Raw genomic sequence first — 48,150 nt, forward strand, 5'->3', positions numbered from 1 at the left:
CCCTGTCGATGGCCAACCAGGCCGACCAGGGCGTGCTCCAGCTGCTCCGTTAATCTCGGTTCGGCAAATATCGGAAAAGGCGGGCCTCGTGCCCGTCTTTTCTTTTTTCGCCTTGCCTCCTAATGGAAGTTGTGGCTTTTGGCTCAGCGCGAGAGCATTCCGGTCCTAAGCCAGGGACCAACCGCACGGACGTAAGTGCCAAAACTTGCTGGCTTGCTGGCGGGTCGCTGTTTGCTCATTTTGCCGATAAGCTTAAGCGGCTGTGTTTCCCGACTGGCGTCGACACGGCTAATATTGGGCAGTTCGCACCGGACGCACGGTTGGGTCAGTAGCAGCTGACTTCCCTCAAAACCAATTATGGACGCAGTTTCTTCGGCGAACGGTTCATGCTCGCCGCCAAGGACAACGTTGGGCCGGAGGCGCTCGAGTTCAATTGTGACGGCCCCTTGAGCCTCCATCAGTTGGTTCAGAATGCGCAGTGAATGAACGGACACGACATGGAGCGGATTGAGCTTGGGCCGTTGATGCGCATGGCGGCCGATGCGCACGAGGCGGCAAGGATGATCGAGGAATTCGCTTAGCCAGGCCGCAACCGCTTCACCCGCGTCTACACCAACGAACTCATCGCCATATTGCGTGACGGCTGCAGCCCTGCCACCATGGGTAACTGGGACGCCGATCGAGGTGCCGTCATGACGGCTGATCGTTAAAGTGTGATCGAGCAGTTTTACCTGCAGAAGGGTCATTTTTGGCAGGTCGCCCTGCCAAAGCATACGACCGGTCTGGTCAACCACAAGCCATTCTCTGTCGCCGACAAACGACCCTGCCGATGTAATGGTCGCCTCATGCACGCTCACCCCACCCAGTGACTTGATCGGGTAGATCCAAAGTCCGATAATCTCGAATCCGGCCATCACGGTCTCAAGGGTAAAGGGCTAGGTATTTTGCGCCGGGAATTCGCTGCAACGCCGCGTGTCCCGAAGAGGGTGGTCTGCGTCGTAGAAGTGAACCTCATGGGCGGCTGGGGGGTCACGCCACAGGTTTCCTTGGGCACCTGAGTCTCTCTCCCCTCCACGAAAAATTCTCATAGCCACCGGGCTGAAAGAGAACAAGGAGTTTGCCCTCCGTCTTGGCCGTAAAGCCGTGCCGCTACCCGGCGTCGACAGAAGCAAACGTACCGGGTCCACCCTCGAATACGTTGTCACCATATGGAACTCATAGTTTCCCTCACAAGTACCAGCTTTCAGTCTCCCGGCCATGCGTGATCGCGGCACCCGGGACGTCACCGGCTTTGTTGAGGAGCATAGACTTCCCCGCCGGAAATGGGCGGGTCAGCCAGCTGCTGAGCCATGCCATGGCTGGTGTCACTGGGATCGGCGCGCACGGCCTCTGGTCGATATCGCGCCGGCTCGCGCGGGGGCTAGAAAGCCGCGGAGATTACAAGCGCATGATGGACCACGCCGATATGCCGCGACAAGGCGATCGCGATGGTCGGAGTAACCTGTCGGAGGCAGCGCTAAAGGACTTCTGCTTTTGTTCCTCCGGGTCTGTCTGGATCAAGTCACCTTCAGAGGTCTGACCTCGACAACTTATCCCAGCGCCTGAGGCGGTATGTAGACCAACACCCCCAGCTCAAAAGAGAAGCCACGCGGTTGCTGGAAGAGGCTCTTATTCGCGGTCAATTTGAAAGGGGCGATATTGAGCGTATTACCGGCCTGCCGGAACAATCCGCTCGCCGCGTTCTGGCTGACCTGATAGACCTAGGCCTGCTCGGCTCTGACACGCCCAAAGGTAAAGTATCGCTCAGATTTCCGGCCATCCCATTGGAGGACCTGTTCCCGCGACTGTACCCTCAAGCCTAAATTCTAGCGGGTTTTATGGACGGTCCGGGGGGTGGTTGAGGCTCAACGGTCTTACCAGCAGCTTGCCCAATGTCTTGGCGCAGTCTAACTTCGGCGGCACCTCGGCTCTGGCGAACCCACCCGGGGCGGACCCAGAACGCAGCGACGGCTGGTACCACCCGTTGCCCCGATGACGTATTCATCCGTTACCGAAATCTTTCTCCTCCACGTAACCAATCTCCTCAGTTGAGCGAATGAACATTCGCGATACTGCGGATGCTAATAAGCGTCGCGCCGCTGCAGGTCGATTTCCGCCATTGAGCGGTATCACAAAGGAGACGACTATGCGTGCAGTGAAAATAGCCTTGATTGCAGGTCTCGTATTGGCTTCCGGTAGTTCGGTTTTTGCCCAAGACGCCATGGGCACCATGATGATGATGAAGAGCGGCGAAAGCGTCGCGATCATGGGCGATGGGCATATGGGCACGATGATGATCGACGACGCCATGATGGCGGAAATGATGAAGACGGCAAAGCCGGTAACCGGGTGCATGATGTTTATGACCGGTGCCGACGGAAAGACCTATATGATGGACACCTCGTCCGCCGATGCCATGGCCACATGCGAAAAGATGGCGAAGTAAGTAACACCCTCTTTGTCGGCCGCGGGGTCCCGGGCCTTGCGGCCGACGCTTTGCCGCTTAAAGCCAAACTGTCGGTGAATCGACGACAGGACGCCTTCGCGCTAGTTGGTCCGCCGCAGAACAAATCGCCTGCCTCTGGCGTTGCGCGCTGGAGCTCCTAACACGGAATTTAGAACCGCTGATGTTGATCAGCGTCAAATATTTCGTCTGTGAGGATCCGATGTTTCTCAGGCTAACAGCAGCTGTAAGTGGTGCGCTGTGGCCAGTTCGAGCAGATGAATTATTGGCCGCTTAAGCACGCTACAACAGAGGCCGCCAACTCCAGGCAGCCTCGCGGCCTCGTGAATCCAACGGGGCTTATTGTAGTCAAACTCAGCCATTTGTTCCAAGGGAACGGTGAGTATCGTGCTCTACCGCCCTGACGCGCTCCAGCCCTTAAACAGTTCAGTCAGCCGTATCAAGGCGATGAGATGCACATTCTCGGGTGTTTTGGGTTCATGGCAGAGAACATGGGAGGCGACGGTAAATTTCACGCCGTTGCGTTCCCCGCTGGCAGTGAATTCCAATCGCCGTCGCTCCGCAGAGTAGTGCGACCGAGTGACCTTAAACTGCATTGGCTACCCATTTGGGCTAGGGACTGAAGAACACAATAGCCCTGTTTTGAAATTTTCCTCATCGACCTTGACCGACCTGAACATGGCATCTCCGGTATCGATCGTCGTAAAATACTGCCAGCCTTTCCGCAGACTAGGCGGCAACGCCGCCTCTTGGCTCTCCGGCACCACCAGAAACCAGTTCTGCGGCACTCCCCCGGCGCGTAGTGAACACATTCACCCGCATGGCCGGCCTCCTGAAAATCGAGGCCGCCGTTTCCGTGGGCGGCCCTCCGCCGCTGAAGTTGACGCCAGCGAGTAACAACCAATCGTCACCATCGTCCTTCGTTCCAACACACTTCGTGCCCGAGCCACTTGGTATCAAATGCGCGATTTTTATTGCTCAATCCGGCAATAGAGCCGCACCATGGTCATGCCGCCGCCGCCTTGGAAGTAGACCCTGGCTCGTAATTCGGCTGGATTTGGGCTGCCACGCACGAGGTCTTCACTGCACCCGAAGAACAGCACTAAGGAATGGCTGGTAGCCTGCGGGTAATGGTGTGCTGAGCGCACTAGCGCTATTGAGGCGGCAGGAGGAAGGACAGGCCCGTCCGCAGGCCCAATCGGGACCAGCGTCGGGGCCGACCAGATGCGCCCGAGCGCCGATCTGCCACTTCATGGTCTGGCCGTTGACCTGGAACACTTTGGAATATCCGACGTTGAGCGGCGCCTGCCACTGCTCGGCGGTCCAATCATGGCTGGCCTCGAGATTGGCCGATATCGCCTGCCATGGCCCAGCGACAGGTTGATGAAGGGCTGCAGAGCGGTCAGATTGACCTCGTCGTGGTCCGGATCTCCGGCGACGGACCAGATGTGGCTTGCAAGGCTGCTGTAACCAGGCCTTCCTGCTTGAGCAGAACGGTGGGGCCGATGCCTAACTTGCCGCTGCCGGTCAATTCGTCCGTTCCAGTAGGGAATAGGAAGGTTTACGCGGTTCTCGCGTTTACCCAAAGCGCTAGTGCACAGCGGCAAATGCTCCGCATCGCCCAATTCGGGGGCGAGGAGGCGATGGACGTCGATGATTCCCTCTGATTTCGGCCCGACAGGAACCGCAATTGGTTCTGCCTTTTCGTGCATATCCCGACAGCCCATGAAGCCTTGGCCAACACCGGCGTGATGATGCGGCCGTGGCCATGTCCGATCGCCTGGGGCTTGGCGAGTTCCGACTCGCGGGATTGTTCGCTGGCCTCGTTGTGCTGATCATCGCTGACCTCGGGCCTGCTCATCGAAATTGGCCGACAACGCGGCATAAGTGCCATCTACGCCTATAGCATAGCGTTGGAGGCGATGCTGCTTGTCGGGCTTGGATTGAGTGATGAGCTGCTCCCCACCCCCAACGAAATGGCCATCGTGCTTGGCCTGAGTTTTGCGATGGGCCTGCAGAATGCTGCCACGACGCGCATCTCGGACGCCCGTGTTCGGACGACCCATGTTTCCGGCATGGCCACGGATATCGGCATCAGCCTGGCAAGCCTCACGATCAAGGCACAGGACGCCGACGGCTCGCGCGCCCGGTTGTGGCTGCACCTAAGCACGATCTTTGCCTTCCTGCTCGGCGGAGTGATCGGGGTGATGCTGTAGATCGCTATCGGCCGCTATCTGTTTTTGCTGATCGCCGCAGGGCTGTTTGCCATTGCTTTGCCGGAAGTCCGGCGCGCAAAGCGCCGTGCCGACCGGTAGCCTCCTTCAACTCATCTTGCCCGGAGGACGTGAGGCACTCGCCAAGCAACTTACAGCCGGCCACCCACCATTCCTTGTAACTGACCCGACCGCGCGTTAGAGATGTCCGCACAAGGCGGTGCAGCGCGTGGCCTCTGGGATGTCCGAAGATCTTGCCGCCGCTACCGTAGCGATACTGGCGCTGGTTGCAGCGCTCACACTGAGCCTTGCGGCTGGCGGTGCTGGTTTTTCGGCGCCGAACATGGCGGTTGGGGTACTGATCCTGATTTCCATCGTTGCTGTGGTTTGGCTGCTCTGGCTGGTGCGTCGCGCCAAGTCGGAAGCGCGGCACACCATGGATTTGCTGGTGGGCCGCGACGTACACCTCCAATCGATTCTGGACACTGTACTGGACGCGACTTTGGTGATCGAGGCGAATGGCACGATCGTGTCTTTCAATGCCGCCGCCGTTCGACAGTTCGGCTATGCCGCCGAAGAGGCGGTCGGCAACAATTTGCGCATGCTGATGCCGGCCCCGTATCGGGAACAGCACGACGGCTATCTGTCGCGCTATTTGACCACTGGCGAAAAACGGATCATCGGCATCGACCGTGTCGTCATCGGTCGGCGCAAGGATGGCTCCACATTTCCCATGAAGCTAGCGGTCGGGGAAATGCGCTCCGGCGGCAAAACCTATTTCACCGGCTTCATTCGCGATCTGACCGAACGACAGGAATCGGAGGCTCAATTGCAGGAGGCGCAGGGCGAACTTGCCCGGCTTGCCCGCCTGAGCGAGCTTGGCGAGATGGCGTCGACCCTTGCCCATGAGCTTAACCAGCCGCTTTCGGCAATTGCCAACTACGTGCAGGGGTGCCGGCGGCTGCTCGAAAGCGTCGATACTGACAACGCCACCCGCATGCGCGGTGCGCTCGACGAAGCGGCCAAGCAGGCACTAAGGGCCGGCGACATCATTCGGCATTTGCGGGAATTCGTCACTCACGGCGATACCGAGAAACGGCCAGAAGACATCAAGAAGCTGGTGGAGGAGGCCGGGGCGCTTGCCTTGGTGGGATCGCGCGAACACGGTATCAAGTCGGTGTTTGAATTCGGCGACGCGAACAGCATCGTGATTGCCGACAAGGTGCAAATCCAGCAGGTGCTGATCAACCTGATGCGCAATGCCACGGAGGCGATGCGGGACAGCGAAAAGCGCGAACTTGTGATCCGCACCCGCGCTGTGGGTGGTAGCTTTCTGACGGTTGAGGTTTCCGACACCGGACCGGGCATTCCACAAGATATTGCGCCGCAACTGTTTCAGCCGTTCGTCACCTCAAAACCTGCCGGGATGGGTGTGGGTCTGTCGATTTCCAAGCGCATTATCGAATCCCACGGCGGGGAGATCTCAGTGACGCGCAACGGCGCCAGCGGCGCTACCTTCGTCTTCACCCTGCCGATCATGACCGAGGTGCCAGTTGAACAGGATTGATACCGTGGTCCACATCGTCGACGACGAAGAGGTGGTCCGCAATTCGCTGGCGTTCCTGCTCACCAGTTCTGGTTTTGCCGTGCGGACCCACGAAACCGCATCGGCGTTCCTGGCACTGGCGCCGGCGATCAGGAACGGATGTCTCATCACCGATCTCAGAATGCCCGACATCGACGGTGTCGAGTTGTTGCGCCGACTCCGCGTAGCTGGCGCGATGCTGCCCGCCATCGTCATCACCGGCCATGGCGACGTGCAAATGGCAGTGGAGGCGATGAAGAACGGAGCCCTCGATTTCATCGAGAAACCGTTCAGCGACGATGTGCTGATCGACTCCATCGGCCGGGCGGTCAGCCAGGCAGCGGCACAGGTCACTGACACGGCGATGCTTGAGGCGACTAGGGAGCGGATTGGCTCCCTCAGCGACCGGGAAGCTCAGGTGCTCAAAGGCGTCGTGGCCGGACAGCCCAACAAGACGATTGCGTTCGAACTGGGGATTAGCCCGCGCACCGTAGAAGTCTATCGCGCCGGCCTGATGGGCAAGATGCAGGCCAAGAGCCTGCCGGAACTGGTGCGCATGGTGGTTGGCCTCGACGTCGGCGCCTGACAGACGAGCAACCGATGGATTTGATCCAGCGCAAGGCGGCGGCCCGAACCCCGTTCTATCGTTTGGCTCCACCAGCGCCGACAACCGATTCGTCAGGACATGTCTACTACCGCCAAAGGCCATATACTCGTCATAGCGCCCGACAGTGACCTGCGCCGATCACTGGAGTTTGCGCTTGAGGCGGACGGCTATGTCGTGACCGCCTGGCCAAGCCTCGACATCACGCAGCTCAGGCCCGGCGTCGCCTTTGACTGCACTGTGCTTGATCACGGGGCGCTCACGGCGCCTCCCGGAGATGTCGTCAAATTCTGCATCAGGGCGCGGCCGGTCGTGCTGCTGTCCAACAGCGAGATTTTCTGGCTCTCGGAGTGGATTGTGGAGACCGTCGAAAAGCCGACGCCCGGGGACGCACTTTCGGCCGCCATCCGAGCGGCCATGCGCCCGAACAGTGCAGAGCCCATCCCTAAGTAAAACCCCTAGGGCTCGAACCGGAATTTGCATTGGGCTTGCGAAGGCCGACCCTCAGGCTATCAAACCCTGAGGCCAATGATGCTGATCCAGACCGATTTCAGACAACAAGCCCACCCCTCCCGTGCAGATGGCTTTGTTGTGTCGGCTTTGCTGGCCCACGCGCGCCCCTGTGCGGTGACGCTCTATGCAGAAAATTCGGTCATCTACGCCCAGGGCGATGCGGCAGGTCCGCTTTACCTGGTTGAATTTGGCGCGGTGCGGCTGTGCCGGCTGACCGCCGATGGGCGCCGGCAAATCAGCGCGTTTCATTTCGCAGGCGAGGTTTTCGGTTTCGAATTCGATGCCGAGCATCACCACTTTGCCGAAAGCGTCGACAGCGCCGGCATCAGGCTGTTGCGTCGCGCGGTTGACGATCATCTGGCTGAAAGCGTGCTGCCGCTGGCGCTGCGCAACCTGTCCCGCGCGCAGGACCACCTGCTCGTGCTTGGACGCCAGAACGCCACCGAGAAGATCGCGGCTTTCCTGCTCGACCTCGCTGAACGACAAGACGCCGATACCCTCCTCAGCCTGCCGATGCAACGCACCGACATCGCCGACTACCTTGGGCTCACCTTCGAAACAGTGTCGCGTATTCTGCGCAAGCTGAAGGACGCCCGGATCATCCAATTGCCGACGATCAAGCAGGTCGAGGTGATCAACCTGCCCGCGCTCGAGCGGCTGTGCGGGTAAGCACCGCCAAGCGTGCTTCAAATTTGCTCTGAAAGGAAGATTTCCATGCCGACAACTCTGAACCAACGTTTTCTGCTGGCCCTGCGATTGCTGCTCGCCTGGGTGTTTTTGTATGCGGCATCACACCAGGTTTTTGATCCGGCATTTAGCATTGTCGGCTTCCTCAACAGCACGAAAACCTTCCACGGATTCTTTGCTATCTTCACGGGTCCCTCGGTCGCGCCCGCTGTCGGCTTTCTGGTTGCCTATGGCCATCTGGCGATTGGCTTGTCGCTGTTGTTCGGTTTTCTCGTCCGCTTCAGCGCCCCCTGCGGCGCAGCTATCCTGATGCTCTATTGGATGGCGCATATGGACTTCCCTTACATCTCCGACAGCAACAATTTCCTCGTCGACTACCACATCATCTATGCGGTCACCCTGATCTATCTGGCGGTCAATCAGGCCGGCAAGGTGTGGGGTCTCGATGCCTATTTCGGCAAGATGGGGTTCGTCGAGAACAGTCCCATCCTCAAGACGGTGTTTGCCTAGTCGTCCGCCACATCCAGTGGCCAGCACGTGGGCGCTGACCTCTATTTGAGCCGAGCATGATTCAGATCAATGCCTGCCTTGCCCCGTATGCGAAGACCAATTTTCAAACGGTCATCGGCCGAAAACGGGGCCACCTGCACGACATATTCAGCAGAACTTTACAACCACCAGGATGTTCGCGATGAAAGCTCTTGTCTATCTGGGCCCAGGCAAAAAAGCCCTGCAGGACTGCCCGACGCCGGAAATTGCCGCGTCCACCGATGCCATTGTCAGGCTCACCAAGACGACAATCTGCGGCACCGATCTGCACATCCTCAAAGGCGACGTTCCCACTTGCACGCCGGGCCGTATCCTCGGCCACGAGGGCGTTGGTGTCATCGACAGCGTCGGCTCCGGCGTGACGGCGTTCAAAGTGGGCGACAGAGTGCTGATTTCCTGCATCACCGCATGCGGCAAGTGTGAATACTGCCGCAAGCAGATGTATTCGCATTGCACCACCGGCGGCTGGATTCTGGGCAACAAGATCGATGGCACCCAGGCAGAGTTCGTGCGCATCCCCCATGCTGACACCAGTCTTTATCCCATCCCCGAGGGCGCCGATGAAGAAGCGCTGGTGATGCTCAGCGATATTCTGCCCACCGGGTTCGAGTGCGGCGTGCTCAATGGCAAGGTCGCGCCCGGCAACACGGTGGCCATAGTCGGCGCCGGGCCGATCGGGCTGGCATCGCTGCTCACAGCCCAGTTCTTTGCGCCCGCAGAAATCATCATGGTCGATCTGGACGACAACCGGCTGGAGGTCGCCAAGCGCTTCGGGGCGACCGCAACGGTCAACAGCACGGATGGCAAGGCCGCAGAAGCCGTGATGGCACTGACCGGCGGTCGTGGCGTCGATACGGCAATCGAGGCGGTCGGCATTCCGGCGACCTTCGAGCTCTGCGAACAGATCATCGCGCCCGGCGGCGTCATCGCCAATGTCGGCGTGCATGGTGTCAAGGTCGATCTCCACTTGGAAAATCTATGGGACCGCAACATCACCATCACCACGCGGCTGGTCGATACCGCGAGCACCCCGATGTTGCTCAACATCGTCAAGTCCAACAAGTTCGACGCCAAGCAGCTGATCACCCATCGCTTCAAGCTCGACACCATCCTCGATGCCTACGAAACCTTTGGCCATGCCGCAGACACGCACGCACTTAAGGTGATCATCGAGGCCTAGGGGGCACAGCGATGCAGCTCCTGATGCCCACACTCCTGGCAGTGGCGCTGGTTGCCATCGCTTTGCAATTGTTCGTTTCTGGCCAGTTCCAGGATAAAATCGAAGCGTGGCGTAAGACGCTGGCGGCTGGGCAGATTTCCGGTCCGCCCGATCAGGCCACCATCCCTCCGATCATGCAGGCTTTTGCGCTTCGCAACGGCGCCACGGTCGGCGGTCCGCCGCTGATGGTTTCGCAGCAGACCGACGAAATGCGACTCGGCCCGGACCAGAAGTTTTTCGCCGTCGCCGCGCGCCAGCTTTCCGGCACGCGCGATCCGGGTTTTGTCTGGGAGGCGACGGCCACCATGGCGCGGGTCGTGCCCATAAGGGTGGTCGATGCCCATGCCGGCGGCAAAGGCTGGTTGGAGGTGCAGATTGCTGGCGTCGTCCCGGTGGCGACCGCGACCGGGCCGGAAAGCGACAAGGGCGAGATGATGCGCTTTCTCTCCGAACTGGCCTGGAACCCCGACGCCATCCTCAACGTGGCCGCGCTCAAGTGGCGACAAATCGATGCAAGCACGGTGGAGGTGTGCATCGAGACCTCCGGCGGCACCGCAACGGTGCGGCAGTTGTTCGATGCCGATGGCGATATCGTGGGGATCGAAGCTGATGACCGGCCTTACCTCGTTGACGGCAAGACCCTTCCCACGCGCTGGGTTGGCCGCTTCAGCGACTATGCCCAATTCGGGACCTACCGGCTCCCACGCCACGGTGAGGTCGCGTGGATATTGCCGCAGGGTGAGTTCGTCTACTTCCGCGGCACGATCACCAGGTTCGACACCGCGGCGCAGGAAACCGGAACCTCGCTGCGCTGAGACTGTTAGCTGATACAACAAGGAAAAATCACAATGCAATTGCCACACGGAACAACGGTCGCGGTAGCGGACGGCGAAAAGCTCATTCTGCTGCGCAACCAGGGCGATGAGGCTAAGATAGAATTGGTCGCCGTCCCGGATCTGGACGTCACGCCGGTCAATGCCGGCGCTGGCGGGCATCGCAACAGTACGGGAGACCACGACGGCGGTCAGCAGGGCGAGGACAACTTCTCTGCGGGCGTCGTCGAGGCGCTCAATCGGCAAGTGCTGCAAGGCCAGATCAAGAACCTGGTGGTGATCGCCTCGCCGCGCAATCTGGGCGAACTGCGCAAGCATTACCACAAGGCCCTGACGGCTGTCCTAATCGGCGAAATGGACAAGGACCTGACGGGACATACTACTGCCGACATCGAGAAGGCCGTGCTGGCAAACTAGCCCGCCCGCACGCTTGAGGCAGGGACACCGGTATGCATTGTGCCGCCGTCCTGGCGTCGTTGATGCCAGGACAATGCCTCCTCGAGCAAATGGGGCGTGTGACCTCCTCTGGCCACGGCGCGATCGAAGTAGTCCGCGAGTTGCCGGTGGTAGATGGGATGAACGCAATTGGCGATAATGGCTGCTGCGCGTTCGCGCGGCGCCAGCTCGCGCAGGTCCGCCAGTCCGATCTCCGTCACCACGATATCGACATCATGCTCGGTGTGATCGACATGGGAGACCATCGGTACCACCGACGAAATGGCCCCGTCCTTAACCAATGACTTGGCTACGAAGATCGAAAGATAGGCGTTGCGCGCAAAGTCTCCCGAGCCGCCGATGCCGTTGACCATTTGGGTGCCGTTGATGTGCGTGGAATTAACGTTGCCATAGATATCGAACTCGAGCGCGGTGTTGATCGCCACGATGCCCAGGCGCCGGATGACTTCGGGGTGGTTGCTGATCTCCTGCGGCCGCAGCACCAGTCGGCCTTTGTATTTGGATATGTTGGGAAAAATCCGCGCTGCGTAAGCTGGGCTGAGGGTAATCGACGAGCCTGACGCAAACACCAGCTTGCCCGAATCCAGCAGATCGAAGGTGCTGTCCTGCAGCACCTCGCTATACATCTGCAGCCGATGGAACGGTCCGTCGGCAAGCCCGGCGAGCACCGCATTGGCTATGTTGCCGATCCCCGCCTGCAGCGGATTGAGGCTGAGATCGAGCCGGTCCAGGGCAGTCTCACGCTCCAAGAAATCGATGAGGTGGGCCGCGATAGCAGTGGTCTGCGGATCGGGCGCCTCAAGGACTGCAGCGCTATCGCTCTGGTTGGTCACCACGATGGCGACGATCTTGGCCGGATCGACCTGGACATAGGGCAGGCCGATGCGGCTGTCGCAGGCGACCACCGGGATGGGTTGGCGCGTCGGCCGCTTGGTCGGGATGTAGATGTCGTGCAGCCCTTCCAGTTCGCGCGGCTGGCCTAGATTGATCTCGATGATCAGCTTCTTGGCCAGGATCGCAAAGCTGGCGGAATTACCGACGGAGGTCGTCGGCACGATGCCGCCATCCTCGGTGATCGCCGTCGCTTCGATGATGGCGATGTCCATCGGGCCCAGTTGCCCGGAGCGCAGGTGCTCGACGGTTTCGGACAGATGCTGGTCGATGAACATGACCTCGCCGCGATTGATCGCAGCCCGCAGCGTCGGGTCTGACTGGAACGGCAGCCGCCGGGCCAGGATATGGGCCTCAGTCAGCACCCGGTCCACGTCCTTGCCGAGCGAGGCACCCGTCACCAGCGTGATCTGGAACGGGTCGGTCGCGGCCCGCCGCGCCATGGCCAGCGGCACCGCCTTGGCGTCACCGGCTCGGGTGAAGCCGCTCATGCCGACCACCATGCCGTTTTCGATCAGGCGCGCCGCCTGATCGGCGGTCATGATCCGCCCCAGCAGGGGAAACAGTCGAATGCGATCGGCTGGCATGGCCTCATCCCCGGTTGATCGTAGTGGCAATGTTCAACCGTTACCGCTTCATTTCGACTGCGGCATTGATGTCGATCAAACCGCCGCGATGCCCTGCGCCCTATGTTGTCGTCATTGGAGATCGGCGAACGGAACGCTCGGTGGGCCACCGTGCCGCGTGCTCTGCCGGTTCCACCAAATCCCAGGAGGCCTTTATGCTGACCGATGTTTTTGCTCCCTTGCTGACCTATCCCGATGCGGAGGACGAAGGCTTCGTCGATGAAGTCGTCCGGTTCGCCGGTCAATTTGCGACCAGCGTGGCCTTTTGCGCGTTCGAGATCGACATTCCCGAAATTGTCTATTCGTTCGGGGCCGAGGTCTTTGACGTGTCCGCCCTGATCGCCGATGCGGAAAAACTTAGCCACGCGAACGCTGGAAGGTTGATGAAACACATCGCCGCCATCGGCGGCGCGCTGCCGGTAACGTCTTCAAAGACCCGTATCCGCCAAGACCAGGTCACTCGTGCCGTCACGACAATGGCCCAACTGCGCGATCTATCGATGGTCCAACTGGTGCCCAATGCCGTCGGTCAACGGCAGATCGCCGAGGGTCTGATCTTTGGATCAGGCCGACCCGTCGTCGCTCTGCCAAAGACTCAAGAGCGGACTTGGACCATTGACAGCGTCGCCGTCGCCTGGGACGGCAGCCGGGCGGCGATCCGGGCGGTTCACGACGCGATGGGCATTTTAACGCTCGCCAAGTCTGTCACCATCCTGACGGCATTCGGCGATAAGGCCATCGGCGATGGAGCGGTTGCTGGATTGGCCGGCTATCTGTCGCGGCACGGCATTAAAGCAAGGCACCACGACATCAGGTCGTCGGGAGTGCCGATCGGGACTGCGTTACAGAACGGAGCCATCGATCACGGCGTTGGCCTCTTGGTCATGGGCGCTTTTGGCCACAGCAGAATTCGCGAGTTTGTGCTGGGCGGAGCAACCCGTTCGATCTTGGATGACCTGCGGTTGCCGATCTTTGTCTCGCACTAAGTGCCAACTATCTGAACCACCATTGTCGACATTGACCGATCCCCGCCTGTCCAGCACGGTGCATTTTCCCTATGCCACGCGGCCTGATCGGAGGCAAAGCACGCGATGGAACTGCGGTGGCACCTCGGCGTGGGTAATCACGATCATCGTGCGGCCATTGGCCAGTATCGGCAAATCGGCCAGGAACCGCGCTTCGCTCTCCCCGTCGAGCCCGCTGGTTGGCTCGTCGAGCACGACGATTTCAGCACCCGACAACAGGGTTCGCGCCAGACAAAGACGCCGTGCCTGCCCCGCCGACAAGGTTCGTCCGGCCTCGCCGACGATCGTATCCAGGCCATCGGGGAGCACGCTGACGAAGTCTTTCAGTCCCACAGCGGCCAGCACGTCCAGCATTGACGGGGCGTCGGCGTCTGCTCGCCCAACCGACAGGTTAGCGCCTATCGTATCGAGAAAAACCGGGGCATCCTGCTGCATCAGCGCTACATGCTGGTGCAGTTGGCTGGAAGCTACCTGACGCAGATCACGGCCGTTGATGCTGATTGCGCCCGACTGCGGATCGGCAAGGCGCAGCAGCAGTTGCGCGATCGTCGATTTGCCCGCGCCGCTCGGCCCGGTAATGGCGACGCATTCTCCGCTCGCCACGGTAAAGGTGAGGCCGTCAAGGACGTGGCGCGATGCGTCGTAGCTGTAGCGCACGTCGGTGAAGGCAACACTTCCGCCCGCCGGAAGTGGCTTTGGGTTAGATGCCTCCGCTATGGGCGGCAGCGTTTCGGCGAGAGCCTGCAAACGTCCGGCGGCGGCAGCGGCTCCCGCCAATCGGGTCGCGCTGCGCACCAGCATCGCCGTGGCCTCAAAGCTGGCGATGACCGCCAGCAGCACGCCCACCAGCACCGGCCCATCAATCTGGCGCTGCGACAGTGCCGCCAGACCGGCCAGTAGAACGGCAAGCAGGGAGGCGCCGGCGCAGGTCTGGACCAGGCCTGTGGCAATAGCACCCAACAGCCCAAGTTTGCGCTTTGCTTTACTCAGGGCAGTTGCTCGGCTTGCCATTGACGCTTGAACCTCACCTTTCGCCCCGAACAGCACCAGGTCCTGGTGCCCATCAAGACCATCCAGCACGCTTTGGCGCAGCGCGCTTGTCGCGGCGCTCACCTGGTCGCTGCTGGATTGCGACAGCATGATCAATCCGGTTGGTACCACCAGTGTGGCGACTACAAACGCCACCGCATAGGCCAGCGCCGCGCTTGGCAGCAGGAAGACGAGGATTGCGGTCATTGCCACACCGGCCAAGGCCGCAGTGCTCATGGGTCCGAGCGCGACGAGAAACATGGTATCGAGCGCCTCGACATCCGCCAACAAGCGGCTGATCAGGTCGGCGCGACCGAGGCGACGATCGAGCGGCACCAGCCGGAACAGCCGGCCAAACAGCCAGTGGCGCAGATTCGACAACAGCTTGAGCGTGGCATCGTGGCCGGATAGTTTTTCGCCATAGCGCGACAAGATGCGGATGAACGACAGGCCGCGCACGCCGGCCGAGGGCACGAACAAGTTGAATGCCGCGCCGGCCATGCTCAGCGCCGCCGCCGTCAGGAACCAGCCTGACAGGCCGAGCAGGGCAATGCCGGCCGCCAGGGTGACAAGCGACAACAGCAAGGTGAGCAGCATCGGCCGGCGCAACCGCACAAATAGCGGGGCGAAATATAGGATGGCGTTCATGCCGCGCCCCGCTGGTTTGCCGCCAGAACCGGCCGGGGCGCAGGCAGGATGCGTCCACCGGCGATGCGAAACACTTTGTCCATGCGGGCCGCGACTACCGGGGCGTGCGTGGCCACCAGCAAGGTGCGGCCAATGGCAAAGTCCAGCAGCCCATCGAGGACCATGGTCTCGGTCATGCTGTCCAGATGGGCAGTGGGCTCATCGAGCAGGATCAGTGCGGGGTCGCGCAGATAGATCCGCGCTAGCGCGATGCGCTGGATTTCACCTCCCGAAAGGCCAAGCCCGTTGTCACCGATCACCGTCGCCAATCCGTTTGGCAGTGCGTCGGCAAAGCCGGTGACGCAGGCCCGTTGCGCCGCCAGCCGGACTGCGACGTGGCACGCATCTCGCCGACCCAGCCGGATATTGTCGGCAATGCTGCCGGCAAAGATGCGCGGACGCTGCCCCAGCATGGCGATGCGCTGGCGCAGGTCACTCTCGGCGATTTCCCCCAGCGGCGTCTGATCAATCAGGATGCTGCCGCCAAATTCGCGCAACCCCGCGATCGCCTCGAGGGTCGTCGACTTGCCGATGCCGCTGGCACCCAGAATGGCAACATGCACGCCGGGTTCAACGGCGAGATTGGCATCATGCATGACGGACCTGCCGCCTGGCGTGGTGATCGAGACGCCGACCAATTCCAGTCCCGCCACCCGGGCCGGTTTCACCGGACTGGCCGGAATCACCGAGATCGCACCGCCAGTGTTCGGCCAACGCCCGAACTGGGCGGCGATTTCAGCCGCCGCAGCCTTGGCATTGGCGCGATCGTGGTAATGGGCGGCCAGCAGCCGCAATGGCTGATAGACCTCGGGCGCCATCAGCAGGCAAAACAGTCCCGCCCGCAGAGTCAGTTCGCTGCCGCGCAACGACACCAGATCAAGCAGTGTCAGCCCGATATAGAGCGCCACCCCGGCAACGCCGAGCGCCGCGAAAAACTCCAGCACGGCGGAGCTCAGAAAGGCGATACGCATCACCCTCATGGTACGCAGCCGCAACTCTTCCGAGGCACTGCGCACCGCAACGGTCTCGGCATCGGCCCGACCGAACAATTTGAGCGTGGTCAGGCCGCGAATACGGTCGGCAAAACGTCCGCTCAACCTGCTGAGCGCACTAGCCTGCGCCTTGCCAGCAGCCTCGGCACCAAGGCCAGCCAGCGCCATGAACACCGGGATCAGCGGCGCCGTGAATAGAAAGATCAAGGCCACCATCCAGTCGATCGGCAGGGCGACGGCTGCAAAAGCCAGCGGCAACACGGTTGCCTGCACCATGGCCGGCAAATAGCGCACGAAATATCCGTCCAGCGCTTCGCTCTGCTCAATCATGGCGCTAGACAGCGCACCAGAACTGCGTGCCGCAGTCCAGGTGGGCGCCTGATCCAGCAGGTGGCGCCCCAGTGTCTGGCGCAGCCTCGCCTTGATCGCTTCAGCGGCCCGCACCGCCAGTACTTCTGCAATCACCGCGATCAGCATGCGAGTCAGGAGCACCAACCCAAGCAGTGCAACTCTGCTCCCCAAGGTCGCCCATGTCTGATGATCGACCACGGCACGATGCAGCAGATCGGCCAGCAGATAGGCCTGAGCGACCAGCAATGCGCCCCCCACCAGCGGGAGAGCCATTGCCCATCTGAGCGCGGTCCCGCCGTGGCGGGACAGGGAGCGCAACCATTGCGAGATGGCCTTTTCGGGATTGGCGGTATCGGTCACTTCAGGCCCTCTGCGTCTTGCCCGTCAGCAACCACGCCTGAGTGCGATTGACCTTGATCCAGATCAAAGTCGAGCTGCTATGGGGCTGCTAATGAGACTGCAATCCAGCGCGTTCGCAGCCAGTCGAGGCCCTTCCATGATCGATCCCATCGTCGTCGACCTGTCCCGCATCCAGTTCGCCGCGACCGCGATGTACCACTTCCTGTTCATTCCATTGACCCTGGGCGTGGCACTGCTGCTGGCGATCATGGAAAGCGTTTATGTCATGACCGGCCGGCCGATCTGGCGGCAGGCAACGCTGTTCTGGGGCATTCTGTTCGGCATCAACTTTGCCATGGGCGTCGCCACCGGCATCGTCATGGAATTCCAGTTCGGGATGAACTGGAGTTACTACAGCCAATATGTCGGGGACGTCTTCGGTGCCCCGCTGGCGATCGAAGGACTGATGGCGTTTTTCCTCGAAGCCACGTTCATCGGCCTGTTCTTTTTCGGCTGGGACCGCTTGCGACCGGTGGCACACCTGGCCGTAACCTGGCTGATGGCATTGGGGGCCAATTTCTCGGCGCTGTGGATCCTGATCGCCAATGGCTGGATGCAGAACCCGGTCGGGGCAAAATTCAATCCCGACACCATGCGCATGGAAGTCACCAATTTCGTCGAGGTGATCTTCAATCCGGTGGCGCAGGCCAAGTTCGTTCATACGGTCAGCGCCGGCTACGTCGTCGGCTCGGTGTTCGTGCTGGGCATCAGCGCGCTGTTCCTGCTGCAGGGACGCTACGCCGAACTTGCCAAGCGCTCGATCGTAGTCGCCGCCAGCTTTGGCCTGGCCTCGGCGCTGTCTGTGGTCGTGCTGGGCGATGAGTCAGGCTACGTCGCCACCGAACATCAGAAGATGAAAATCGCCGCCATGGAGGCCATGTACGAAACCGAGCCAGCGCCAGCCGCGCTAACGCTGTTCGCCATTCCTGGCAGCGATGGAAGGCCCGCCTTTCAGGTGCAGCTGCCATGGGTCCTGGGCATCATCACCACTCGTTCGCTGGATCGCGATCTGCCCGGCATCACCGAATTGACCGAACATGCGGCGCTGCGGATTGCCAATGGCATCAAGGCCTATGTTGCGTTGAACGCCATTCGCGCCAATCCCGGCGACACGGCCGCAAGGGCAGAGTTTGACGCGACCCAAGCCGATCTGGGGTACGCGCTGCTGCTGAAGAAATATCGCCCCGACGTCGAGAACGCCACCGGTGAGCAGATCGTCACGGCCGCGCTCGATACCGTGCCCGACGTGTGGCCGCTGTTCTGGAGCTTTCGCCTGATGGTGGGGGTGGGCCTGTTCTACATCGCCTTCTTTGCGCTGTGGTTCGTCAAATCCTCGTTGCACCAGATCGATCGTCACCGCTGGCTGCTGCGGCTGGCCCTATGGACCATGCCGCTACCCTGGATTGCGGCAGAAGCGGGCTGGATCATTGCCGAATATGGACGGCAACCCTGGGTGGTCGAAGGCGTCCTGCCGACCTACTACGCCGCCTCCAGCCTGAACTTCTGGGATCTGGTCATTTCGCTGGGCTTCTTCATGACCGTCTACAGCGTGCTGATCGTGATCATGGTCTGGCTGATGACGCGGGTGATCAAGGCGGGTCCACCCCACAATCTGGGCCTTGGACTGCCCGGCGACGCGCCTGCCCTGACAACGGAGATCGCGGCCTGAAATGACAACCATTCCCTTGGACTACGAAACGCTGCGCCTGATCTGGTGGGCGCTGCTGGGCATCTTGCTCATCGGCTTTGCCATCATGGGCGGCATGGATCTGGGAATCGGCGCGCTGCTGCCCTTCGTTGCCCGAACCGACGAAGAGCGCCGCGTGCTGATCAACCTGGTCGGCCCAACCTGGGAGGGCAATCAAGTCTGGTTGGTCCTGGGCGGGGGTGCCATCTTTGCGGCGTGGCCGGCACTCTATGCTGTGAGCTTTTCGGGCTTCTACATCGCCATGATCGCCATCCTGCTGGCACTGATCCTGCGGCCGGTCGGGTTCAAATTCCGCGGCAAGGTGCATGACGCCCGTTGGCAATCGGTATGGGATTGGGGCCTGTTCGTCGGCGGCTTCGTGCCTGCTTTGGTGTTCGGCGTGGCCGTCGGCAATGTCTTTCTGGGCGCCCCGTTCCGGCTCGACGACACCATGCGCGCCAGCTACGAGGGCAATTTCTTCGGCCTGCTGACCCCGTTTGCTCTGTTGGCCGGACTGGTGAGCGTCGCCATGCTGGTCACCCAGGGCGCCAGCTATATCGCCGCTCGTACCGATGGGACTATTGCCAACAGGGCGCGGCGCTATGGGCGGATTGCCGCCCTCGCCACGATTGTGCTGTTCGCGCTGGGCGGCGTGATCTGCCTGTACCTGCTCAATGGCTACAGCGTGACCAGCGTGCAGAACCACGCCGGTCCGTCCAATCCGCTGACCAAGACAGTGATTGCCGCGCAAGGCGCCTGGCAGACCAACTATTTGGTCTATCCCTGGATGGCCATCGCGCCGACCCTGGGCATTGTCGGCTCTGTGCTGGCTTATTTCGCCCTCACGGCACGCTGGAAGCTGGCGGCGTTCCTTGGCTCCAGTCTGGCTATTTTCGGCATCATTGCCACAGCCGGCCTGACGCTGTTCCCATTCCTGTTGCCATCGTCGGTCGATCCATCGGTCAGCCTCACCGCCTGGGACGCCTCATCGAGCCAGTTGACGCTATTCATTATGCTCATCGCCACCGTGATCTTTCTGCCGATCATCCTGATCTACACCAGTTGGGTCTATCGCGTGATGCGTGGCCCGGTGACCACGGCCTCGCTTGGCCGCAATCCCAACGCTTATTAGGAGCCTGCAATGTGGTATTTTGCCTGGATATTGGGCCTTGGCCTCGCCTGCAGCTTTGGCATCCTCAACGCCATGTGGTTCGAAATGCGCAATGACCGAGTGGCGCAGGCCGAGGCCGTTGTATCGGCTAACGGGTCCGTACGGCCATGATCGAATGGACCCGACTTGCCACCCGGACCGGTTTCAAATTTCAGGTTCGCCGTGCCCGCCCTGCCGACAAGGCGGCTTTGGGCAGGTTTTATCAGCACGTCACCCCCGAAGATTTGCGATTCCGGTTTTTGACCAGCCTCAAGCAGGTCGGCCACGATCGCCTGGTCGCGATGACGCAGGCGAATAATCCCCTGGCCGAAGGCTTTGTCGCCTTCGAGCAGGATGAGGGGCCTATTATTGCTGCTGGAATGCTGGCCTGTGACGCCAATCTCGACGTTGGCGAAGTCGCCATCTCGATCGATGCCCGGTACAAGAACAGAGGCGTGGGGTGGGAACTACTAGGTCACATCACGCTCCGCGCCCGGGACAAGGGTGTCCGCACGCTTCAATCGCTCGAGAGCAGATCGAACCACTCGGCGATCGAACTGGAAAAGCAATTTGGCTTCACAGCCGATAGCTACCCCGGCGATGCCACTTTGGTCATGGTCCAGAAAATCCTCGAGACTCCGTAGCGGCTGTACGGTTCGTGGCCAACTCCCGACCAGCACGTTGTGCGGGAGGGTTCCACGCGTCGCGGATTGCCTACCTGCAGCAACTGCATTGGGAAGAGGTGGGTAGCGTTCGAAGAACTCTGGCCGGAACCAGGTCGACAGGATAGACGCCAAAGGTGGACTTCCCGCTATCGTGAATGGGCACTTATCGACGTCCCCTCTAGCGCCTTGGCGACGAAATGCGGACGGACACTTTCCCACCCCTTTGTGGCTTTAGCCGCCTTTTTCGGCAATGTCCGCTTTTGGACCTCCACGCTCAGTTTGAACGGCGGGAATGGGCGCTTCGCCGACGACCGATATCTGATCACCGGCGAACTCGCTGAGGGTCAGATTTCAGTGGCCCCAGCGGATCCCGTCGGCGTGGATACCGGGGCGGTACAACGACCAATTGTAGGGTCTTGGATCCAATAGCCAAGTCAACACCGCTGGAAGTTTCTCCAACGGCTTGACAGGGCGATCTAAATATATCCTTATACGTATCACTAATACGTATAAGGGGTTTGGAGTGCAGATCCGTCGCGCCACACAAAAGGATGTTGCTCGCTTGGCGGGCGTGTCCCAGGCGAGCGTCTCCATGGTGATGAGCGGCGGCGCATCGCCGGCCATATCAGCGGAAACCTGGGAACGCATTACCAAGGCTGCGACGGAGCTTGGCTATACTCCAAACCGCTTCGCCCAAGCGCTCAAGACTAACCGGACGATGACCATCGCATGCATTGTTCCCGATATTGCCAATCCGTTTTACCCCGCCCTGATGCGCGGTATTCAGTCGGTCACCGACACGCGCGGCTACGATGTCATCGCCATCAACACGGATGGAACGCTGGATCGCGAGCGCCATTTTCTGGATTGGTCGCGTCAGGGGCGTGTCGACGGATTGATCGGGGTGTTCTTCAATCTGCGGGCCCGCGATTTCAAGCCGCTGGTCGATGCGGGCATGCCGGTCGTGCGCATCGAATCGGCCAAGAAGCGCGGTGGCGAATTGGCCATCGACGATATCTATGTCGACAGTCACGCAGCCTCTTTGGCTGTCACCCAATATCTCATTGCCAAGGGCCACCGGCGCATCAGCATGGTGGCGGGGCGGGGCGGACCCCAGTCGGTGCGGATCGAAGGCTATAAAGCCGCCCTCGAAGCCGCGGGCCTCGAGCCGGATGTGATCCTGGAGGAAGCCTTCAGCGAGGAAAACGGCTTCCATGCGGCCGAGAAAATCCTCGCCAGGGCGACGCGCCCCTCGGCAATCTTTGCGGCCAATGACCTCATGGCCATCGGCGTCATGCAGGCGCTGCGCGAACGCAATGTCGCCATTCCGGGCCATATAGCGGTGGTCGGCTTCGACGATATTTCAGCGGCAAAGCTGGTGACGCCGTCGCTCACCACCGTGGCGCAATTTCAATACCAGATGGGCGTCAAGGCGGCCCAAATCCTGATGGAGCGGCTGCGCGGAACGACGGTCCCCACCGGTACGGCACTGGAGATGCCTTTCAGCTTAGTAGAACGCGGGTCGACCTGATCAACAGGAGCCCGATCTTGGAGGAGGATGCTATGAAGAGACGTACTTTCGTGCAGGCGGGCCTTGGCCTGTTCACTATGTCGCTGATGGGCAGCACGGCCTATTCGCAAGACAAGAAGCAGATCAGCTGGTGGTATGAAACCGCAGCGCCAGAGAACCAGGAATTTCTCAAGACCCTCCTGGTCAATCCGTTCAACGAGGCGCATCCCGACGAGCAACTGACTATCGATTTCCGCGGCTCGGAACTCGATAAGCAATTGCGCGTCGCCATGCTCTCGGGTAGCGGCCCCGACGTCGTCTACACGGCAGGCCCCAGCTATGTCGCCAGCATGGCGCAGGCCGGGCAGTTGCTGCCGCTCGACGATTTCGCCGCCAGCCTGGGCTGGAACGACCGCATCCTGCCGGTGTTCCTGGAACTGGGTAAGTACAACGGCAAGCTCTATGCGCTGCCCAAGACCTACGAAACACTCGGCCTGTTCTTTAATAAGACGCTGTTCGCCGCCAATGGCTGGGCGCCGCCCAAGACCATAGCGGAATTCGAGACGCTGGCCGAAGCGATGAAGGCCAAGAACATCGTGCCGTTCGCCGCCGGCAATGCCGATTGGCGGCCGACCAACGAGCACTATGTCTCGATTATCCTCAATTCGATCGCCGGCCCAGACAACATGTACAAGGCGCTCAAGGGCGAAATCCCCTGGACCGCCGAGCCGTTCGTTACCGCCATCGATACGCTCAACAAATGGTGGCAGGCCGGCTATTTCGGCCCCAACTACTTCTCGCTTACCGGCGAGCAGGCTTTTGCCCAGGTCGCAACCGGGCAGGCCGGCATGGCGCCGACCGGCACCTGGAATTTCACCAACGTGCCGCGCTACTTCCCCCAGAACAATGCCGAGCCAGGCTTCGTCGGCTTCCCCAGCGCCGAGGGCGTGCCCTATCCGATCTACGCTCTGGGCATCGGTTCGACCTTCTCGATCGCGGCCACCTCGCAGAACCCCGAGGGCGCCGCGGCCGTCATCGACTACGTCTTCTCGGACAAGTTCTATGGCGACATGAACACGGTCTGGCAGGGCGAGTGGAACACCCCGTTGCGCGATCTCAGCAAGGTCTCGGTCGGAGCTGAAGTCTTGCCACTCTATACCGAGACCATGAAGAGCCTGGCGGAATCGGTGAACGCCAACCAGTACGGCTACACCACGTGGACCTTCCTGCCGCCCGCGACCGACACCTATCTGGTCTCCGGCATCGAGGAAATCTGGCTCGGCAAGCTGACCACCGCCGACTTCCTCGCCAAGCTCGATGAGACGTTCAAGCAGGAACAGTCCGAAGGCAAGGTGCCAGCTATCCCGGCGCGCGCATAGTTCTCCCGCTTTACCGCGCTGGCAAAAGGGTGGCGGCCGTGGTCGCCACCCGCTCTTACCGGAGATTTGGATGCACCGGCTTTACCTCGTGCCGACCTTGGCGATCAATTTCGCCATCATTCTCGTTCCCGCCCTGCTGACCATTGCGCTGGCGTTCTTCCGCTGGGACGGCATTTCCGCGCCGGTGTTCAATGGCCTGGGCAATTTCCAGGCGCTGGCCGGGGATCGGGTGTTCTGGTCGGCGCTGACCAATAACCTGATCTGGACCGCGATCTTTCTGGTCGTGCCCATCGCCATGGGCCTGCTCGCTGCGACCATGCTGCTGGTGGCGCGCCGGGGCCGCACTTTCTTTCAAGTGATCTACTTCCTGCCCGTCATCATCGCGACCGCGATCACCGCGCGGGTGTGGCAGGGCATGATCTACAGCCCCGTCACCGGCGTGTTCGGGCTGCTGCAGAAAAACGGCCTGCCGGTGGTCAATCCATTGTCCTTGCCCACTACGGCGCTGTTCGGTGTCGCTACCGTCGATCTCTGGCATTGGTGGGGATTCTTGTGCGTCATCTTCTTCGCCGCGCTCCGTCAGGTGCCGCAGGAGCAGATCGAGGCCGCTCGTATCGAAGGCGCGACTTTTTGGCAGATGATGCGCTACGTGCTGCTGCCTGGCATTCGCCCGACCATCACGCTGATGATGATCATGACAGTGATCTGGTCGTTCCTGGTATTCGACTTCGTCTACATCCTGACCCAGGGCGGCCCCGCCTTTTCCAGCGAAGTGCTGTCGACGCTGGCCTACCGCAAGGCATTTTACGATCTCAATGTGGGGCAGGCGGCCGCTACGGCGCTGGTCATCAGCCTCTTTGGCCTGGTCGCCACCTACTTCTACATTCGCGTTCAATCCCAGGAGGGTGAGCAATGAGGCTGATCGAAAGCCGGACAACGCTCACCATCACCTATATCGTGCTGGCGATAGGAGCCTTCACTGCCCTGTTTCCCATCGCGCTGCTGGTGCTGAATTCGCTTAAAAGTGCGCAGGAGATCGTCCAAAATCCGCTGGCGTTGCCGCAGGCCATCCGCTGGGACAATTTTACCCGCGCCTGGACCGATGCGCGCTTCAGCCAGACGTTCTTTAACTCCATCGTGCTGACGGGCATGACCATCGTGCTGGTGTGTGTCACCGGCTCGATGTCGGCCTATGTGCTGGCGCGCAAGAAGATCAAATCCTGGCGGCTGGTCACCGGCTATCTGCTGGCGACCACTACAGCGCCAATTCAGCTATTCCTGTTCCCGCTCTATTTTGCCTTCGCCAAGCTGGGGCTGATCAACAACGTCTTTGCCGTATCGCTGGTCTATACGGCCATCTACAGCCCGTTCGCCATCATGCTGTTGCGGACCTATTTCCTGGCCGTGCCCAAGGAGTTGGAAGAGGCGGCGCTGATCGATGGCGCCACCCATTGGCAGGTGTTCACCAAAGTCATGCTGCCCATCGTCTCGCCCGGCATCCTGACCGTGGCGCTGATCATCGGGCTCTATTCGTGGAACGAGTTTTTGATCGCCACCACGTTCCTGCAGCAGCAGGACAAGGTAACCGCGGTGGTCTCGTTCTTCCTCCTCAGCGGGCAATACAGTTCCGACTGGGGTGAGATCATGGCCGCGGCCCTGATCATCGTCCTGCCCATCGTCATCCTGTTCGTCTTCCTGCAACGCCGCTTCATCGAAGGCATGGCGGGCGGGTCGGTCAAAGGCTGACCAACCAAACAAGAACTTCTGGAGGAAGAAATGCAGGTTCCTAACGACTATCTCGAACGCGTTTATGCGGGCGTCCTGGGCAAGTTGGTCGGCGTCTATGTGGGGCGGCCGTTCGAGGGCTGGACCTATCAAAAGATCATGAAGGAGCTCGGCCCGATCGAGTATTTCGTTCATGACAAGCTTAACCAGCCGCTGGTGGTAACCGACGACGACGTGGCAGGCACCTTTACCTTCGTTCGAGCGCTGGAAGACTACGGCATTTCGGCCGATCTGACGGCCGAGGATATCGGCAAGGCCTGGCTCAACTATATCGTCGAGGAACGGGCCATCCTGTGGTGGGGCGGTAGCGGCAACTCCACTGAGCACACCGCCTGGCTCAACCTGCGCAAGGGCATTCCCGCGCCCCATAGCGGCTCGATCGCGACCAATGGCTCAACCGTGGCCGAGCAGATTGGCGCGCAGATTTTCATCGATGGCTGGGCGATGGTTGCACCAGGCCAGCCCGCGCTGGCAGCTCGCCTCGCCGAACAGGCAGGCAAAGTCAGCCATGATGGCGAATCCGTCCACGCCGCCGTGCTTTGGGCGGCGATGGAGGCCGAGGCATTCAATTCCAGCAATATCGACCATCTGATCGATACCGGGCTGGGCTTTATCCCCAAGGACAGCCTGATCGCCAAGCTGATCGCCGATGTCCGGGCCTGGCATCGCCAGAACCCCGACTGGCGCGATACGCGGCAGAAGATCGAGGATCAGTACGGCTACGACAAGTATCCCGGCAACTGCCATGTCGTGCCCAATCATGCCCTCATGATCATGGCCGTGCTCTATGCGCCCGACGATTTCCAGCGCGCCCAGATGATCGTCAACACCTCGGGCTGGGATACCGATTGCAATGCCGGCAATGTCGGTTGCCTGATTGGCATCATGCTCGGCCTTGATGGGCTTGATGCCGGTCCAGACTGGCGTGGACCGATTGCCGACCGGTTGCTGATCTCGTCCGCCGATGGCGGCAATTCGATCAACGACGCCGTCAGGACGGCCTATTTCCTCGCCAATCTGGGTATGACGCTGGCTGGAGGCAGCCCGCTTGAGGCGCCGAAGGATGGCTCGCAATTCCACTTCTCATTGCCCGGCAGCCAGCAGGGCTTCCGCATCGTCTCGGGCCACGGTTCGGCCAGTGACGTGCGTCTCGGCAATGTCGAGTTCGAGGGCGCGCGGGCGTTGTCGGTGAACTATCAGGCACTCGGCCCGGGCCAGGTCGCCAGCGTCACCACGCCCACCTTCTCGCCGCGGGAGGTGCTGGATATGCGCACCTACGACCTGATGGCGACGCCCCTGGTCTATCCGGGGCAGGTGGTCAAGGCGCGGGTCATCGCCAACCGCGCCAACAAAGGGACGGTCGCGGTGCGCCTGCGCGTCCGTGCTTACGATGCAAACGACCACCTCCGCGATTTCGATGGCGACGCCATCACGCTGGCGCCCGGCGAGGATCGGGTAATCTCCTGGCGCCTGCCCGATTTCGGCGGTCAACCGATTGCCGAAGTGGGCATCGCCATGACGGTTGATGGCAAGCGTGCCGATGGCAGCGTGTTGCTGGACTACCTGCGCTGGGACGGCGCGCCCGAACTGGTGCTGCATCGCCCGGCGGGCGAGGGCGACTTCTGGCGCATGTCGTGGGTCAACGGCGTCAGCTTCTTCTCCAAGCGCTTCCCGCCCAGCTTCCGCATCTCGCAGGGCCGCGACGAGGGCATCATCATCCACGGCACGCGCCAGTGGACTGACTACACGGTATCGAGCGAGATCGTCATTCACCTCGGCAATTATGGTGGCGTGGCCGCCCGTGTACAGGGCCTGCGGCGGTACTACGCGGTGCGGGCAACGCGCGACGGCAAGCTGCAGATTGTGCGGACCCGGGACGCCGAAATCATCGTCCTGGCCGAGACCGATTATGCATTGGTGTTCGAAAAGAAGATCGCTGTGACCCTGACGGCAGAGGGCAACCGGATCAGCGCGGTGTTCGACGGCGTCACGCTCGAGGCCAGCGACGATAGCGCGCAGCGCTTCCGCGATGGTGGCATTGGGCTGCTGGTCAACGAGGGTGCTTTGTCGACCGACGAAGTGCGCGTCAGCGCCGCTTAGGCGTGCAACGGGAAAAGGAGACCCGCCATGGGTTCAGTCGAAATCGCCAATGTGACGAAGGCCTATGCGGGTCACCAAGTCCTGCACGGCGTCTCCGTCACCATTCCAGACGGGCAATTCGTCGTGCTGGTCGGCCCGTCCGGCTGCGGCAAGTCCACGCTGCTTCGGATGATTGCCGGCCTTGAGGACATCACGGGTGGCACCATCAGCATCGGCTCGCGCGTCGTCAACGATTTGCCGCCCAAAGAGCGCGATATCTCCATGGTGTTCCAGAACTACGCTCTCTACCCCCATATGACCGTGGCCGAGAACATGGCGTTCTCAATGACCCTGGCAAAGGCGCCCAAGGCCGACAAGGCCAAACGGGTAGCCCAGGCAGCCGAAATCCTGGGACTGACACCGCTGCTGGAGCGCTATCCGCGTCAATTGTCGGGCGGCCAACGCCAGCGCGTCGCCATGGGTCGCTCGATCGTTCGAGACCCGCAGGTGTTCTTGTTCGATGAACCACTGTCCAACCTGGATGCCAAGCTTCGTGTCGCCATGCGTGCTGAAATCAAGGCATTGCACCAGCGCCTCAAGACCACGACCGTTTATGTGACCCATGACCAGATCGAGGCCATGACCATGGCCGACCAAATTGTAGTGATGAACGATGGCCGGGTGGAGCAGATCGGCACACCGTTGGACCTCTACGACCACCCAGCCAACATCTTCGTGGCAACCTTTATCGGCTCGCCCTCGATGAACCTGATTGCCGGCACGGTGGTCAAAACCGGGGCAGCACTGTCCGTTCGTACCTACGATGGAACGTTACTGCCACTCGCCGACGACAATAGAGCTGTTGAGGGGCAGGGCGTGCACTACGGCTTCCGGCCGGAACACCTCGACCTGTGTCCGCCGGAAGAGGGCATCGCCGCTATTGTTGGAGTCGTTGAACCCATGGGTTCCGAGACACAGGTCCACCTGGCGATCGGTGGCGAGACCGCAATCGGCGTGTTCCGTGAGCGAATTTCCAAGCAGCCGGGCGAGACAATTTACATCCGGCCAGACGCGGCCAAGATTAATTTGTTCGATCAGTCATCGGGGCAGTCGATTGAGTTCTTTGATCTGGGACGGCGGCTTTAGGAAGGTCGCGGCCATTTATTCGATATCCGAATTGGCAACCACACTTCGACCAGTTAGGGCAGGGGCGCACACCAGGGCGCAGCTCTTGGTACGGCGTTGGGCAAGAGCTGTCGTTCGCGCGCTTAGGTCTCGATGGCCGCTTCCGACCCGCCCCATGTCGGTCATGCAGCAAGGCGTTCGCTGATCTTAGAAGCTGCGTTTGTTCAGCAACTGCCCAGAACCTTTCGTGATTGGTAGCCGACGGCGCTCTCAGTTCGGTGCGGCCCTTAACAGGGCGGCCAAACGTCCAAAAGACTTGGCAGGGGGGGGTCTCCTCTTCTAGAGCCCCATTCGTCGTTACACATCAGGCAGATGCCGGCCGAAGACTAAGAACAGCGATGCATGGGATGGTATTCGTAAAGGCCACTGAGACGCCACTGAGAATAGCTAAAACGGTTCGGCCACCGACAGTGGTCGTTACGAAATCCTCCAGTCCAAATCGTTCGATTGGGAAGGGTTCGACTGAGACGGGTGTCTTAAACGCGCGACTCCAACCGACTATTCAGGGTTCGTGGGGTGTTACTTGACCGGATTACCCCGCTGTGCGAGCATTTTGTAGGGCATTGCATTCGTAATAGCGAAGCAAGGGCTCGGGAGGAAATCGAAATGAAGAAGACGCTTGTCTTGAGCGCGCTGGCTCTCGTCTTGATGGCCGGCTCCGCCTATGCTGAAACCGCAGCCAAACGCATCGCATTCTCCAATAACTACGCCGGCAATTCCTGGCGCCAGGCCATGCTCGACAGCTATGGCATCGTAACGCAAAAGGCCGTTGCGGACGGTATCGTCGCCGCCGCCGACGTGTTCACCACCGCCGACCAGGAGGTGCCTACGCAAGCAGCGCAGATCCAGAACCTGATCCTGCAGGGCTATGACGCCATCGTCATCAACGCGGGATCGCCCGACGCGCTCAACGGCGCCGTCAAGCAGGCCTGCGACGCGGGTATCGTAGTGGTGTCGTTCGACGGCATCGTCACCGAGCCCTGCGCCTATCGCGTCGTCGTCGATTTCAAGGCGATGGGGCTTCAGCAGTTGGAGGAGCTCGTCGCGCTCCATCCCGACGGGGGCAATCTGCTCGAAATCCGCGGCCTCGCCGGCACTTCGATCGATGAGGAAATCCACGCCGGCATTCTCGAAGGCGTGGCCAAATATCCGCAATTCAAGATCGTCAATTCGGTGACTGGCAACTGGGACCAGACCACTGCGCAGAAGGCCGTCGCTACCGTGCTGCCGTCCTTACCCGATATCGTTGCCGTGGTCGACCAAGGCGGCGATGGCTATGGCGCTGCCCAAGCCTTCGCCGCCGCCGGTAAGCCGCGCCCCACTATCATCCTGGGCAATCGCCAGGATGAATTGCAGTGGTGGAAGGAACAGAAGGCCGCCGATGGCTACAAGACTTGGTCCGCCTCGATCGCGCCCGGTGTGTCTTCGCTCGCCTTCTGGGTCGCCCAGCAGGTGCTCGATGGCCGCACCGATATTCCGCACGACCTGCTTGTTCCCTATCTGGCCTTCACCCAGGATGACTTTGAATCGCACCTGCCTGATATCCCGGTGGGGGGCGTTGCCAGTACCGAATACACCCAGGATGACGCTATCGCCGCTATCGCGGAGAATATGTAGTAATGCGATCCGGGGCCCTTTCGCAGTCGTCTGTCCGTTTGGGCCGGCATGGCTGACGACAGGACTCCAATCGTTACGCTGGGCGGCGTCGAAAAGCATTTCGGTGCCGTTCATGCCCTCGATGGCGTCGACCTTTCGGTTGCGGCCGGGGAATGTGTTGGCCTGGTCGGCCACAACGGCGCCGGCAAGTCTACCCTGATGCATATTCTCGCCGGCATCGGTATGCCCGATGCCGGCAGCATCAGCATCGGAGGGGTGGAGCAAGGAAGCTACACCGTTGGCCTGGCGCAAAGGCTCGGCATTCGCTGCGTCTTTCAGGAGCTTTCGCTCTGCCCCAATCTGACGGTAGCTGAAAACACCCACGTCACACATGCCTCGATCCGCGGCATTGGCTGGCGCGGGCGGGCGGCCGCGCTGGTCGTCCATAAGCTCGATGAAGTCTTCCCCGGCCACGGCATCGAAGCAAGGGACGTCGTCGCCGACCTGCCGATCGGCAAGCGGCAAATGGTGGAAGTCGCGCGTGCGTTCACCGTCACGCAGGATCCGCTGAAACTGGTGATCCTGGACGAGCCGACGTCCTCGCTGGACGCCCATACCGCGGGGCAATTGCTCGCCTTCGTTCGGCGGGCGACGGGGCAGGGGATCAGCTGCATCCTGATTTCGCACCTGCTCGGAGAAATCCTTGAAACCGCGAACCGTATCGTCGTCATGCGCGATGGCAAGGTTGTGGCAAGTGACCGTGCCAGCGCCTTCGACCGTGACCGCCTGGTGACCACCATGGGTGGCGCCGAGCAGCATAAGAAGACAGTGCGCGATACCAAGGCCAAGGTCCGTGGCAGCACTCCAGTTCGAGTGAGTGCCCGCCCGAAACTACAGGCTGACGCGGCCCAACTCATCGCGCATCGCGGCGAAATCATCGGCCTCGCTGGCCTCGCCGGTCACGGACAGACCCGCCTTCTCCTCGATATTTTCAACGCATCGTCGCGGCGCATACCTGGGGTTGAAGTCACTATGCCAGTGGCACTCGTGGCTGGCGACCGCCAGACCGACGGCATTTTCCCGCTCTGGTCGATCGCCCAGAACATCGGCATCAGATCGCTGAAGCGGCTGCGGCGCGGTCCATTCGTCGCGTCCGACCTGGAGACACAGTTCGCCGACGGCTGGCGCCAGAAAATCGGCATCCGCAGCCCCGATCTCGACAACAACATTCTGTCGCTCTCAGGCGGCAACCAGCAAAAGACGCTGTTCGCCCGTGCGCTTGGCTCGGACGCCAGCATCATTCTGATGGACGATCCGATGCGCGGCGTCGATATCGGTACTAAGCTCGAAGTCTATGACCTGATCCGGGCCGAAGCGCAGACGGGTCGCACGTTCCTCTGGTACACCACCGAAACTGAGGAATTGGGCCATTGCGACCACATCTATGTCTTCCGCAATGGCTGCATCGTCGCTGATCTCGATCGCAGTGAATTGACCGAACAGAAGGTCATCCAGTCCTCCTTTGCGGAGGGAGCGGCATGACGGTCGACGCAGCCCAGACATCACGTCCTTTCAACTACGCCCGGATGCTTCGCACCCTGTTGCCGGCGCTGTCGCTAGCGCTGGTGCTGCTGGCTATCGCCTGGCTCAACCCGCGCGCCATCAGCTATCTTGGCTTCACCCTGATGCTGAACCTAGCCATCCCGATCGCGCTAGTGACCATCGCCCAGATGTTTGTCATCACCGTCAATGAGCTGGACCTGTCGATCGGTCCCTTCGTGGGCTTTGTCGGCTGCGTCACCGCCACCTGGCTCACTGAGACGCCGCTGCTCGGCTTAGCAGTCCTGCTCGGCGCCATTCTGGTCTATGCCGCGCTTGGCGCTCTGATCCATCTGCGCAACCTGCCATCGATCGTCGTCACGCTCGGCATGAGCTTCGTCTGGCAGGGCCTCGCCATTCTCATCCTGCCAACGCCCGGCGGCAAGGCGCCCGAATGGCTGATGACCATGATGGGCTTCAAGCCGCCCTTCGTACCATTCCCAATCATCGCCGCCCTGCTAATTGGCCTCGTCGCGCATTTTGGCCTGATGCGCACCTCCTATGGCACCATCCTGCGCGGCGCCGGCGGCAATGGCCAGGCCATCGCCCGGGCGGGCTGGTCGCTGCTGCGCGCTAAAATGGTCATGTTTGGCCTGGCCGGCCTGTTCGGGGTCTTTTCCGGCTTGGCCCTCATCGGTACCACCAGTTCGGGCGACGCCAATATCGGCAATGGCTATACGCTGCTCTCGATCGCTGGTGTCATCCTGGGTGGCGGCGAATTCGTCGGCGGCCGCGTCTCACCCATCGGGGCGGTTATCGGCGCGCTCACACTGGCCCTGGCCGCCTCGTCTCTCCTGACCTTCATGCACATTCCACCGGATTGGCAGGTAGCCGCCAATGGCGCTATCCTGATCATCGTGCTGGCGGCCCGCGTGCTGATCAGCCGGCGGGAGGCCTGAATGGTCCGCGCCATCCTGGCCAAACCTTGGATTTGGTCGTTCATCGGCGCGTTTCTGGTGTTCATCGCCACCATCATCTTCACCCGCGGCGTCGGCGCCGGAGGCATCGTAACCGCGGCCCTGTCGCTGGCGGTGTTCACAGTCATCGTCGGCACCGGGCAGATGTTCGTGATCAGCCTTGGTCCCGGCAATGTCGATCTGTCGCTGCCTGCCAATATAGGCCTCGCCAGCGCCGTCGCCATGAAGGTCATGGGCGGCAATGATTCAATGATCATAGTCGGTTTGGTTGCGGCGCTCGGCAGCGGCTTACTAGTCGGATTTGCCAATTATGCTCTGATCCGGGCGTTGCGCATCCCGCCGATCATCGCCACCCTGTCATCGAGCTTTATCGTCCTTTCAATCGACATCAGCTATGGGCGGGGCTTACAAATCAAACCGCCGCCGGGCTTTGCTGCCTTCACCAATATCCAGGTCCTTGGCATTCCCATCCTCGCCATTGTCGGCATCCTGTTTTCCGTCGCTGCCGGCATCGCCCTGCAGCGCATGCTTTATGGCCGCTCGGTCCTCGCCATCGGCCAGAACATGCGTGCCGCCTGGCTCGCTGGTATCCCGGTGGAGCGCGTCCGCATGATTACCTACATGCTGTCGGGGGCGCTGGGCGGCCTCAACGGGGCGCTGCTGGCGGGCTATTTCCGCGGCGCCAGCGTCGATATCGGCAATGAATATCTGCTGTCTTCCATAGCCGTCGTTGTCATTGGCGGCACCTCGGTGGCGGGAGGAAAGTCCAATGTCCCAGGCATTTGGGGAGCCGCGCTTTTCCTCGTATTGCTGCTGACGATGCTCAACACCTTTGGTGTGAGCCCCGGCCTTCGACTATTGCTGACAGGATTGATCATCGTCAGCGTTATCACTGCAGCGGGCGGACAGAAGCAGGCTCGCTGACCCTCGTCACAATGCGTATTCATGATCACATTAAAGACGCTTCCGCAGCTTCGCGAACCGACACTGGAAGGGTCTGCCACAGCCCCAAATTGCCAGCCGGTCTGCGCCCCATATCGGCCGTTCAGCCCGCCTCTCCGACTTCCTAAGAGCAGTCGGTCCGCTCAAGTCGAGGCAATGGCGATAACGAGGTTGAAGGCAGACTGTCCGTTGTCGGAACGCGATTGCAGGTACCGCAATAATCGAACGCGGCATCGTCAGTGTTCGCCAGAATATGGTGGAGTTACTCTGCTGCACGTACCTGGCGCCAAGCGCCGATGATTGCATCGGCCGAAAGGTCAATGTCTCGTTCCGTGGTCGCTCCGGAACTTATCGAAATCCGCATGACCCAGTCGCCGCGCCATAATGCACCTGCGACGTAGCAGGTGCCGTCGGCAATGACCCGGGCAATAACGGTTTCAGTCTGCCGTTTACGATCGATGCTTTCCCCGACGCCAAAATTCAGTATGAGCTGATTGATTATTGGTGTGCTCACAACACAAATCCCCGGCTCGGAGGAAACCCGTTCAGCAAAACGGATAGCCAAGGTACAATGTCGCTGCACAAGCTCCACCACACCCTGCCGCCCCAAGGTCTTGAGTACTGCGTAGACCGGGATACCCCGGGCGCGACGTGACAGTTCGGGGACATAGTTGGACGGAATACGGTCACCGGCGGCGATGGATGGAAGATAGCTTGACCATTGCGACATCGCGCCTAACAGGGTATCCCGGTCTCGAACGATAGCAAAGCCACTATCATAGGGCACCTGCAGCCATTTGTGACCATCGGTCGCCCAGCTGTCGCAGCCCTCGATGCCTTCTGTTAGCTGCGCATGGGTGGGCGTGGCCCGTGCCCAAAGGCCAAATGCCCCATCCACATGAACCCAAGCATCGTGTTCCTTTCCTATCGCTACAAGGTCTCCAAAAGGGTCAAAAGCGCCTGTGTTGATCTGTCCTGCCTGAGCAATGACGATTTTAGGTCCGGTGAGGGGAGCAATCGCCGTTTGAAGCGCACGTGGGTCCATGCGACCCAATTCGTCGGTGTCGATGCTGATGACCCGCTTCCGGCCAAGCCCAATAAGCTGAAGCGACGAAAACACCGAAGAGTGTGCGTCTTTCCCAATCAGCACATGAATTGGTGGCGCACCAAACAACCCGTCCGCGTCGGGATCCCAGCCTGATGCAAGCAACGTTTTGGTTCTAGCGGCGGCCAGGCAGATGCCATTGGCGACTGTTGCCCCTGTTGTGAAGCCGATGCCGCTTTCCCTCGGCAAGTTCAAAATCTCGAGCAGCCACCGCTCTGCTACTTCTTCGAATGCGGCTGCGGCGGGTGATGTGGATTGATAGCCGGCGTTCTGCCCCCAAGCACTGACCAGAAAGTCCGCAGCCACACCGATTGGGTCAGAGGCGCCCATGACCCAGGCGAAGAATCTCGGGCCGGTCGTTGGCATAAGCCCGGGTTCAGCGGCCGTCACCAGCTGTTCCAAAACCTCGGTTGGGTCTGTCCCAACGGTGGGCAGAGGCATTGCCAATTGTTCTCGCATCTCGTGATAGTCCGCGAGTGGACGTGCGGAATGGCTGCCAATCTGAGACCGGTAGCGAGCGGCATATTCAGCTGCCTTGCCAAGCAAAAGGCCCAAGTCTTTGCCCATTTTGTTTTCCAATCGTCGGCATCTGGAAGTTTACGTATCGAGGCGAAGCGCCTTCTGCGCGGCCCATTCGATGGCATCTTCGAGGCGATCATCACCCCAGAAGATTTCTTCTCCCGAGGCAAAAGTGGGCGATCCAAAGACGCCCAACGAACGGGCGGCATCAGTCTCAATTTCGATGTACCGGCTAATCTCGCTCGAGCTCGCCCGCTCAACCGCTTGGCTCACATTCATACCGAAACTTGCCAGCACAGATTCAGTATTCTGTTCAACGCCAGGTATCTCCCGACGAAGGAACCAGGCCCTGTAGGAAGCTTCGACGAAAGCCGCGCCATGTCCCTCGAGCGTGGCCACCGTTGCCAGACGAAGGGCCTTTAGTTGAGGGTCAACGGGGTATGGAGGCTGTTCTGTCCACGGGAGTCCATAGCGCTTGGCGCGGCGTTCTATATCGCGCCACATGTAGCGCGCCTTCACCGGCTTCTTGGCGAATGGAACGTTGTCCATCTCAACCATGATAGTTCGGACATTGAACGGTCGCCACCGAAGCTGGATACCTGCGGCCTGCGCTTTCGCTTCGGCGCGCATAGCAGTCAGATAGGTATAGGTGCTGCCCGGGAAGTAAAAGACGTCCAGCATGCCTGGCATGGTTTTGACCCTCCTAGATAGCATATGGATTGCGACTACTATCCGCAATTGGCGCTGTGCAGAGGCGAAACTTCTCATCTCGGTATGGGAATGCGCGAATTACGGCGACGGACTGTCATGGAGAGTTCGGAAGTTCCCTGCGGGGTGACCGCTTCTTGCGGGTCGAGGCCTCTACGGCCTCCATGGCTCACTCGGGTACACGCGAGTCGAGAATGCCTTGGCGGTGGCACCGATCGTGCGAGCCGGGGTGCGGGCGGGGAGACGGTCCTACTGTGCGGACGCTTCACTGCGGAATATACCTGGGCGGCGCCGCATGCCCTGTACAAGCTATCGCACGACCTGTTCCCGACCGCGCCGTCGAACATGCAGCCCCGCTATAACATCGCGCCCACGCAGGACGTGGACTTCGTCGCTAACGACAAGGGCGGCAACCTGGAGCTGCTCCGGGGCGCTGGTGGCTTTGCCGCTCTGGGCGAAGGAGCTGCCCAAGGCGACTCTGTTCAAGGCACGGATCGAGGCCGTTGACAGCACGCTGGCATTCCGCGATGCCTTCACGAGCGGCCGCTGCCTGATCCCGGCTGACGGGTACTTGGAATGGACCACCAGCCTGGTCGACGGCAAGAAAGAACCCCTGGCTCTCGGAAAGTGGATTTCCGCGCTCTGTGGTTTCAGATGTTGGGTGGCGGCATGGCGCCGGTCATGATCGCTACCGCGTCGGACATAGTGTGATTTTTTGGGTTGATCACTGCGATCCGCTTGCCCAATCGGTGGATGTGAATGCGGTCCGCGACCTCGAACACATGCGGCATGTTGTGGGAAATCAGTACGATGGGCAGGCCGCGCCGCTTGACGTCGAGCATCAGTTCCTAATCACCGCCTTCGACAGCACACTGACATCCTCGCTCACTGGTCTCAACCTTGTGACCGGTAATAGCGGGCGAGGCTACGCGCTTAGTCTCGAAGCCGGACAAGAAGTCCAGTTCGGCCAGCACTTCTCGATCACCTTGCAAGCGCAGCTCGCCTATTCCGCAGTCCGCTTCAATACCTGTACTGACCCTTTTGGCGCACCGGTGTCACTGACCGACGGCGATCGCCTGCGGGGCCGCACCGGCGTCTCGGTGGAGTACGAGACCGAATGGCAATCGCCGACCGGCAAGCGCAACAGCACGCACCTGGATGGCATCGCAAACCTCTACTACGACTTTTTCGAAGGCCCCCAGATGAGCGTGGCCGGCACGCCTGTCTTCAGCCGCAACGACCCGCTGTCCGGCGGGGTGGGACTGGGCGGTTCGATCAGCCTTAACGACGATGCCGTCCGCCTCCATGGCGAAGCGCTTGTTACAACCGGCCTTAGCAGCTTCGGCACCAACCAGGGCTTCAGCGCCACAGGCGGGATCAGCATACGATGGTAACGGTTCGAGCAATCTTGGTCCTTGCCCTCGGGTTGGTCCCCGCCATTCACCAGAGCGTCGTTGCGCAAGAGCGCCCGACTTTGCCGAACGGCGCCACTTCGCTCCTAGAAAGCTACCAAGATTGGGTCGTAGCCTGCGCCACCGCAGACGCTGCCGTCCGCTGCAGCATGGGCCAGGAGCAAAGCCAGCAGGATGGCCAGCGGGTTCTAGGTATTGAACTGTCGAAGCAGGAAGATGGCTCGATCGGCGGGTTGATGGTGCTGCCCTTTGGCTTGGCTCTCGAAGATGGGGGTAGGCTTCAGGTCGACGAGCAGCAAGCTCAGCCGAGACTGCCTTTTCGCACCTGCCTGCCGGTTGGATGTATCGCGCAATTGGTGCTGAGCGCCGAGCAGATCGCCAAGATGCGGGCTGGGACTCAGCTGCGGGTCCATGTCCGCCAAGAGAGCGCCAGCGAAGCGACAACCCTCAGCATCTCGCTGGCAGGTTTTGGAACGGCTTTAGACCGGACACTGGTTCTCAGTGAATAGTTTACCTTCAGGCGGCTCATAGGAGGTAGGGCGCGGCATGCGGTGGAACTACCGGCGCAACCGATCTGATCGCAAACTGGCTTTCCGATATAGCCAGCGTTTTGCCCCCCTATGGGGCGCGCGCCGTCATCATGGTGGCAGCCATGGCGGTAACGCCGTTCCTGAACAATGCGGCTACGGTTTTGGTCATGGCGCCGATCGCCGCGATTTTCGCGACCAACCTTGGTTTCCGCCCGGAAGCCTTTGTCATGGCCGTAGCAATTGGGGCCGGCTCTGACTCCCTCACCCCGATCGGTCACCAGTGCAATACTTTGGTCACGGGGCCCGGCGGTGAACGGTTCGGTGACTACTGGCGACTGGGACTGCCTCTATCCAACTTGGTTGTGTTGGTTTCAGTGCCCATGCTGATGTAGGTTCGGACCATCTAGTCGCCAGGACGGCCCTAGCGCGTAAGGAGACTAGGGGCGTGGGAGCGTCATCCGTTCCCTGGCGTCGTGTCTGACGCTTCGCTTACAAGTCGCCCATCAATCTGGGAACGAAAGCCCGCCGCAGCGATTACCTAGACCTAGGCAAAAGGAGCTCACTATGGACCACACCAATCACGTACGGCTTTCGAGCACGGAGTTGACCCCTGCTATTCTCGAGGGTGCGACCATCTACGGCGCCAACGATCACAAGGTCGGCAAGGTTGACCATGTGCATGGCGCAGGCGCCGGAACTGCTGCGATCGTGGATGTTGGCGGCTTCCTCGGCATTGGCGCAAAGCCGGTTGCGGTCCCGCTGAGCGACCTTGAATTCATGCGCGACCAGGATGGACATGTCCATGCGGTGACGACCTGGACCAAGGACCAGTTGGAAAAGATGCCCGAGCATCATCACTAAAAAAGAGGCCCGGTTCAGCCGGGCCTTTTTTTTTGCGCAGCCGCTCGCCGAATGCTCGCTTTTGTCAGGCGGGAGAACAGCAGCAACGCCCGCAGTCAATTGAGCATTGTCTCATCCAAATCGACTTGCCGCATCGACACGGCGGCATCTTCCTAGCGACCAAGTTGATGTGGCTGGCAGCACCAGCAGGACGACGATGATATCGAGCAGCGACCTAGGTTTGCCGCTCGATCACGGTCTTTCCTCGCGTAAATTTGTCGGCAAGAGCGTGATAAATGCCCTCCGGGCAGATCGTCTTCGAGATCAACGACGCCGCCAGCGCGCTGATCATGATCGGCAAGATAAGTGCATGATCGGCGGTCATCTCCGAAACGATGATCGCCGATGTGAGGGGCGCCTGCACCACGCCGGCAAGGTAGGCGGCCATGAACAGGATGGCCAGCACGTTGATCGGCACCTGGGGGATCAGCGGCGCAAAATTGGCGGCCAGGCCCGCGCCCACCGACAGTGAGGGCGAGAAGATGCCACCTGGGATACCGCTGATCGCCGTCAGCATCGTGGCAAGCCATTTGAACGGGCCGAAGGCGGCCGGCACGGCTTGCCCAGCCAGGATCTGCTTTGACTCTTCGTAGCCCGTGCCGAAGATCGTTCCCCCCGCCATCAGTCCGCATACCGCAACCAACAGTCCGCATATTACCGCAAACGAAACGGGATGCGCCTTGATGGCGACGCCAATTCTGCCCGGCAAGCCCATGGAGAAAAGGATAACACATCGGCTGAACGCACCACCTGCGGCGCCACCCACAATAGCGGCCAGCCCAACGGCAAGCCATGGCCAGCCCCAACCCAGCGAGTCGGTGGCCACACCGAAATAGGTATAATTGCCCAGCACAGCCTGAGACGTCAGGCCTGCCGCGATGACGGTTGCGAGCACCAGGACACTCGATCGCACCTCGAAAGATCGGCTCATCTCCTCGATACCGAACATGATTCCGGCCAGTGGCGCATTGAACGCTGCGGCGACCCCTGCGGATGCTCCTGCGAGTAAAAGGCCGGGCTGGCGGTGCGGAGCGAACCGACCCAATGCGAACATGATGGCGGCTCCCACCTGCACGGTTGGCCCTTCGCGTCCTGCCGAAGCACCAACCCCCAGGCCGAGACCGAGCAAAAGAATTTTGCCGAACGCCATGCGCAATGAGACCAGCCGACTGCGTTCCTCCTGATCGGCCAGCCGGCGCGCCGCCATGACCTGCGGAATGCCGCTGCCTTGGGATCCATCGAAAAACCGGTTGGCAAGCCAGGCCGACAGCCCGAAGCCAAATGGCGTCAGCACCACCGGAAGATAGGGATAGCGTTCGCGCATAATGGCAAAAGCCAGTTGCGCCTTGTCGGCCAGCAAGGCCATGCAGACCGCAGCGACGCCGATCAGGAGCCCGCCGACCAGGAACAGCGCCCGCCGCCGCAATTTGGGCATGGCACGACGTCGGCGAATATCCATAACGGAACGAAGGCCGCGCTTTTTCATCGGAGTCCTTTTGTGAAGCCTATCCCAGCATGTGCGCTAAGGCGGCTTCCATTCAAAAATGGCAGCCATCTGACCTTCTACGGATACGGATCGTATAGGGTAGTGGCGATCCGCACAAAATCACCGGTCATTCGCCAGACAGCGGGCGGCTGTGTCGTTGTTATACAGTGACAGCACCGATACCATGACAATCTCGGCGGCGTGAACAGGGCTTGCCGTTCCGCATTATGGTGGTCCAATTGATCAAGCCAGTCGTCCCCACCCCGACGCTGCGCGAATATATCGTTGCCGGGGTGCAGATGACGGTCGGCAGCATGGTGGATGCGGCCACCGGCAACAGATCGATTTTCAAAAGCTCATGGAGATCTATGGCCCCGATATGGATGCGGTTAGAGCGCTGCGGGCCGGGATACGTTGCCCTCACTGCGGTGGTCTGCCGGGGACGATGTTCGTGACCTACCCATATACTGGGTGACCTGCGTTCAGTCTTCGAGCTTGCCGACGACCCGAAGTGCCACGAGATGGCTGAGCAATCCAGTGGCAACACCGCAAAACGGCAGCCACCAGCGCATGTCATTTGCCAACACCGGCGTTACGCACATTGCCGTCAAGGCAACAATGGCTGCCGCGTTGAGAAAGGCCGCAACCACCTTCCTCCGTTCATTCCGTGCATTTTTGCCCATGGCGTTCTCCTTCCCATGACAAGATAAGCCCTGATTGGCGGCAGAGGATTTGGGGGATATCTTGAGCGCAGGGGGTGGCCATGAAGGACTTCGTCGACCGGCTCAGCGCCGATCTATCAGGGCGCTATGTCCACTATCTGGAGACGCTGCTGGTGGACCTCTGGAGCGAGGCTGGCTTCATCGAGTTCAAGTGCGGCTTTGCGCTTAGGTCTGATCATCTAATGCGATGTTTCCAAATCAAAGTGCCCGCTTTAGCTGGCGACACCGATGGCGAGCGCCGCTTGATCGTGGTGATGATCTTTGAGGAGATCGAGGAGAAGATCGACCTCGCAATCGCCGAAAACAAACTGGACGCCAACTAGATGTGCAATCTCTATGGCATGACCAGTAATCGACAGGCCCTGATCGATCTGAACGGCGAACTATCGATCCTCGACAGTATCGGCAATCTTGAGCCCCAGCGCGGCATCTTCCCTGACTACTCAGCGCCGATTATCCGCAATTGGGACGGCGGGCGACAATTGACTAAGGCCCGTTGGGGCATGCCGACAGCGTTCAACGTCATCAAGGCGAACGCCCAGGAGCGGGCCGACAAGTTGATTGCCAAGGGCAAGGAGGCTGACTTCGAGGCTCTGCTCAAGGTTGAGCCCGACGCCGGAGTCACTAACCTTCGGAACTTGGATAGCCCCCACTGGCGTCGTTGGGTCGGTGTCGAGTCTCGCTGCTTAGTGCCGATGACCAGTTTCTCTGAAAACGAAGCCCTGCCGGATGGGTCCCATCCCCCGGTATGGTTCGCGCTTGGAGAAGACAGACCCTTAGTGGTGTTTGCGGGCATGTGGACGACGTGGACGAGCGTTCGCAAGGTCAAGGAAGGCGTCACCACCAACGATATTTTTGGATTTCTGACCTGCGAGCCAAATGCTGTAGTGGCTCCGGTGCACCCGAAGGCGATGCCGGTCATTCTAACAACAGAGGAAGAACGCGATATTTGGATGCGGGCACCATGGGCGGAAGCTAAGGCGCTCCAGCGACCTTTGCCAGATAGCGCCTTGATCGTTGTCGCTCGGGGTGATCGCACGGGCGACGGTCCGGGGCTGGAGCTTTGATGGCGACCTGTGGGGGCGATCTCGATTGAGCATAAGGCATTTGCGGCGATGACATGGAACGAACGGCCGTTAACGCCATGTTGCCAACACTTGGGGCTCTGGTGAAACTCCCACCGCGATATCGCGTATCTCCCCGAGATAACGGAGGGTGGCGTCGGGGTGCTGGCTTACTATCGCGGACATGTCATCGTGCTACTGCGCGATGATGCCCTTTCAGCCGAGATAACCGAGCGCAAGAGCGGCGCGCCTTTACCGACGAAGGTATTGGCGGTGCTCGGCGAGGACGTCAACACCGTGATTGAACGCGCCAAAGACCTCGTCGATATCTATGTGCAGGGCGCGATGATGACGTCGCGAAACGCTTCAAACGTGCAACTGAAAATTTAGAGACTTTTGGCATTGATGGAGTCGTCCAGACAGGTGCCCACATGCTCGCCATTTCCTGCGGTTTCGTTGCTGCCCTCGCCTTTGCTCTCAGCGTGGATTTGAAGCGCCAGAAAAGCTGGTGATCGGCAAGATACGTCCTACCTTGATATTCCCGGACTTTTCTCCTACCTAGAGGCTGTCTCGATGAGGATGCGTTACGCGCAGCTCTCGAACCAATGAGCACTGTGGCGATAAATCGCCAAGTTGATAGCGGCTCATAAAATCTCAATCACAGCCACGGGCTCACCGCTAAAGCCCGATAAGGAAACGACCCCGCCGTAGAGGCCGGGTCAGCAATTACATATGACCTTTCTAGACTTCAATGCTCGCGCCGAGCTCTATCTCGGTAGCGACTATGCATCGGCTCAGGCTGAGGGTGCACGACAGTTTCGTACGGCAGCCAACGCGCTGCGTTTCGCCCTCGAAGAGGCGGCCCCCGTTAGCCTTCGCGGCGCTATCCTGGTCGTCGGCGATCAAACTTTCTCCGCGACCGAAATGGGTGCCGTTTACAATAATCGTGGGTATCCGCTGCCTCGCAAGACCGAGTTGCGCGCCCGTTTAACGCCTCGCAGGCGAACGGCGCGATCACATCTAAATTGAGAACGTCATCTGCTCTTGATGGGGCTGATCGCTGCTCGGAGGCCCGAGAGTAGATAACGTAACCCCGAGCAGTCTTATCCCCTTGGGCGTTGGGAAAAGTCCAACGAGCGCAGGTTCGAGGCCAGCGGCAACGGAATTAGCAGTTCGCGCCGCCGTTGCCATGGATCGGCTGCGAGTGATCTGTTCGAAGTCGGCATACTTGACCTTGAGCGTCACAGTGCGACCTCCAATGCCCTTGGCGGAGCAGTGAGCGGCGACCTTTTCGATGATCGGCACCAATGCCTGCCGAGCTTCCTCGATGGTCGTCAGGTCTTGGCCAAAGGTTGTCTCGGCCCCGACCGACTTGCGCACCCGGTCATTGTGTACGCGGCGATGGTCGATGCCGCGCGCAACCCAATAAAAGTACGAGCCGGACTTGCCGAATTGCTGTTGCAGAAACTCCAGCGACTTGGCGCGAAGGTCTGCACCATTGGCGATCTCCAGCCTCTGCATGCGCTCAGCCGTGGCTGGTCCCACGCCATAGAACTTGGTTATCGGCAGCGTTGAGACGAACGCCTCGCCTTTTCCGGGCGGGATGACGAACTGGCCATTGGGCTTTCGCTGGCTCGATGCCGTTTTGGCCAAGAACTTATTGTAGCTGATGCCCGCCGACGCGGTCAGGCCGGTTGCCTCCCATATCTTGCGCCTGATCTGTTGCGCCACCTCGCTCGCCAGCGGCACGCCCATGAGGTTGTCCGTCACATCGAGATAGGCTTCGTCCAGTGACAGCGGCTCGATCAGGGGGGTATATTCGGCAAACACCTGGTGGATCTTGGCCGACACGGCCTTGTAAACGTCAAAACGCGGTGGCACGAAAATCAGGTTGGGACATTTGCGCTGGGCGGTGACGCTCGGCATGGCCGACCGCACGCCATACTCGCGCGCTTCGTAGCTCGCGGCCGCTACCACCCCGCGTTGACGAGACCCGCCGACGGCCACCGGCTTACCCTTCAGTTCGGGATTGTCGCGTTGCTCGACCGAGGCGTAGAAGGCGTCCATGTCGACGTGCACGATCTTGCGCACAGTTTCCGGCTCGCTCGCGTTCTCATCGTCCGGTTTGAGAATTTCCGCCATGTGCCCTGCCGACTGTGCCCACCGTTTGACAATGGAGAGCGCTACTTGTATCGCGCTGCGCGGCACATTTCTGCAGCCTTTGCATCATCCAATCGTGAATGTGGCGCTCGTCGTCCGTGCCGAGCACGTCGATGTCGTAGATGCCGATCTCATCCCAGTTGGTCAGCAACCATGCGCCGACATCATCGGGATGGTCGCCGCACATGACTTCAAGATAGCTGCAAATCATGCTTTCGACCGTCAGCGTCTTTGGGTCGATACCATAGACCACGATTTCATACTCGCCGCGTGTCGGCCCTTGATCCGCCCGGAATCGAACCGGCTCCAACAGCGTCAAGGGATCAAATTGTCGGTTCTGCATGTTCCACCATTGACCTTACTGCGCACAATGTTCTCTTTATGTTCTCTTTATGTTCTCTTGACCGCTTGGGGTCAAGAGAGCCAGAACATTGACCGCACCACCCGCCTATGCCGAGATGGTAAGCGCACCAATTTCACTTTCCTGCATGGTGCCTCCCACCCCTATGAGCTAGTTGCCACGTCGGCCGCGATGGGATTGAGCGGGGTCGGCATCTGCGATCACGACTCTTTGGCAGGCGTGGTCAGGGCCTATGCTTCTTGTGAGATCAAGGCTGACTTTTTCACCTTCTAGCAGGCCGTGGGATCGCGGATTATCTTCGATGATGCCACTCCCCGATAACGTCGTTTATCCGACTGACCGGGAGTCTTATGGCAAGCTTCGTGCTCTCCTGACGCTGTCAAAGCGGCGACCCCGTAGGGCGGGTGCTCGCTTCAGTTGCCGATCTACTCTCCCATCTGGAGGGCCAACTCTGCATCGTCGTGCTGAACCGCACCGGACGCGAAAGGTATTGCGCGTTGAGAGACCTCTCGCGAGCGGTCCGGGCCGCGCACGGCTGGGGGAACTTCTCCTACAAAGGTGACGACAAAGACCGCCTTGCGCGCCTCATGCTGGAGCAATCGCAGGCGGTCCCAAGCTGGCCATGAACAATGTGACCTACCATGCGCCTCACCGCCATTGGCTGCAAAACGTCCTGACCTGTATTCGGTTGGGCATAACGCTGGATCGAACCGGGCGTCGTCTGGATGCGGCAGGCGTCAACCACCTCAAGCCGCCCGAGGACATGGCGCTGTTGTTTGTCCACTGCCCCGACGCGATAGACGAAACCGCCCGGCTGTCCCGCGTTCACTTCTCACTGGACCAACTCCGCTACAACTACCCGAAGAGACCATCGACACTCGGGCGGACCAAGGGCAGGTATAACGACGGAGAATAGCCTTCTTCAGAAGGCCGAGTTGCTCCCTGAGTCCCGGGCAGGGCAGGAGCATCTGACCATAGACCCGGGGACGACGTTGATAAAACGACCTTTGAGCGCTCCTCTGCGGTGAGGGTATAGGTCGGACCATCATCGCCACTTCGATCCTCAGGTCAGGGATTGTCGTTTCCGACATTCCCACCCAATCGCGGGTGAGGCTGACGTTGGCCGACTTGATGAACTTGCGAAGCTATGGCGCTTGTTGAAGTAAAGCCCGGAAACGCGCAGACGCTTCCCATGTTTTGACGCTTAGCGAGTGGGGTATCAATACTGCATCATCCGAAATTGCGAGCGAGGAGGCCGCCACCCATACCAGCAAACGGCCTGCAATGTGCCGTTCGACATACGCCGAGTAGGTAGGGTATCAAATGCCCATCACCCAGAACTGCGATAGCAACAGTAGCGCCCGCCGGATTGTGATGGTCGAGGGGTGTAATTTTGGGCCCGAGTGGGCGGCGTTATTGGTCCGGAGCCATTTGGAGGGGGAGGCGTTGTGTCCACCATACCGATCTCCGGAGCGAACATCGTGAACCGCAATCTAATCATCGGAATTGTGTTTGGCGTCGTGATTGTCGTGCTGGGCACCATGTTGTTCAACGGCACCAGGCCGGCTACCGACGGCGGGACGCGTGCTGCCGCGCCTGTCAGCGAACCCGCCACGCCGTCAACCACTTCCCCTTGAACGCGGCAATCACTACACCCGCCTGTCCGCCCTTTCGCTTTAGATTTGTCCTCGCCTCTTCTGGACCGTAGTCGCGGGCACTAGGCCATCGCTGATTCCGGCGATGGCCTTTCAACGGCCCGGCCGGTTAGGTTGGCGGGCGGTAGAGCAGGACGGTCTTAGTGCCGCCGCTCAGGTCATCAAAAGTGACTTTCGCTCTCAGGTCGCGTAATCGACCAGTACGGATGAGCCGTTCTCCCAAGACGAGTTGCGCCGCAGCCTCGGGAGAAATTGCAGCGGCAATTTCGACCTCTGCCTCTTGGCGGATCGTGTGCAGGCCAGAGTAGGCGGCGACGGTATAGTGCCTTAGTTCATCCACTTGCCAGTCCAGTGCCTCCATCTATGGTGCTGCGGGAGTTGCCGGGGCATCGTCAGGTGCTGCGCCGATTGAGTCTGATACCGCTGGGGTGGCGCTACTGATGTTTGAGCCCTTGATGGCCGCGGTAAACATGACAGCGGCACCGAGCAGCCAGAGGACGGCCAGTATGACAATGAAGGTTGCCATGCGATCGGCCGAGCGCCCGCGCTTTAGAGCCTCTGTCTGGGCTGCGTTGTCATGGAAGGAATAGGTCATTTCTGGTCTTCGGCTCAAGGGGATGGTCCGGCTCGATTTTTGAAAGAGATCAGACCCAGGGGTAGTCTCCTCTGGATCTGGCTCGGCGTCGAGACGTGGAACATTGGGTTCGGGCGGAAACTGAAAGGGGTCAGTATCGGGCTTCGGATGATTGGGCGGCATAATATCCGGCGGTGGAGGGACGTCGCCTGGCTTGGGATCGACGGGAGGGAAGGCCATCTGCGTTCTCCATTCACGTTGAGCACGGTGAACGGTTCTGTCGCCACGCTAGTTCCTACTGGCGTTTAGTGCCTGTGCACCACGGAAATGATTAAGGCCGCCCTGGTTAATGGGCGGCCTTGCAAGATGCGGTCGATAGCTCTCACGGCGCCATCTGGAAATCCTTGGGGCCATTGAAATTTGGCTTAGGATCGTTGTTTGGCGCTTCCTTGAAATCATTCGGCCCCTGAAAACCGCCGCCTTTTCCGCCATTGCCACCGCCGCCGTTGCCATTGAAAGAGCCACCATCGCTCCCGTTGCCGACGGCCATGTAGCCTCCGGGGAGTGTGCCGATCACTCGGATGACGGCGACCTGATTCTGAATACCGGGCCAAGCACAAACCGCCTGGTCGCCATTCACGAATTCACAGGTGACAGGAACCGTCGGCGTCTGGCAGATGGCGGTGGTGCCGGCGATGTCAAAAGCGCCGTCGTGGCGTTCGCACCGATACTCGAACGCGTCAGGCGAGCTGCTCATCATGCGGGTTGCCGCCTGCGCCGGGGCGGCAGCCACTGCGAAGCCGATAATGGCAATGGCGAGGGAAATAGTCAGCGAAAGGGTTTTGGTCATCTAAGTTCTCCTTGATGCGCATCTGCGCTGTTCATGGGCCTAATAACCGGTCGAAATTCACCCTGGCGTGAACTGGCTGTTTAGTTGTGGTTCATATCCGAGCCATCATCAGAAAATAAGGAGGCCATCCCAGATAGCCTCACTGGCTGTCACCAAGCCCCTACATAAATCCGCCAACCGAGCGATGGGCATCGCCTGCGAAGTGTCTCGATTGAGACTAGGTACCGATAGAAAATCCGCGGGCGAGCGTCGTAGTTAGCGGGCACGAACCCGTTCTTGGCGCAATCCTCAGCGATTTGATCGGCACTGCGAGACCAGCCGGTGCCGGTTTTGAGGACACCGAGCTGGGGTGTTTGGACTGCCCCTAGCCCGGTAGACAGGCCCCGCCTATCCTTGGAGCATAGGAGGCAGCTTGTGAGTACACAGAGATTTACGCCGGAATTTAAAG

47 protein-coding genes and 2 pseudogenes are annotated in these 48,150 nt (G+C 60.3%); 35 read left to right on the forward strand and 14 right to left on the reverse strand.

The annotated features are described in order from the left end of the window. Positions 1-143: 143 nt before the first annotated feature. Positions 144-914 carry an MOSC domain-containing protein gene (locus ABIB57_RS25715; protein WP_354044240.1) on the reverse strand — a complete coding sequence of 257 codons (771 nt, stop codon included), beginning with the start codon at positions 912-914 and terminating at the stop codon, positions 144-146. 1,271 nt (positions 915-2,185) lie between these two features. Between ABIB57_RS25715 and ABIB57_RS25720 the strand changes: the two genes are divergently transcribed. The 10 genes from ABIB57_RS25720 (at position 2,186) to ABIB57_RS25765 (ending at position 11,123) form a co-directional block, all read left to right on the forward strand. Continuing rightward, positions 2,186-2,485, forward strand: coding sequence for a hypothetical protein (locus ABIB57_RS25720; protein WP_354044242.1), 300 nt, complete (start codon positions 2,186-2,188; stop codon positions 2,483-2,485). 1,901 nt (positions 2,486-4,386) lie between these two features. Then, positions 4,387-4,719: a YoaK family protein gene (locus tag ABIB57_RS25725; protein WP_354044304.1), complete on the forward strand. Its 333-nt coding sequence runs from the start codon at positions 4,387-4,389 to the stop codon at positions 4,717-4,719. A gap of 238 nt (positions 4,720-4,957) precedes the next feature. Then, complete coding sequence (locus ABIB57_RS25730) at positions 4,958-6,283, forward strand: PAS domain-containing sensor histidine kinase (RefSeq protein WP_354044243.1); 1,326 nt, start codon at positions 4,958-4,960, stop codon at positions 6,281-6,283. After that, positions 6,270-6,887, forward strand: coding sequence for a response regulator FixJ (gene fixJ / locus ABIB57_RS25735; protein WP_354044244.1), 618 nt, complete (start codon positions 6,270-6,272; stop codon positions 6,885-6,887). The genes ABIB57_RS25730 and fixJ overlap by 14 nt, the downstream gene beginning before the upstream one ends. Positions 6,888-6,986: 99 nt before the next feature. Beyond that, complete coding sequence (locus ABIB57_RS25740; protein WP_354044246.1) at positions 6,987-7,358, forward strand: DNA-binding transcriptional response regulator; 372 nt, start codon at positions 6,987-6,989, stop codon at positions 7,356-7,358. 78 nt (positions 7,359-7,436) lie between these two features. After that, positions 7,437-8,087, forward strand: coding sequence for a helix-turn-helix domain-containing protein (locus tag ABIB57_RS25745; RefSeq protein ID WP_354044247.1), 651 nt, complete (start codon positions 7,437-7,439; stop codon positions 8,085-8,087). Between the two features lie 45 nt (positions 8,088-8,132). Then, complete coding sequence (locus ABIB57_RS25750; protein ID WP_354044248.1) at positions 8,133-8,615, forward strand: DoxX family membrane protein; 483 nt, start codon at positions 8,133-8,135, stop codon at positions 8,613-8,615. Positions 8,616-8,796: 181 nt separating this feature from the next. Next, entirely contained in the window at positions 8,797-9,834 is a 1,038-nt protein-coding gene (locus ABIB57_RS25755; protein WP_354044250.1) for a zinc-dependent alcohol dehydrogenase family protein, read from the forward strand. A gap of 23 nt (positions 9,835-9,857) precedes the next feature. After that, positions 9,858-10,688 (forward strand): DUF6544 family protein, encoded by an 831-nt coding sequence (locus tag ABIB57_RS25760; protein ID WP_354044251.1) that lies wholly within the window; start codon positions 9,858-9,860, stop codon positions 10,686-10,688. A gap of 33 nt (positions 10,689-10,721) precedes the next feature. Continuing rightward, positions 10,722-11,123, forward strand: a complete 402-nt coding sequence (locus ABIB57_RS25765) for a host attachment family protein (RefSeq protein WP_354044252.1) — start codon at positions 10,722-10,724, stop codon at positions 11,121-11,123. Here ABIB57_RS25765 and scpC read toward each other — a convergent pair. Further along, positions 11,120-12,640: a succinyl-CoA:acetate CoA-transferase ScpC gene (scpC, locus tag ABIB57_RS25770; RefSeq protein ID WP_354044254.1), complete on the reverse strand. Its 1,521-nt coding sequence runs from the start codon at positions 12,638-12,640 to the stop codon at positions 11,120-11,122. The genes ABIB57_RS25765 and scpC overlap by 4 nt on opposite strands. A 194-nt stretch (positions 12,641-12,834) precedes the next feature. Here scpC and ABIB57_RS25775 point away from each other — a divergent pair, with 194 nt between their 5' ends. Continuing rightward, positions 12,835-13,665, forward strand: a complete 831-nt coding sequence (locus tag ABIB57_RS25775; protein ID WP_354044255.1) for a universal stress protein — start codon at positions 12,835-12,837, stop codon at positions 13,663-13,665. Between the two features lie 69 nt (positions 13,666-13,734). On the opposite strand, the gene cydC is transcribed toward ABIB57_RS25775, so the two are convergent. Both cydC and cydD read right to left on the reverse strand, forming a co-directional pair. Beyond that, the gene (gene cydC / locus ABIB57_RS25780; RefSeq protein WP_354044257.1) at positions 13,735-15,381 is read right to left on the reverse strand and encodes a thiol reductant ABC exporter subunit CydC; all 1,647 of its coding nucleotides are present in this window, start codon (positions 15,379-15,381) and stop codon (positions 13,735-13,737) included. Then, positions 15,378-17,123 carry a thiol reductant ABC exporter subunit CydD gene (gene cydD / locus ABIB57_RS25785; protein WP_354044258.1) on the reverse strand — a complete coding sequence of 582 codons (1,746 nt, stop codon included), beginning with the start codon at positions 17,121-17,123 and terminating at the stop codon, positions 15,378-15,380. Before cydD ends, cydC begins: the two co-directional genes overlap by 4 nt. A gap of 136 nt (positions 17,124-17,259) precedes the next feature. Between cydD and ABIB57_RS25790 the strand changes: the two genes are divergently transcribed. From ABIB57_RS25790 to ABIB57_RS25855, 14 genes are all read left to right on the forward strand, one after another. Then, positions 17,260-18,831, forward strand: a complete 1,572-nt coding sequence (locus ABIB57_RS25790; RefSeq protein ID WP_354044260.1) for a cytochrome ubiquinol oxidase subunit I — start codon at positions 17,260-17,262, stop codon at positions 18,829-18,831. A gap of 1 nt (position 18,832) precedes the next feature. Then, positions 18,833-19,981 carry a cytochrome d ubiquinol oxidase subunit II gene (gene cydB, locus ABIB57_RS25795; RefSeq protein ID WP_354044261.1) on the forward strand — a complete coding sequence of 383 codons (1,149 nt, stop codon included), beginning with the start codon at positions 18,833-18,835 and terminating at the stop codon, positions 19,979-19,981. Between the two features lie 9 nt (positions 19,982-19,990). Continuing rightward, positions 19,991-20,131, forward strand: a complete 141-nt coding sequence (gene cydX / locus ABIB57_RS25800; protein ID WP_354044263.1) for a cytochrome bd-I oxidase subunit CydX — start codon at positions 19,991-19,993, stop codon at positions 20,129-20,131. Then, positions 20,128-20,643 (forward strand): GNAT family N-acetyltransferase, encoded by a 516-nt coding sequence (locus tag ABIB57_RS25805; protein WP_354044264.1) that lies wholly within the window; start codon positions 20,128-20,130, stop codon positions 20,641-20,643. The genes cydX and ABIB57_RS25805 overlap by 4 nt, the downstream gene beginning before the upstream one ends. A gap of 544 nt (positions 20,644-21,187) precedes the next feature. Next, positions 21,188-22,195, forward strand: a complete 1,008-nt coding sequence (locus ABIB57_RS25810; RefSeq protein ID WP_354044266.1) for a LacI family DNA-binding transcriptional regulator — start codon at positions 21,188-21,190, stop codon at positions 22,193-22,195. A 32-nt stretch (positions 22,196-22,227) separates the two neighbouring features. Then, the gene (locus tag ABIB57_RS25815) at positions 22,228-23,553 is read left to right on the forward strand and encodes an ABC transporter substrate-binding protein (RefSeq protein ID WP_354044267.1); all 1,326 of its coding nucleotides are present in this window, start codon (positions 22,228-22,230) and stop codon (positions 23,551-23,553) included. 70 nt (positions 23,554-23,623) lie between these two features. Continuing rightward, positions 23,624-24,469, forward strand: a complete 846-nt coding sequence (locus ABIB57_RS25820) for a carbohydrate ABC transporter permease (RefSeq protein WP_354044268.1) — start codon at positions 23,624-23,626, stop codon at positions 24,467-24,469. Further along, on the forward strand, positions 24,466-25,299 hold the full coding sequence (locus ABIB57_RS25825; protein ID WP_354044269.1) for a carbohydrate ABC transporter permease: 834 nt from the start codon (positions 24,466-24,468) through the stop codon (positions 25,297-25,299). Before ABIB57_RS25820 ends, ABIB57_RS25825 begins: the two co-directional genes overlap by 4 nt. 30 nt (positions 25,300-25,329) lie before the next feature. Further along, entirely contained in the window at positions 25,330-27,438 is a 2,109-nt protein-coding gene (locus tag ABIB57_RS25830; RefSeq protein WP_354044270.1) for an ADP-ribosylglycohydrolase family protein, read from the forward strand. Positions 27,439-27,465: 27 nt separating this feature from the next. Further along, positions 27,466-28,563, forward strand: a complete 1,098-nt coding sequence (locus ABIB57_RS25835; protein WP_354044271.1) for an ABC transporter ATP-binding protein — start codon at positions 27,466-27,468, stop codon at positions 28,561-28,563. A gap of 645 nt (positions 28,564-29,208) precedes the next feature. Further along, on the forward strand, positions 29,209-30,219 hold the full coding sequence (locus ABIB57_RS25840) for a substrate-binding domain-containing protein (protein ID WP_354044273.1): 1,011 nt from the start codon (positions 29,209-29,211) through the stop codon (positions 30,217-30,219). A gap of 48 nt (positions 30,220-30,267) precedes the next feature. After that, a complete protein-coding gene (locus ABIB57_RS25845) occupies positions 30,268-31,740 on the forward strand; it encodes a sugar ABC transporter ATP-binding protein (RefSeq protein WP_354044274.1) in 1,473 nt (490 codons plus the stop codon). Then, on the forward strand, positions 31,737-32,696 hold the full coding sequence (locus ABIB57_RS25850) for an ABC transporter permease (protein WP_354044276.1): 960 nt from the start codon (positions 31,737-31,739) through the stop codon (positions 32,694-32,696). The genes ABIB57_RS25845 and ABIB57_RS25850 overlap by 4 nt, the downstream gene beginning before the upstream one ends. Continuing rightward, on the forward strand, positions 32,697-33,638 hold the full coding sequence (locus ABIB57_RS25855; RefSeq protein ID WP_354044278.1) for an ABC transporter permease: 942 nt from the start codon (positions 32,697-32,699) through the stop codon (positions 33,636-33,638). Between the two features lie 280 nt (positions 33,639-33,918). On the opposite strand, the gene ABIB57_RS25860 is transcribed toward ABIB57_RS25855, so the two are convergent. Both ABIB57_RS25860 and ABIB57_RS25865 read right to left on the reverse strand, forming a co-directional pair. After that, positions 33,919-35,328 (reverse strand): pyridoxal phosphate-dependent decarboxylase family protein, encoded by a 1,410-nt coding sequence (locus ABIB57_RS25860; protein WP_354044279.1) that lies wholly within the window; start codon positions 35,326-35,328, stop codon positions 33,919-33,921. A 30-nt stretch (positions 35,329-35,358) separates the two neighbouring features. Then, positions 35,359-35,970, reverse strand: a complete 612-nt coding sequence (locus tag ABIB57_RS25865) for a 2-hydroxychromene-2-carboxylate isomerase (protein WP_354044281.1) — start codon at positions 35,968-35,970, stop codon at positions 35,359-35,361. Positions 35,971-36,424: 454 nt separating this feature from the next. Here ABIB57_RS25865 and ABIB57_RS25870 point away from each other — a divergent pair, with 454 nt between their 5' ends. Further along, on the forward strand, positions 36,425-36,673 hold the full coding sequence (locus ABIB57_RS25870) for an SOS response-associated peptidase family protein (protein WP_354044282.1): 249 nt from the start codon (positions 36,425-36,427) through the stop codon (positions 36,671-36,673). On the opposite strand, the pseudogene ABIB57_RS25875 reads toward ABIB57_RS25870, so the two are convergent. Beyond that, positions 36,639-36,836: pseudogene (locus tag ABIB57_RS25875) on the reverse strand (sugar ABC transporter ATP-binding protein); the annotation flags it as partial. The gene ABIB57_RS25870 and the pseudogene ABIB57_RS25875 overlap by 35 nt on opposite strands. Between ABIB57_RS25875 and ABIB57_RS25880 the strand changes: the two are divergent. The 4 genes and pseudogenes from ABIB57_RS25880 (at position 36,771) to ABIB57_RS25895 (ending at position 38,791) form a co-directional block, all read left to right on the forward strand. Further along, positions 36,771-37,382 (forward strand): autotransporter outer membrane beta-barrel domain-containing protein, encoded by a 612-nt coding sequence (locus ABIB57_RS25880; RefSeq protein ID WP_354044305.1) that lies wholly within the window; start codon positions 36,771-36,773, stop codon positions 37,380-37,382. The pseudogene ABIB57_RS25875 and the gene ABIB57_RS25880 sit on opposite strands and share 66 nt — an antisense overlap. Positions 37,383-37,396: 14 nt before the next feature. Then, positions 37,397-37,909, forward strand: a complete 513-nt coding sequence (locus ABIB57_RS25885) for an invasion associated locus B family protein (protein WP_354044284.1) — start codon at positions 37,397-37,399, stop codon at positions 37,907-37,909. A gap of 47 nt (positions 37,910-37,956) precedes the next feature. Next, positions 37,957-38,322, forward strand: a pseudogene (locus ABIB57_RS25890) (SLC13 family permease); the annotation flags it as partial. Between the two features lie 172 nt (positions 38,323-38,494). After that, on the forward strand, positions 38,495-38,791 hold the full coding sequence (locus ABIB57_RS25895; RefSeq protein ID WP_354044285.1) for a PRC-barrel domain-containing protein: 297 nt from the start codon (positions 38,495-38,497) through the stop codon (positions 38,789-38,791). A gap of 214 nt (positions 38,792-39,005) precedes the next feature. Here the strand turns inward: ABIB57_RS25895 and ABIB57_RS25900 are convergent, their stop codons facing one another. Both ABIB57_RS25900 and ABIB57_RS25905 read right to left on the reverse strand, forming a co-directional pair. Continuing rightward, entirely contained in the window at positions 39,006-40,196 is a 1,191-nt protein-coding gene (locus tag ABIB57_RS25900) for a chloride channel protein (protein ID WP_354044287.1), read from the reverse strand. A gap of 602 nt (positions 40,197-40,798) precedes the next feature. After that, positions 40,799-40,999, reverse strand: a complete 201-nt coding sequence (locus ABIB57_RS25905; protein WP_354044288.1) for a hypothetical protein — start codon at positions 40,997-40,999, stop codon at positions 40,799-40,801. A gap of 80 nt (positions 41,000-41,079) precedes the next feature. Here ABIB57_RS25905 and ABIB57_RS25910 point away from each other — a divergent pair, with 80 nt between their 5' ends. From ABIB57_RS25910 to ABIB57_RS25920, 3 genes are all read left to right on the forward strand, one after another. Further along, positions 41,080-41,361 (forward strand): hypothetical protein, encoded by a 282-nt coding sequence (locus ABIB57_RS25910; RefSeq protein WP_354044289.1) that lies wholly within the window; start codon positions 41,080-41,082, stop codon positions 41,359-41,361. Beyond that, a complete protein-coding gene (locus tag ABIB57_RS25915) occupies positions 41,362-42,105 on the forward strand; it encodes an SOS response-associated peptidase (protein WP_354044291.1) in 744 nt (247 codons plus the stop codon). 159 nt (positions 42,106-42,264) lie between these two features. Next, positions 42,265-42,492 carry a hypothetical protein gene (locus ABIB57_RS25920; protein WP_354044292.1) on the forward strand — a complete coding sequence of 76 codons (228 nt, stop codon included), beginning with the start codon at positions 42,265-42,267 and terminating at the stop codon, positions 42,490-42,492. 630 nt (positions 42,493-43,122) lie between these two features. Here the strand turns inward: ABIB57_RS25920 and dinB are convergent. Together dinB and ABIB57_RS25930 are read right to left on the reverse strand one after the other, a co-directional pair. After that, on the reverse strand, positions 43,123-44,244 hold the full coding sequence (gene dinB, locus ABIB57_RS25925; protein ID WP_354044294.1) for a DNA polymerase IV: 1,122 nt from the start codon (positions 44,242-44,244) through the stop codon (positions 43,123-43,125). Further along, positions 44,216-44,605, reverse strand: a complete 390-nt coding sequence (locus ABIB57_RS25930) for a hypothetical protein (protein ID WP_354044295.1) — start codon at positions 44,603-44,605, stop codon at positions 44,216-44,218. Before ABIB57_RS25930 ends, dinB begins: the two co-directional genes overlap by 29 nt. Before the next feature lie 640 nt (positions 44,606-45,245). On the opposite strand from ABIB57_RS25930, the gene ABIB57_RS25935 reads away from it, so the two are divergent. Both ABIB57_RS25935 and ABIB57_RS25940 read left to right on the forward strand, forming a co-directional pair. After that, complete coding sequence (locus ABIB57_RS25935) at positions 45,246-45,539, forward strand: PHP domain-containing protein (RefSeq protein ID WP_354044296.1); 294 nt, start codon at positions 45,246-45,248, stop codon at positions 45,537-45,539. 565 nt (positions 45,540-46,104) lie between these two features. Further along, positions 46,105-46,260, forward strand: a complete 156-nt coding sequence (locus tag ABIB57_RS25940; protein WP_354044298.1) for a hypothetical protein — start codon at positions 46,105-46,107, stop codon at positions 46,258-46,260. Positions 46,261-46,387: 127 nt separating this feature from the next. Here the strand turns inward: ABIB57_RS25940 and ABIB57_RS25945 are convergent, their stop codons facing one another. From ABIB57_RS25945 to ABIB57_RS25955, 3 genes are all read right to left on the reverse strand, one after another. Beyond that, a complete protein-coding gene (locus ABIB57_RS25945) occupies positions 46,388-46,639 on the reverse strand; it encodes a hypothetical protein (protein WP_354044299.1) in 252 nt (83 codons plus the stop codon). Further along, a complete protein-coding gene (locus ABIB57_RS25950; RefSeq protein ID WP_354044301.1) occupies positions 46,640-47,092 on the reverse strand; it encodes a hypothetical protein in 453 nt (150 codons plus the stop codon). Positions 47,093-47,234: 142 nt separating this feature from the next. After that, positions 47,235-47,702 (reverse strand): hypothetical protein, encoded by a 468-nt coding sequence (locus tag ABIB57_RS25955; protein ID WP_354044302.1) that lies wholly within the window; start codon positions 47,700-47,702, stop codon positions 47,235-47,237. Between the last annotated feature and the right edge of the window lie 448 nt (positions 47,703-48,150).

The organism is Devosia sp. UYZn731, from assembly GCF_040546795.1.
Lineage (GTDB): Bacteria > Pseudomonadota > Alphaproteobacteria > Rhizobiales > Devosiaceae > Devosia.

Bases quoted from the DNA above. Each gene is read 5' to 3' on its own strand.
- ABIB57_RS25715 (WP_354044240.1), bottom strand. From the start codon at position 914: ATGGCCGGATTCGAGATTATCGGACTTTGGATCTACCCGATCAAGTCA.
- ABIB57_RS25720 (WP_354044242.1), top strand. From the start codon at position 2,186: ATGCGTGCAGTGAAAATAGCCTTGATTGCAGGTCTCGTATTGGCTTCC.
- ABIB57_RS25730 (WP_354044243.1), top strand. From the start codon at position 4,958: ATGTCCGAAGATCTTGCCGCCGCTACCGTAGCGATACTGGCGCTGGTT.
- ABIB57_RS25740 (WP_354044246.1), top strand. From the start codon at position 6,987: ATGTCTACTACCGCCAAAGGCCATATACTCGTCATAGCGCCCGACAGT.
- ABIB57_RS25745 (WP_354044247.1), top strand. From the start codon at position 7,437: ATGCTGATCCAGACCGATTTCAGACAACAAGCCCACCCCTCCCGTGCA.
- ABIB57_RS25750 (WP_354044248.1), top strand. From the start codon at position 8,133: ATGCCGACAACTCTGAACCAACGTTTTCTGCTGGCCCTGCGATTGCTG.
- ABIB57_RS25755 (WP_354044250.1), top strand. From the start codon at position 8,797: ATGAAAGCTCTTGTCTATCTGGGCCCAGGCAAAAAAGCCCTGCAGGAC.
- ABIB57_RS25760 (WP_354044251.1), top strand. From the start codon at position 9,858: ATGCCCACACTCCTGGCAGTGGCGCTGGTTGCCATCGCTTTGCAATTG.
- ABIB57_RS25765 (WP_354044252.1), top strand. From the start codon at position 10,722: ATGCAATTGCCACACGGAACAACGGTCGCGGTAGCGGACGGCGAAAAG.
- scpC (WP_354044254.1), bottom strand. From the start codon at position 12,640: ATGCCAGCCGATCGCATTCGACTGTTTCCCCTGCTGGGGCGGATCATG.
- ABIB57_RS25775 (WP_354044255.1), top strand. From the start codon at position 12,835: ATGCTGACCGATGTTTTTGCTCCCTTGCTGACCTATCCCGATGCGGAG.
- cydC (WP_354044257.1), bottom strand. From the start codon at position 15,381: ATGAACGCCATCCTATATTTCGCCCCGCTATTTGTGCGGTTGCGCCGG.
- ABIB57_RS25790 (WP_354044260.1), top strand. From the start codon at position 17,260: ATGATCGATCCCATCGTCGTCGACCTGTCCCGCATCCAGTTCGCCGCG.
- cydB (WP_354044261.1), top strand. From the start codon at position 18,833: ATGACAACCATTCCCTTGGACTACGAAACGCTGCGCCTGATCTGGTGG.
- cydX (WP_354044263.1), top strand. From the start codon at position 19,991: ATGTGGTATTTTGCCTGGATATTGGGCCTTGGCCTCGCCTGCAGCTTT.
- ABIB57_RS25805 (WP_354044264.1), top strand. From the start codon at position 20,128: ATGATCGAATGGACCCGACTTGCCACCCGGACCGGTTTCAAATTTCAG.
- ABIB57_RS25815 (WP_354044267.1), top strand. From the start codon at position 22,228: ATGAAGAGACGTACTTTCGTGCAGGCGGGCCTTGGCCTGTTCACTATG.
- ABIB57_RS25820 (WP_354044268.1), top strand. From the start codon at position 23,624: ATGCACCGGCTTTACCTCGTGCCGACCTTGGCGATCAATTTCGCCATC.
- ABIB57_RS25825 (WP_354044269.1), top strand. From the start codon at position 24,466: ATGAGGCTGATCGAAAGCCGGACAACGCTCACCATCACCTATATCGTG.
- ABIB57_RS25830 (WP_354044270.1), top strand. From the start codon at position 25,330: ATGCAGGTTCCTAACGACTATCTCGAACGCGTTTATGCGGGCGTCCTG.
- ABIB57_RS25835 (WP_354044271.1), top strand. From the start codon at position 27,466: ATGGGTTCAGTCGAAATCGCCAATGTGACGAAGGCCTATGCGGGTCAC.
- ABIB57_RS25840 (WP_354044273.1), top strand. From the start codon at position 29,209: ATGAAGAAGACGCTTGTCTTGAGCGCGCTGGCTCTCGTCTTGATGGCC.
- ABIB57_RS25845 (WP_354044274.1), top strand. From the start codon at position 30,268: ATGGCTGACGACAGGACTCCAATCGTTACGCTGGGCGGCGTCGAAAAG.
- ABIB57_RS25850 (WP_354044276.1), top strand. From the start codon at position 31,737: ATGACGGTCGACGCAGCCCAGACATCACGTCCTTTCAACTACGCCCGG.
- ABIB57_RS25855 (WP_354044278.1), top strand. From the start codon at position 32,697: ATGGTCCGCGCCATCCTGGCCAAACCTTGGATTTGGTCGTTCATCGGC.
- ABIB57_RS25860 (WP_354044279.1), bottom strand. From the start codon at position 35,328: ATGGGCAAAGACTTGGGCCTTTTGCTTGGCAAGGCAGCTGAATATGCC.
- ABIB57_RS25865 (WP_354044281.1), bottom strand. From the start codon at position 35,970: ATGCCAGGCATGCTGGACGTCTTTTACTTCCCGGGCAGCACCTATACC.
- ABIB57_RS25880 (WP_354044305.1), top strand. From the start codon at position 36,771: ATGCGGCATGTTGTGGGAAATCAGTACGATGGGCAGGCCGCGCCGCTT.
- ABIB57_RS25895 (WP_354044285.1), top strand. From the start codon at position 38,495: ATGGACCACACCAATCACGTACGGCTTTCGAGCACGGAGTTGACCCCT.
- ABIB57_RS25900 (WP_354044287.1), bottom strand. From the start codon at position 40,196: ATGGCCTTGCTGGCCGACAAGGCGCAACTGGCTTTTGCCATTATGCGC.
- ABIB57_RS25905 (WP_354044288.1), bottom strand. From the start codon at position 40,999: ATGGGCAAAAATGCACGGAATGAACGGAGGAAGGTGGTTGCGGCCTTT.
- ABIB57_RS25910 (WP_354044289.1), top strand. From the start codon at position 41,080: ATGAAGGACTTCGTCGACCGGCTCAGCGCCGATCTATCAGGGCGCTAT.
- ABIB57_RS25915 (WP_354044291.1), top strand. From the start codon at position 41,362: ATGTGCAATCTCTATGGCATGACCAGTAATCGACAGGCCCTGATCGAT.
- dinB (WP_354044294.1), bottom strand. From the start codon at position 44,244: ATGGCGGAAATTCTCAAACCGGACGATGAGAACGCGAGCGAGCCGGAA.
- ABIB57_RS25930 (WP_354044295.1), bottom strand. From the start codon at position 44,605: ATGCAGAACCGACAATTTGATCCCTTGACGCTGTTGGAGCCGGTTCGA.
- ABIB57_RS25935 (WP_354044296.1), top strand. From the start codon at position 45,246: ATGAACAATGTGACCTACCATGCGCCTCACCGCCATTGGCTGCAAAAC.
- ABIB57_RS25945 (WP_354044299.1), bottom strand. From the start codon at position 46,639: ATGGAGGCACTGGACTGGCAAGTGGATGAACTAAGGCACTATACCGTC.
- ABIB57_RS25950 (WP_354044301.1), bottom strand. From the start codon at position 47,092: ATGGCCTTCCCTCCCGTCGATCCCAAGCCAGGCGACGTCCCTCCACCG.
- ABIB57_RS25955 (WP_354044302.1), bottom strand. From the start codon at position 47,702: ATGACCAAAACCCTTTCGCTGACTATTTCCCTCGCCATTGCCATTATC.